This window comes from Psychrobacter sp. Arc29 (assembly GCF_041431175.1).
Taxonomy (GTDB): domain Bacteria; phylum Pseudomonadota; class Gammaproteobacteria; order Pseudomonadales; family Moraxellaceae; genus Psychrobacter.
The window spans coordinates 173,015-228,370 of sequence record NZ_JASMRR010000006.1; the positions used below are offsets into that span (position 1 = coordinate 173,015).

Annotated in this window: 52 protein-coding genes; 28 read left to right on the top strand and 24 right to left on the bottom strand. The window is 42.9% G+C overall.

Features of this window, described 5'->3' with window-relative positions; all coding sequences use genetic code 11:
* Positions 1–249: 249 nt before the first annotated feature.
* Positions 250–768, bottom strand: coding sequence for a peptidoglycan-associated lipoprotein Pal (gene pal / locus QO189_RS09830; RefSeq protein WP_371532596.1), 519 nt, complete (start codon positions 766–768; stop codon positions 250–252).
* A gap of 141 nt (positions 769–909) precedes the next feature.
* On the bottom strand, positions 910–1,518 hold the full coding sequence (locus QO189_RS09835; RefSeq protein ID WP_371532597.1) for a DUF6231 family protein: 609 nt from the start codon (positions 1,516–1,518) through the stop codon (positions 910–912).
* A 390-nt stretch (positions 1,519–1,908) separates the two neighbouring features.
* Between QO189_RS09835 and pepN the strand changes: the two genes are divergently transcribed.
* Positions 1,909–4,509, top strand: a complete 2,601-nt coding sequence (gene pepN, locus QO189_RS09840) for an aminopeptidase N (RefSeq protein WP_371532638.1) — start codon at positions 1,909–1,911, stop codon at positions 4,507–4,509.
* 230 nt (positions 4,510–4,739) lie between these two features.
* Here pepN and QO189_RS09845 read toward each other — a convergent pair whose 3' ends face one another.
* Positions 4,740–5,822 carry a 3-deoxy-7-phosphoheptulonate synthase gene (locus QO189_RS09845; protein ID WP_238039058.1) on the bottom strand — a complete coding sequence of 361 codons (1,083 nt, stop codon included), beginning with the start codon at positions 5,820–5,822 and terminating at the stop codon, positions 4,740–4,742.
* 452 nt (positions 5,823–6,274) lie between these two features.
* Between QO189_RS09845 and lpxB the strand changes: the two genes are divergently transcribed.
* The 3 genes from lpxB (at position 6,275) to QO189_RS09860 (ending at position 9,986) form a co-directional block, all read left to right on the top strand.
* Positions 6,275–7,609 carry a lipid-A-disaccharide synthase gene (gene lpxB / locus QO189_RS09850; RefSeq protein WP_371532598.1) on the top strand — a complete coding sequence of 445 codons (1,335 nt, stop codon included), beginning with the start codon at positions 6,275–6,277 and terminating at the stop codon, positions 7,607–7,609.
* 4 nt (positions 7,610–7,613) lie between these two features.
* The gene (locus tag QO189_RS09855; RefSeq protein WP_371532599.1) at positions 7,614–8,489 is read left to right on the top strand and encodes a ribonuclease HII; all 876 of its coding nucleotides are present in this window, start codon (positions 7,614–7,616) and stop codon (positions 8,487–8,489) included.
* Positions 8,490–8,738: 249 nt separating this feature from the next.
* On the top strand, positions 8,739–9,986 hold the full coding sequence (locus tag QO189_RS09860) for a CAP domain-containing protein (protein ID WP_371532600.1): 1,248 nt from the start codon (positions 8,739–8,741) through the stop codon (positions 9,984–9,986).
* A gap of 120 nt (positions 9,987–10,106) precedes the next feature.
* Here QO189_RS09860 and QO189_RS09865 read toward each other — a convergent pair whose 3' ends face one another.
* Positions 10,107–10,772 (bottom strand): DUF924 family protein, encoded by a 666-nt coding sequence (locus QO189_RS09865; RefSeq protein ID WP_371532601.1) that lies wholly within the window; start codon positions 10,770–10,772, stop codon positions 10,107–10,109.
* Positions 10,773–10,871: 99 nt separating this feature from the next.
* Between QO189_RS09865 and QO189_RS09870 the strand changes: the two genes are divergently transcribed.
* The 3 genes from QO189_RS09870 (at position 10,872) to QO189_RS09880 (ending at position 14,449) form a co-directional block, all read left to right on the top strand.
* Complete coding sequence (locus QO189_RS09870) at positions 10,872–12,113, top strand: carboxynorspermidine decarboxylase (RefSeq protein WP_371532602.1); 1,242 nt, start codon at positions 10,872–10,874, stop codon at positions 12,111–12,113.
* A gap of 298 nt (positions 12,114–12,411) precedes the next feature.
* Positions 12,412–13,686, top strand: a complete 1,275-nt coding sequence (locus tag QO189_RS09875) for a saccharopine dehydrogenase NADP-binding domain-containing protein (protein ID WP_371532603.1) — start codon at positions 12,412–12,414, stop codon at positions 13,684–13,686.
* Between the two features lie 211 nt (positions 13,687–13,897).
* Positions 13,898–14,449, top strand: coding sequence for a ParB N-terminal domain-containing protein (locus QO189_RS09880; RefSeq protein ID WP_371532604.1), 552 nt, complete (start codon positions 13,898–13,900; stop codon positions 14,447–14,449).
* Between the two features lie 66 nt (positions 14,450–14,515).
* On the opposite strand, the gene htpX is transcribed toward QO189_RS09880, so the two are convergent.
* Positions 14,516–15,430: a protease HtpX gene (gene htpX, locus QO189_RS09885; RefSeq protein WP_371532605.1), complete on the bottom strand. Its 915-nt coding sequence runs from the start codon at positions 15,428–15,430 to the stop codon at positions 14,516–14,518.
* A 352-nt stretch (positions 15,431–15,782) separates the two neighbouring features.
* On the opposite strand from htpX, the gene QO189_RS09890 reads away from it, so the two are divergent.
* Complete coding sequence (locus QO189_RS09890; protein ID WP_371532606.1) at positions 15,783–16,595, top strand: PhzF family phenazine biosynthesis protein; 813 nt, start codon at positions 15,783–15,785, stop codon at positions 16,593–16,595.
* A gap of 6 nt (positions 16,596–16,601) precedes the next feature.
* Entirely contained in the window at positions 16,602–16,934 is a 333-nt protein-coding gene (locus tag QO189_RS09895; RefSeq protein WP_371532607.1) for a YnfA family protein, read from the top strand.
* A 75-nt stretch (positions 16,935–17,009) separates the two neighbouring features.
* Here QO189_RS09895 and QO189_RS09900 read toward each other — a convergent pair whose 3' ends face one another.
* A complete protein-coding gene (locus QO189_RS09900; RefSeq protein ID WP_021815223.1) occupies positions 17,010–17,132 on the bottom strand; it encodes a hypothetical protein in 123 nt (40 codons plus the stop codon).
* Between the two features lie 362 nt (positions 17,133–17,494).
* Between QO189_RS09900 and QO189_RS09905 the strand changes: the two genes are divergently transcribed.
* The 11 genes from QO189_RS09905 (at position 17,495) to radA (ending at position 28,234) form a co-directional block, all read left to right on the top strand.
* Complete coding sequence (locus tag QO189_RS09905; protein ID WP_371532608.1) at positions 17,495–18,130, top strand: 6-pyruvoyl tetrahydropterin synthase family protein; 636 nt, start codon at positions 17,495–17,497, stop codon at positions 18,128–18,130.
* Positions 18,130–18,660: a tRNA (adenosine(37)-N6)-threonylcarbamoyltransferase complex ATPase subunit type 1 TsaE gene (gene tsaE, locus QO189_RS09910; RefSeq protein ID WP_371532609.1), complete on the top strand. Its 531-nt coding sequence runs from the start codon at positions 18,130–18,132 to the stop codon at positions 18,658–18,660. Before QO189_RS09905 ends, tsaE begins: the two co-directional genes overlap by 1 nt.
* Positions 18,661–18,709: 49 nt before the next feature.
* Positions 18,710–20,446: a DNA mismatch repair endonuclease MutL gene (mutL, locus tag QO189_RS09915; protein WP_371532610.1), complete on the top strand. Its 1,737-nt coding sequence runs from the start codon at positions 18,710–18,712 to the stop codon at positions 20,444–20,446.
* Between the two features lie 52 nt (positions 20,447–20,498).
* Complete coding sequence (miaA, locus tag QO189_RS09920) at positions 20,499–21,662, top strand: tRNA (adenosine(37)-N6)-dimethylallyltransferase MiaA (protein WP_371532611.1); 1,164 nt, start codon at positions 20,499–20,501, stop codon at positions 21,660–21,662.
* 418 nt (positions 21,663–22,080) lie between these two features.
* Positions 22,081–22,611, top strand: a complete 531-nt coding sequence (gene hfq / locus QO189_RS09925) for an RNA chaperone Hfq (RefSeq protein WP_371532612.1) — start codon at positions 22,081–22,083, stop codon at positions 22,609–22,611.
* Between the two features lie 220 nt (positions 22,612–22,831).
* On the top strand, positions 22,832–23,824 hold the full coding sequence (locus tag QO189_RS09930; RefSeq protein WP_371532613.1) for an SIS domain-containing protein: 993 nt from the start codon (positions 22,832–22,834) through the stop codon (positions 23,822–23,824).
* Positions 23,825–23,900: 76 nt separating this feature from the next.
* Positions 23,901–24,467, top strand: a complete 567-nt coding sequence (locus tag QO189_RS09935; protein ID WP_371532614.1) for a KdsC family phosphatase — start codon at positions 23,901–23,903, stop codon at positions 24,465–24,467.
* Positions 24,464–25,048 carry an LPS export ABC transporter periplasmic protein LptC gene (gene lptC / locus QO189_RS09940; RefSeq protein ID WP_058024069.1) on the top strand — a complete coding sequence of 195 codons (585 nt, stop codon included), beginning with the start codon at positions 24,464–24,466 and terminating at the stop codon, positions 25,046–25,048. Before QO189_RS09935 ends, lptC begins: the two co-directional genes overlap by 4 nt.
* Before the next feature lie 153 nt (positions 25,049–25,201).
* Entirely contained in the window at positions 25,202–25,684 is a 483-nt protein-coding gene (lptA, locus tag QO189_RS09945; protein WP_227511569.1) for a lipopolysaccharide transport periplasmic protein LptA, read from the top strand.
* Between the two features lie 135 nt (positions 25,685–25,819).
* On the top strand, positions 25,820–26,530 hold the full coding sequence (lptB, locus tag QO189_RS09950) for an LPS export ABC transporter ATP-binding protein (protein WP_371532639.1): 711 nt from the start codon (positions 25,820–25,822) through the stop codon (positions 26,528–26,530).
* Between the two features lie 267 nt (positions 26,531–26,797).
* Positions 26,798–28,234 carry a DNA repair protein RadA gene (radA, locus tag QO189_RS09955; protein ID WP_371532615.1) on the top strand — a complete coding sequence of 479 codons (1,437 nt, stop codon included), beginning with the start codon at positions 26,798–26,800 and terminating at the stop codon, positions 28,232–28,234.
* Between the two features lie 96 nt (positions 28,235–28,330).
* On the opposite strand, the gene QO189_RS09960 is transcribed toward radA, so the two are convergent.
* Together QO189_RS09960 and rodA are read right to left on the bottom strand one after the other, a co-directional pair.
* Positions 28,331–28,945, bottom strand: coding sequence for a septal ring lytic transglycosylase RlpA family protein (locus QO189_RS09960; RefSeq protein ID WP_058024065.1), 615 nt, complete (start codon positions 28,943–28,945; stop codon positions 28,331–28,333).
* 910 nt (positions 28,946–29,855) lie between these two features.
* A complete protein-coding gene (gene rodA / locus QO189_RS09965) occupies positions 29,856–30,998 on the bottom strand; it encodes a rod shape-determining protein RodA (RefSeq protein ID WP_371532616.1) in 1,143 nt (380 codons plus the stop codon).
* A gap of 348 nt (positions 30,999–31,346) precedes the next feature.
* Here rodA and QO189_RS09970 point away from each other — a divergent pair, with 348 nt between their 5' ends.
* A complete protein-coding gene (locus tag QO189_RS09970; RefSeq protein ID WP_371532617.1) occupies positions 31,347–32,249 on the top strand; it encodes a D-Ala-D-Ala carboxypeptidase family metallohydrolase in 903 nt (300 codons plus the stop codon).
* A gap of 372 nt (positions 32,250–32,621) precedes the next feature.
* Complete coding sequence (locus tag QO189_RS09975) at positions 32,622–33,119, top strand: hypothetical protein (protein WP_371532619.1); 498 nt, start codon at positions 32,622–32,624, stop codon at positions 33,117–33,119.
* Between the two features lie 132 nt (positions 33,120–33,251).
* Here QO189_RS09975 and QO189_RS09980 read toward each other — a convergent pair whose 3' ends face one another.
* From QO189_RS09980 to QO189_RS09990, 3 genes are all read right to left on the bottom strand, one after another.
* Complete coding sequence (locus QO189_RS09980; RefSeq protein ID WP_371532620.1) at positions 33,252–34,826, bottom strand: M16 family metallopeptidase; 1,575 nt, start codon at positions 34,824–34,826, stop codon at positions 33,252–33,254.
* Between the two features lie 68 nt (positions 34,827–34,894).
* Complete coding sequence (locus QO189_RS09985; RefSeq protein WP_371532621.1) at positions 34,895–36,409, bottom strand: M16 family metallopeptidase; 1,515 nt, start codon at positions 36,407–36,409, stop codon at positions 34,895–34,897.
* Between the two features lie 64 nt (positions 36,410–36,473).
* Positions 36,474–36,626 carry a hypothetical protein gene (locus QO189_RS09990; RefSeq protein ID WP_371532622.1) on the bottom strand — a complete coding sequence of 51 codons (153 nt, stop codon included), beginning with the start codon at positions 36,624–36,626 and terminating at the stop codon, positions 36,474–36,476.
* Positions 36,627–36,919: 293 nt separating this feature from the next.
* On the opposite strand from QO189_RS09990, the gene ftsY reads away from it, so the two are divergent.
* Together ftsY and QO189_RS10000 are read left to right on the top strand one after the other, a co-directional pair.
* The gene (ftsY, locus tag QO189_RS09995) at positions 36,920–38,290 is read left to right on the top strand and encodes a signal recognition particle-docking protein FtsY (protein ID WP_371532623.1); all 1,371 of its coding nucleotides are present in this window, start codon (positions 36,920–36,922) and stop codon (positions 38,288–38,290) included.
* Between the two features lie 54 nt (positions 38,291–38,344).
* Entirely contained in the window at positions 38,345–38,929 is a 585-nt protein-coding gene (locus QO189_RS10000) for a methylated-DNA--[protein]-cysteine S-methyltransferase (protein WP_371532624.1), read from the top strand.
* Positions 38,930–39,055: 126 nt separating this feature from the next.
* On the opposite strand, the gene QO189_RS10005 is transcribed toward QO189_RS10000, so the two are convergent.
* The 4 genes from QO189_RS10005 to QO189_RS10020 all read right to left on the bottom strand — a co-directional run bounded on the left by QO189_RS10005 (position 39,056) and on the right by QO189_RS10020 (position 42,483).
* Positions 39,056–39,181 (bottom strand): FeoB-associated Cys-rich membrane protein, encoded by a 126-nt coding sequence (locus QO189_RS10005; RefSeq protein ID WP_371532625.1) that lies wholly within the window; start codon positions 39,179–39,181, stop codon positions 39,056–39,058.
* Positions 39,182–39,190: 9 nt separating this feature from the next.
* Entirely contained in the window at positions 39,191–41,110 is a 1,920-nt protein-coding gene (feoB, locus tag QO189_RS10010; protein WP_371532626.1) for a ferrous iron transport protein B, read from the bottom strand.
* A 96-nt stretch (positions 41,111–41,206) separates the two neighbouring features.
* Positions 41,207–41,539 carry a ferrous iron transport protein A gene (locus tag QO189_RS10015; RefSeq protein ID WP_201598674.1) on the bottom strand — a complete coding sequence of 111 codons (333 nt, stop codon included), beginning with the start codon at positions 41,537–41,539 and terminating at the stop codon, positions 41,207–41,209.
* Positions 41,540–41,733: 194 nt separating this feature from the next.
* A complete protein-coding gene (locus QO189_RS10020; protein ID WP_201598675.1) occupies positions 41,734–42,483 on the bottom strand; it encodes a YebC/PmpR family DNA-binding transcriptional regulator in 750 nt (249 codons plus the stop codon).
* A 318-nt stretch (positions 42,484–42,801) separates the two neighbouring features.
* Here QO189_RS10020 and QO189_RS10025 point away from each other — a divergent pair, with 318 nt between their 5' ends.
* Positions 42,802–43,632: an ion transporter gene (locus QO189_RS10025; protein WP_075107416.1), complete on the top strand. Its 831-nt coding sequence runs from the start codon at positions 42,802–42,804 to the stop codon at positions 43,630–43,632.
* A gap of 46 nt (positions 43,633–43,678) precedes the next feature.
* On the opposite strand, the gene QO189_RS10030 is transcribed toward QO189_RS10025, so the two are convergent.
* Together QO189_RS10030 and aroQ are read right to left on the bottom strand one after the other, a co-directional pair.
* Positions 43,679–44,980, bottom strand: coding sequence for an ABC1 kinase family protein (locus tag QO189_RS10030; protein ID WP_371532627.1), 1,302 nt, complete (start codon positions 44,978–44,980; stop codon positions 43,679–43,681).
* A gap of 156 nt (positions 44,981–45,136) precedes the next feature.
* Positions 45,137–45,673 (bottom strand): type II 3-dehydroquinate dehydratase, encoded by a 537-nt coding sequence (aroQ, locus tag QO189_RS10035; RefSeq protein ID WP_371532628.1) that lies wholly within the window; start codon positions 45,671–45,673, stop codon positions 45,137–45,139.
* 417 nt (positions 45,674–46,090) lie between these two features.
* On the opposite strand from aroQ, the gene QO189_RS10040 reads away from it, so the two are divergent.
* Together QO189_RS10040 and QO189_RS10045 are read left to right on the top strand one after the other, a co-directional pair.
* The gene (locus QO189_RS10040; RefSeq protein ID WP_192992921.1) at positions 46,091–46,306 is read left to right on the top strand and encodes a cold-shock protein; all 216 of its coding nucleotides are present in this window, start codon (positions 46,091–46,093) and stop codon (positions 46,304–46,306) included.
* A 278-nt stretch (positions 46,307–46,584) separates the two neighbouring features.
* Positions 46,585–47,739 carry a DEAD/DEAH box helicase gene (locus tag QO189_RS10045; RefSeq protein ID WP_371532629.1) on the top strand — a complete coding sequence of 385 codons (1,155 nt, stop codon included), beginning with the start codon at positions 46,585–46,587 and terminating at the stop codon, positions 47,737–47,739.
* 114 nt (positions 47,740–47,853) lie between these two features.
* On the opposite strand, the gene QO189_RS10050 is transcribed toward QO189_RS10045, so the two are convergent.
* From QO189_RS10050 to ilvA, 7 genes are all read right to left on the bottom strand, one after another.
* On the bottom strand, positions 47,854–48,732 hold the full coding sequence (locus QO189_RS10050) for a sulfite exporter TauE/SafE family protein (protein WP_371532630.1): 879 nt from the start codon (positions 48,730–48,732) through the stop codon (positions 47,854–47,856).
* Between the two features lie 99 nt (positions 48,733–48,831).
* Positions 48,832–49,107 (bottom strand): cbb3-type cytochrome oxidase assembly protein CcoS, encoded by a 276-nt coding sequence (gene ccoS / locus QO189_RS10055; RefSeq protein WP_371532631.1) that lies wholly within the window; start codon positions 49,105–49,107, stop codon positions 48,832–48,834.
* A gap of 129 nt (positions 49,108–49,236) precedes the next feature.
* On the bottom strand, positions 49,237–50,010 hold the full coding sequence (locus tag QO189_RS10060; RefSeq protein ID WP_075107411.1) for a YdcF family protein: 774 nt from the start codon (positions 50,008–50,010) through the stop codon (positions 49,237–49,239).
* Positions 50,000–51,040, bottom strand: a complete 1,041-nt coding sequence (murB, locus tag QO189_RS10065; protein ID WP_371532640.1) for a UDP-N-acetylmuramate dehydrogenase — start codon at positions 51,038–51,040, stop codon at positions 50,000–50,002. Before murB ends, QO189_RS10060 begins: the two co-directional genes overlap by 11 nt.
* A gap of 306 nt (positions 51,041–51,346) precedes the next feature.
* Positions 51,347–51,844 carry a low molecular weight protein-tyrosine-phosphatase gene (locus QO189_RS10070; protein WP_201598688.1) on the bottom strand — a complete coding sequence of 166 codons (498 nt, stop codon included), beginning with the start codon at positions 51,842–51,844 and terminating at the stop codon, positions 51,347–51,349.
* Between the two features lie 206 nt (positions 51,845–52,050).
* Entirely contained in the window at positions 52,051–52,473 is a 423-nt protein-coding gene (locus QO189_RS10075) for an RNA-binding S4 domain-containing protein (protein ID WP_371532632.1), read from the bottom strand.
* 266 nt (positions 52,474–52,739) lie between these two features.
* The gene (gene ilvA / locus QO189_RS10080) at positions 52,740–54,293 is read right to left on the bottom strand and encodes a threonine ammonia-lyase, biosynthetic (RefSeq protein WP_371532633.1); all 1,554 of its coding nucleotides are present in this window, start codon (positions 54,291–54,293) and stop codon (positions 52,740–52,742) included.
* Between the two features lie 298 nt (positions 54,294–54,591).
* Between ilvA and rpiA the strand changes: the two genes are divergently transcribed.
* Positions 54,592–55,251 (top strand): ribose-5-phosphate isomerase RpiA, encoded by a 660-nt coding sequence (gene rpiA / locus QO189_RS10085; protein ID WP_371532634.1) that lies wholly within the window; start codon positions 54,592–54,594, stop codon positions 55,249–55,251.
* Positions 55,252–55,356 lie beyond the last annotated feature (105 nt).

Consider the following 55,356-nt stretch of genomic DNA (forward strand, 5'->3'; position numbering starts at 1 on the left):
TAGGGCGTGTCATCATTTAGATAACGAGGCTTAAAATGAGATAAATTGCAGTCAAACAAGGAAGAAATTGCAGAGAATATAGGTATATTCACAAAGTTTTTGACGATGTTTTGCAAAATTTAGCCATTTTAAGACCGTTAAATGATTTAATGGGCTAATTGATGACACGCCCTAGCCCAATAGAATATAAAAAGCCCAGTAATATAACATTACTGGGCTTTTTTAAAGCAAATGATTTTTGAATGACTCTTAGTAAGATAGCTCAGCACGGCGGTTTTGTGCATAAGCATCTTCGGTATTGCCAGCCGCTGCAGGACGTTCTTCACCATAGCTGATGACACGGATATTGTTGGCAGCGACACCTTGAGCAGCAAGATAGTTGCGTGCTGCTTGGGCACGGCGCTCACCGAGTGCCATATTGTATTCACGGCTGCCGCGCTCATCAGTATGACCTGCGATAACCACACCAGCTGCTGGATTTGAGTTTAATAGGCTCACGTGTTGGTTAAGGACACTCGCCGCTTGCGCAGTGATTTCGCTGCTATCAAAAGCAAAGTAGACAACCGCTTGTAAGTTTTCAGCACCAGTAATGACAGCGGTTGAGTTATCAACGATGACAGCACCATTATAGCCAACTTGACCACCTGGGATGCCTAGCGGCGCGACCACAACTTCTGAGGTAGCACGTTTAGTCGCACAACCTGTAGTGATTGCAATGGCGCTTGATAATACAGCTAAAACAGCGATCTTAGAAAAACTGATTGACATGACGAGCTCCTAAAATTTTAATTAAATTTATTTTTTAAACTGCTTACGATAAAACTCAGGCAATCTTTATCCATCATATACTAACTGTTAATTTATGTAAGTATTTTTACTGTAAATAACGATAGATAGATATGTAACGTATCACCAGCGGTGTTTGCCCCAGTTTTCAGGATTGGCCCAGTAATCAGCATTGAGCCAATTCGGTAGTTGTTTATAATCATATAAATTGAACTGCCAAAGCGTCGCTGATACAGTGGACGACGTTATGGATTCAATATCACTAATATCTAAAGAGGGCTCACTTAAGATATCAAATGGTGTAAATCCGTAAGGTTTCAAATCGATTGAACTATCAAGCGCAACCAGCAAGTGTGCTGCATAGAGATCACGATAACGCATGAGGGTAGGGATGTATTGATGTAACAGCTCTTGTGAGAGGATGGGTAGCCAAAAGCAAGCAAGTTCGTATCGTTCAAGCACATGCTGTTTAGCAAGCTCTGGTAAAGTGGAGACGTGCCATGCTTCAGCTGATACGTTACTATCATCTTTAACATTCGTATTTTTCTTTATCTGTTTTTGCAGAGTTGATAGTTCTGTTTTGTCGTGTGCTACCCATAACAGATCAGTCTGTTTATCCATCGTTTGTGCTTGTTTATCAAGTGAGCTATCAAGCGAAGGCATGAGAGCATCAACATACTCTATCAGTAAAGGTAACGTAATCTTTGAGTATTTGGCAGTGTGTGTTGTCATATAATAAGCCGTTTATGAAAGGTGAGTTATTAGTGCGCCCATTAAATCATTTTCATCGGCATTATCCAATTGTTGATTTAGTCATTTATATAGATGCCTATTAACACGCATGAATGTATACGAGGAAACGTATATAAAGGATAAACTCGGTTATCTCGATGCGCGTACTTGAAATATAAGGATTTAGGTCAATCTATCTATAAGCAGGAAACCATATATAACATGCGCTCGTTGTAACTTTCATTGTGACTTTGAGCGCCATAAACGTTGCTATAAAGACGAAAGCTATAATGCGAATAGCAAAACAATGACACTCATAACATATCATTAATAATAATAGGAAATCACATGTCTACTGCTGAAACCGTTGCTCAGATCATCAACCCTGAAATGCCAGATGTACCACCACATGCACCAAGTAAAATTAATCTAAAAGACTATCAGAAGCCAAGTTTTGATGTTGAAACGGTTCATTTGGACATTAAGCTATTTGAAGATTATGCTCAGGTAAATAGTACGCTTGAGATGGTACGCCAAACCGCAGGGGATATTGTCTTATTTGGCGAGTCATTAGAGCTGCTGTCTATTATCATGAATTATAAAGCGTTAAAATCTGAGCACTATCAGCAAGAAGATGGCAAGCTAACGATTTACAACGCTCCTGATCAGGTCACCTTAGATATTCAAGTACGTATCTGCCCGCAAACCAACACCGCGCTTGAAGGTCTATACATGGCAGGCAGTGGTGACGACACGATGTTTGTGACTCAGTGCGAGCCAGAAGGTTTCCGTAAGATTACTTTTTATCCTGATCGTCCTGATGTACTCGCGATATTTACCACTCGACTGGAAGCCGATAAGCGCTATCCAACGTTATTGGTCAACGGTAATTTAGTTGAAGCAGGTGAGGTCGCTGATGCGCCAGAGCGTCATTATGCGATTTGGCAGGATCCAACCAACAAGCCAAGCTATCTGTTTGCTTGTGTTATTGCTGATTTAGATGTGTTGACGGACTCTTATACAACCAGCGAAGGTCGAGAAGTATTACTTGAGGTTTACGCAAAATCTGCTGATATCGATAAATGTGATGTTGGTATGCAAGCCTTAAAAGACGCCATGAAGTGGGATGAGGTTAATTACGGCCGAGCCTATGATTTAGATCGCTATATGATTGTGGCAGTCAGTCAGTTCAATATGGGCGCAATGGAAAATAAGGGTCTTAATATTTTTAACACCGCTTGTGTGTTGTCCAGTCCTGAGACCACCACTGATGCGCGCAGTTTTAGCGTAAAAGCCATTATTGCTCACGAATATTTCCATAATTGGACAGGTAACCGTATCACTTGTCGTGACTGGTTTCAGCTGTGTTTAAAAGAAGGTTTTACGGTCTACCGTGATCAGTCGTTTTCAGCAGATCAGCAATCAAGTGCGGTACAGCGTATCGATGACGTAGCGACACTACGCGCGCATCAGTTTGCAGAGGATGCAGGCCCATTAGCACATCCAGTACGTCCAGAGAGCTTTGTTGAGATTAATAACTTTTATACGACAACTGTCTATGAGAAAGGCGCTGAAATTGTACGTATGATTGCCAACACGTTAGGGCCGGATGATTTTCGCAAAGGAACAGACGAGTATTTCCGTCGTTATGATGGACAAGCTGTAACGGTTGAAGACTTTTTATCAGCACTCAGTATCACTGATGACAAAATCGAGGACTTTATCGACTGGTATCGTCAGCCAGGTACGCCAGTGGTATCGGGCTCTCAAACTTATGATAGTGCGGCGCAGACATTAACGATTACCTTGAATCAGCAAACACGCCATGTGAAAGGCTTTGATGTACCAAAACCGTTGCCGATACCTGTAGCAACGGCATTGTTTGATAAAGATTCAGGCGTTATTGTCGCTGAGCGTATGTTATTGCTTGACGAGGCGACGCAAACGTTTGTGTTTGAAAATGTCGCAAGTGAGCCTGTTGTGTCTTTACTGCGTGATTTTAGTGCGCCAGTACAGCTCAACTATGATTACCAAGATGCAGACTTAGCATTTTTGCTCAAGCATGAAACCAATGGGTTTAACCGCTGGCAAGTCACCCAAATGCTGGTAAACCGTATTTTACTGCAAAGCCAAGGCGCGAAGAGCAGTCCTGATGTATATTTAGAAGCCTTGGCACAGACGTTGCCCGTTTTAGCAGCTGATGATGCGATGCTGGCCGCACGATTACTTGATATTCCTTCAGCGCAAGAGCTGGCTTCTGCCATTCCTCAAGACTACGATCCGGTACTAGTGAAAGAGCAGCGCGATGGGCTATATCAGCAAGTAGCAGATAAATTAAAAGAACAGTGGGCTGCGTTATACAATGATCTGCCAATGCAGTCTTATGAAGACAGTGCTGAAGCTCGAGGCATTCGTGCGCTGCGTAATGTGGTGCTTGATATGGTACTGACTGCTAACGTTGAAGGTGCAGCCGACTGGGCACAACAGCAATATGATAATGCTAGCTGCATGACAGAGCGTTTTGGTGCGTTGAAGGCGATGGTTAACCATCAATTAGTAGATGCAGATAAGTACTTATCGGACTTCTACGAGCGTTTCCAAGCAAACGATCTGGTGATTGATTTGTGGTTCAGTGTGCAAGCTGCCGCTGATGATGTGACACCTGATGTTATCAAGTCGTTAATTGCGCATACCGATTTTGATTGGAATACCCCTAATCGTGTCCGTTCAGTTATCAGCGCCTTTAGCTCGCAACCAACAGTACTATGGACAGCAGAGGGTCTGAAGATGTATACAGACGTCATCAAAAAACTCGATGATGCCAACCCCGTATTGGCATCGCGATTATTGCAAGTGCTGGCACGCTGGAATACGTTGGCTGAACCACGTCGTCAGATGGCACATGAGCAGCTAACAGACTTGCGCAAGAACGTTGCATCCAAGCATGTGCTTGAAAGCTTAGAGAGTGTATTAGGTGCTGCAAATAACTGATTGATAATAGCTAGGAAATAATTTTAGCTGTAATATTAACTTTAAAATAAAGCCAACCCCAAATTAGAGTTGGCTTTATTTCATTGAGCGTATAGAATTAATTGTCATTAAAAATTAAGCTGTTCAAGAAAGTGTTTCTCTTAAAATGATCCCAATAAAAAGCCCCTTTCGTATCAGTACGAAAAGGGCTTTTTAGTTTTTGCTTGAAGATATACTATCGTTAATAGCTATTAGCGGTTTGGCAGTACATCTTTTACCATATCACGTAAGCCACGCAATGCGGTGACAGTGCTATCCCAGTCTAGACAGCCATCAGTGATAGATTTACCGTACTCAAGCTGACTTAAATCAGCGGTTAGTTTTTGATTGCCGCCCTTTAGGTGACTTTCAATCATCATGCCGATGATTGATTTATTACCATTTTGAATTTGCTCAGCGACGTTTTGGATGACCATTGGCTGTAGATAAGGATCTTTACCTGAGTTGGCATGGCTTGAGTCAATCATGATTTTGCCATTGGTTTTGCCTTTTGCCAGCTCGTTCTCAACTTGAGCAACTGCCGTTTCATCATAATTAGGTTTGCCATTACCACCGCGGAGTACCACGTGTGCGTAAGGGTTGCCTTTCGATTTGATGATAGAAACCTTACCATCTGAGGATAGACCTAAGAAACTATGACCTTCTTTAACGGCTTGCATCGCATTGACAGCAACGGTCATACCGCCGTCAGTACCGTTTTTGAAGCCAACTGGGCAAGATAAGCCTGAGCTCATTTCACGGTGTGTTTGACTCTCGGTAGTACGTGCGCCAATCGCTGACCAGCTGATTAAATCCTGCATGTATTGCGGCGTGTTTGGATCAAGGGCTTCAGTCGCACAAGGCAAGCCTTTTTCATTCAAATCAAGCAATAACTTGCGAGCCGTGCGCAAGCCTTTTTCGATATCAAAGCTGTCATTCATATCAGGGTCATTAATCATACCCTTCCAACCGACCGTGGTACGAGGTTTTTCAAAATAAACACGCATGACGACAAATACGCTGTCTTCGATCTCTTTTGCCAATACGGCCAAGCGATCGGCATACTCATGGGCCGCTTTAATATCGTGGATAGAGCAGGGTCCAATGACCACAAACAGGCGCTTGTCTTTGCCGTCCAAGATATTTTGGATAGTGTTTCGACCGTTTAGTACGGTTTTGTATGCGTCGTCTGATAGAGGTAGCTCAGTTTTTAGCTCAGCGGGAGTAATCAAAGGAATAAATTTTTCAATATTCACGTCGTCAATGTCTGCATTATGGGTAACTGATGTTGTCATGGTTATATATCGTCTAGCTGATTTATAGGAATATTCATTATGCGGACAAAAGTGTTGGTTGACAAGGGTAGTCCGGTAGTTAATTGACTGATAACTGGAATGAGGAAACTAAAACTTAGTTATACTTACACATGATTAAGGTTATATTTGAATTCGCAAATGCACGTTTGGTATTTCGTTTTTCTGTCTATTAATAAGGATGAATTAAGTACTGGATGCTCAACGCTCAGTTTTTATGCGTGAATTTAGCTATTTCTATCATCGTCACGTATGATAGCGACCGCGACGGCTTTATGATCACACACTAAAATGATTGCACACTAACACATGAATGCCAAAAAATAGGCACAGATAAAATGTGTATGTGATCAATCTCTATCATTGACTGACTGTGTTATATTTTACAACAACGATTTATTTTATTTGTATATCTTTAATATTGAGAGCTTGTCATGACAGATTCTGCTACGTCTCATCCACATACTGATTCCATCAGCCAAACAGAGACGAATTTTAATAAACCCAAAACGACTACCACGCCGCTAGTGATAGCCATTGTCGCGGGTGAAGTGTCAGGTGACAGTTTGGGCGCAGATTTTATGCAACAGATGAATAATCTGCGTGATGACATCGTCTGGGTAGGCGTGGGTGGCACTAAAATGCAAGCGCAAGGATTGCAAAGTATTTTCCCATTAGAGCGTTTGGCAGTGATGGGACTGGTTGAAGTCATGGCACAGCTACCAGATTTGCTCAAAGCACGCCGCGAGCTATTGAGTGCGTTTAAGACAGCCAATATCGATTGGTTTGTCGGTATTGATGCACCTGATTTTAACCTACGGGTCGCTAAGAAACTCAAGCCACAAGGCGTGTTCTGTGTGCAATATGTCAGTCCTTCTATTTGGGCATGGCGTGAGTCGCGTATACATAATATTAAAGCGGCAACTGATTTGGTATTGTGCCTATTCCCATTTGAGCTACCGGTTTATGAACGCCATAATCATCCGGCGATCTGTGTGGGGCATCCGTTGCTACGAACCATTGATCAAGCATTGATAGACACGCCAATCAATCAGCGCCGTAGCGAGCTGGTCTGGCAAAATGATGGTCTGCAGCAGTTTTTTATTGAACGGTTTGATGATGTCAGCCAGCTTATCTGCGTGATGCCGGGCTCTCGGCGTGGCGAAATTACCGCTATTTTGCCATTGATGCTTGACGGCATTCAAAAACTCATACTACTAGATCCAAAGCTGTGTTTTATCATTCCAACAGTTGATCAAAATCACCAATATATTGTGCAAGAAGTCATTGACCAATGCTCAGAGCAACTGCGGGCGGCTATCGTCGTCGTTTATGATGATACTCAGCCAGAGTTTAGTCAGCATGCGATGGCAGCGTCAGATATCGTGATGCTAGCCTCTGGGACAGCAACGCTGGAAGCGATGCTGCTTGAGCGTCCAATGGTGGTGGTTTATCAATTGAATCAGCTCACTTATCAAATTGCCAAACGTCTGGTAAAAGTGCCTTATGTGGCACTGCCTAACATATTGGCTAGTGCGCCGATTGTACCTGAGCTTATTCAAGAGCAGGCAAGTGGGGATAATATTTGTCGTACAGTGATGCGTTTACTACAGCCACGTGCTTATGCTGAGCAATTAAAAGATCTGTTGGAGACAAAACACACGTTGCAGCAGCAAAGTAACCATGAGCCGGCAAATAGCGTAATTGAGCAATATTTTATGAGCGATAGTAATGCTTCCAATCCTACCCAACCTAGAAAGACTTTTTAAGATTATGCAAATTCAACTTAGCACAGAAAACCTAGGCCAGATAATTGACGTCAATATTGATCATATCGATGTCAAAGGGCAATATGTTCAATTGGCGGCGCCTATACGTTTATATGGACAGTTAAATACCTCCAAGCTGTTTGCTCAATATGAACGCGATGAAGTGCAAAGCTCAAAACAGTCAATATTAAAAATTGGCGTTGATGAAGCAGGACGTGGACCATTACTAGGCAGTGTCAATGTGGCCGCTGCGATATTGCCTTCGACTTGGTCAGGATTGATTGAGGAACAACCACTCAAAGACACGCCATTGTCGATACTGACAGATTCCAAAAAGCTGAGTGAAAAAAAGCGCGATCTTCTTTATCCATTGGTACAGCAGCATGCAGTCGGTTATATCATCGCTGATATACCAGCAGCCGTTATCGACCAAGTTAATATTTTGCAGGCTACCATGCTCGGTATGCGGTTATGCACCGAAGCTTTGCTAGAAGCAGTTTTTAAATATCTTTCTAAAACTAAAAGTCTTACCAGCACATCACTTGATAAATTACAGGTAGAGGCGTTGTTTGATGGTAATCGTTGTCCTGAGCTGAATACGGCTAAGATTGAAGCGATGGGTATCTTACCATCGGACATTGACTGTCAAGCATGGGTGAAGGGTGATGCACGTCATATCAGTATCGCAGCGGCTAGTATATTGGCAAAAGTGAGCCGTGATGAAACCATGTATGCTCTTGATATGCAGCATCCAGAATATGGTATTGCCAAACATAAAGGCTATCCAACTCGCGCACATATGGAAGCCATTGAGAGACATGGTGTCTTATCAGCACATAGGCGCAGTTTTGCACCAGTGAGAAAGGCATTAGATAGCTAATCTTAAATGGCAGTATTTTGTCTAAAAATCGTCTAATGATAAAGATTTAATGTACCAGCAGAAAGGAGCTATCTACCTATGTTAACAAATAGACAAATTTCCAGAAAAATAACGAGCGAAAGTTTATAAAATGTAATATAGTATGTTGCTATTGGTATAAAATGCTGTTAAATCAATGACTAAGATTTTATTTTGAGTTTTATTCTCACTATGAATTATATATATTACTATTTTATAGGATAAGAAATGATGGCTAATACCCCTCAAAAGAACCTTGCTGTAGTGCTTTTCTTAGCGGTATTTTTAACGGCCTGCGGTGGTGGCGGTGGCGACTCTGATAATGGTTCTGCATCTAACGAAACACCGAGCCAGCCACAAGAAGCAGTTGTTTCAGAACCAATGACTTCAGCACCAGTAACAGCGACGCCTGATGAGCAGGATAGTGAGCCAAGCGATAGTAATCCCATTAATGAAAGCAACGTGCCAACTGAGAATAATCCACAAGCAGCCTTAAGTGCTAATAATCAATTCAGTCTTGCAAGAACCAGTTGTGGCTTAGGTGGTTTATCTGTTGATACGGCGCTTGATGATATTGCGATTAAGCACGCAAACTATATCAAATACGTATTTACTAATAGCACACCGACCAGTTTCAATGCGCATGTCGAAAATGAAATCAGCGATATTGCTAGTGTGACAGGTAGCAATAACCCATTCTTCGGTGGCTTAGATTTTTCAGATCGCTTATTAAACGCAAAATACAGCAACGCACAATATGGCGCCACAGAAAATATTGCTCAATCTGTCTATTACAGTTCAGCAGGAAGCTTTCTGAAAACGGATGTGGTCGCAACCTCAATGGCCAAGTCCTTATTGGCAGCACCCTATCATTTGCGTTCATTGATGCTACCCACCTCAAGCGTTGTTGGCTCAGGCATGGTTTTATATAAACCTGATGCCAAAAATCCAGCTCTTAATCAAGGTTATGTATTGGTTAGCCATGCCTCAGCGACTAGAGCGACCAGAGATAAAACCATGTCAGGTGTTTTTACCTATCCCTGTCAAGGTGTGACTGATACAGTAACTGCTCTGTATAATGAGTCGCCAAACCCTGTTAGAGGGACGGGTCGCGATTTGCGTACCGATCCTATCGGACAGCCGGTTTATGTGAGTCTGCCATCAGCGACCAAGATCAAAGTAAGCAACATCAAGTTCCGAGATACTCAGCGAAATACTAATGTACCGATTCAGTTGATCGACTTTGATAACGATCCGTATGTGAACACCAACTACGCATTACCAGCGAATGAAGCATTTATTTTGCCATTGACTGACGCACTAAAAAGTTGTGGTGAAGTCGCTCGTACAAAAAATCAAAGCAAGCAATGTGGTCTCTATGGCGATACTCAGTATCAAGTGAGCTTTGATATCTTGATTGATGATAAAAACTTAGAAAGTAAGTCATTCACTTTTACGACCGGTAAGGTAAATTATTAGTTAAGCCATTTAATCAATCGTACAAGCAAAAGGGCTGAACCAGATAACTGGTTCAGTCCTTGTTTTATATGAAGACACTATAAAAATGTGACAAAGTAAGCAGACTGAATAAAATCTACTTTAAAATGAAGAGTTCGGCTGTTGCAAAAAGGCTTTTTCATCCTCAGTTGATTTGCGCCCTAGTACCTCATTACGATGTGGGTAACGCCCAAATTGATCAATAATTTCTTTATGACGATATTCAAAATCTAGGGTGGTTTCATCATTCAATTGCTGAAATAGGGGTAGATAACGGTCGTGAATCAGCGCTGATTCAGAATGCATAAACGGTATAATCATAAATCGACGCCACTGCATCGGTAAAGTATCAAAGTATGGCTGCTGAATGGCTTCTTGTGCTAAGACTAATGCCATACCGTCTTGGGCAAAAGCACAGGCTTGTTTGCGACATAGGTTTCGTGAAAACTGATCTAAGACAATGATTTCTGCCAGTCGCCCTGCTAGCGCTGTTATTGAACTATTGCCATCCAATGAGGACTCTGCGAGGCACCATTTAACGCATTCACCTTGCTTTGCTGCCTGCCAAATATCACCAAAATTATCCTTTATCTGCTTATCAAAACGATTGTTTTGTTCAAACCAACACGCTTCATTATCTTTATCAAACCAAAAATCCAATACTGCACGCGCATCCGGATCGAGATAGGTCAAATCTATACTTTTTGGATCGAGTTGAGAGGCATGGGATCGACTGGCAGAGGTGGAATAATCGGTTGAGAGTGCCATAAGATATTCTAATTATGATGGATTTAGTCTACTATAGCGCAAATATTTATATCTGTCTGTCAAGATACCAACAGCAGAGTGTCTATTAGGTAACCTATTATGAATGTAAAAAATCTAGAGAATTCTATCAATGCGACATTGCCACCAACGCCTTACTATGTGCTTGATGAAGCAGCTATCGTTGCCAATATGAAAATCATTGCTCGCCTATGTGAGCTGTCTGGTGCAAAGGCATTATTGGCACTAAAATGCTTTGCTACATGGGGCGTATTTGATGTGATGCAGCCTTATCTACATGGCACGACTTCGTCTTCACTTAACGAAGTCAGATTGGGCTATGAGACCTTTGGTAATAATACAGATGCTGATAGCCAAGATAAAAAAGAAACGCATGCTTATAGCGTTGCCTATAGCGCAGATGAAATCCCTGAAGTATTGAACTATGCGGATAAAATCATCTTTAACTCAATCTCACAGCTAACTGCTTTTAAAGATCAAGCGGCAGCGCAAGGTGTTCCAGTAGGCTTACGATTAAATCCAAAAACCAGCAACTCATCATTTTTGATTGCTGATCCTGCACGTCCGTTTAGTCGCCTTGGTGAGCATGACAAAGATAAAATCGCAGCGGTACTTAGTGATATTACTGGGGTGATGATTCATAACAATTGCGAGAATGACAGCTTTGAAGCCTTTAGTGAAAGCTTGGCTGATATCGAAGCTAGATTTGGTGATATCTTAGTGCAGCTTGAGTGGGTGAGCTTAGGCGGCGGTATCCATTTTATCGCGCCTGACTATCCACTAGAGAAACTGGCTGCACGTTTGAAAAAATTTAGCGAAACTTATGGTGTGCAAGTCTATCTTGAGCCAGGCGAAGCAAGTATCCATGGCGCGGGCACGTTGGTGACGACGGTGTTAGACACCATGCATAATCAAAAAAATCTCGCCGTCGTTGATGCTTCTATTGAAGCACATATGCTCGACTTGCTTATCTATCGTGAGTCAGCACCGATTGCTGCGATCAATAATAGTCCTGCCGATATTGCGCCTATTGGCAATCCTGCAGAAACTGCACCGTCTGAAGCCAATGCTGAGTCAGCAGACCATACCATTATTTATGGTCGTTCTTGCTTGGCAGGTGATATCTTTGGTGAGTATGCATTACCGAGTAATCTTCAGATAGGCGATAAGATTGCCTTTGGCAATGCTGCCGGTTATACGATGGTCAAGAAAAACTGGTTCAATGGGGTCAATATGCCAGCGATAGTCATCCACCGTTTGGATGGCAGTACTGATATCCAGCGTGAGTTTGACTATGAGGAATATAAAGCCAGCCTATCTTAAGGTGTAGCCTTTAAGACTACGCTATTGTCGGGTTTTTGTATTTTTAATGATTAAAAAACAAAGGCTGAATCTGTATTAGTAGGCATTTTAGTATCTCTACTTTTTATACATATTTTTTACCGATAAGGGAATAAAAATTGTTATAATCGCGTCGGGCAAATACTAGAGTGGTATCTGCCCGACGGGTGCGTGGGTTTTCCTCGGTCTTCCTTTTTAATTCACGCATATCATTCACTCGTTTTTGTTTTGCATAGCCGCGATCAACGGTATCGACAGGGACACAAAGGAGGATTGTTCATTGAACACAAACCAACAAGCCAAATCTAACAAAAAAGACGTACTCATCATCGGAGCAGGCGGTGTCGCTCAAGTGGTCGCGCATAAATGTGCGATGCATAATGATGTGCTTGGCGAGATCCATATCGCCTCACGTACCAAAGACAAATGCGATGCCATCGCGCAGAGCGTAAAAGAAAAAGACAGCTTTAAACAGGCTGCGGTCTTGCATACGCATCAGGTCGATGCAATGGACAGCCAAGCACTCGTGCAGCTGATACAAGACACAAAAATACAAATACTCATCAATGTTGGCTCGGCATTTATCAATATGACCGTACTAGAAGCCTGCATTGAGACAGGTACTGCCTACATAGATACGGCTATTCATGAAGATCCACGTAAGATTTGTGAGACGCCGCCGTGGTACAACAACTATGAGTGGCAACGTAAACAGCGCTGCGCAGACAATAATGTCACAGCTATTCTAGGCGCAGGCTTTGATCCCGGTATGGTCAACGCTTATGCACGCTTGGGCTATGACATGATGGATGCAGGATCTGTGACTGATATCGATATCATTGATATCAATGCGGGCAGCCATGGCAAATACTTTGCGACTAACTTTGACCCAGAGATCAACTTCCGTGAGTTCACCGGTACGGTTTATTCTTGGCAAGACAGCAAATGGCAGTCTAACAAAATGTTTGAAGTCAAACGTACGGATGATTTGCCAGTTGTGGGCGTGCAAAACAGCTATCTGAGCGGTCATGACGAAGTGCATTCATTGTCAGCCAATCTAGATGTACCAAACATTCGCTTTTGGATGGGCTTTGGTGAGCACTACATCAATGTCTTCACCGTTTTACAAAGCTTAGGATTGCTTTCTGAGCAGCCAGTGACGACTGCTGAAGGCCAAGAAGTTGTGCCGTTGAAAGTTGTTAAGGCGGTACTACCAGATCCAAGCTCGCTGGCACCAGAATATACAGGCAAGACCTGCATTGGTGACAAAGTCAAAGGCAAAATCAATGGCGTTGAGACGGAAGTGTTTATCTACAATGTCTCAGATCATAAAGACGCTTATAACGAAGTGGGTAGCCAAGGTATTTCGTATACCGCAGGCGTGCCACCTGTTGCTGCTGCAATACTAGTCGCGACTGGCGAATGGGATGCAGGCAAGATGGTCAATGTCGAAGAGTTAGATGCTAAGCCATTTATCAATCTGCTCAACAAGATTGGTATACCAACGCGTATCAAAGATAGCGAAGGCGATAGAGCGCTTGAGTTTGATATTTAAATAACGAGTTTGATCGAATAAAAAGCCCATTTCTTATAGATGGGCTTTTTTGTGTTTGACTGTATTGTAAAAAAGAGAAGCTTGATTCACTATTTTTATGGGATGATTAGATACTACTAACGAGGATCAAGAGCTGAGTATTTTCAAGGTTGATCTATATAATGAACAAAATTTATGACAGTTCGTCTGGCATTGAGAAATAGAATTAAATATGGATATGAATGAGATCATTGACAATATTTTTGCCGATAACGCAAATGAAACTTTAGAAAGTTATCGTTCTAAAAAGATACTACATTCAAGAATATCAAGCGAGGCAAATCAGTATATAGAAACAGATTCTTCAGATTGGCCACCTATCACCTTTAATTGGGACTTATCAAAAGAAGGTCAACGCTTCTCTTTAGATGGTGAGAATGAATCAAATTTTAAAATTCACTATCCAGAAGGTTTTATATTAGGGAAAGTAGAGTTGCATGCCTTAAATAGTAAACTATGTCATTTTAGCCGTAGGGATAAAGGCGAGCTGTGGACGGTAGGGCATAAAAGTAGGTTGGCATATTTGATTGTCTACTTATCTGAAAAAAGACCTATATCGCCGCCACTGGTAAAATCTCACCTTATGGGAGAGGTTATGTTAATGGGCGGACATCACCGATATGCTATTGCAAAAGAAATAGGGGAGAAGTATATTCCTATTTATGTAGAGCCAAAGTATAGGAAAGAAATCGATAAAATCATGGAAATAGATTGGCTTAGCTAGAGTAGTGAGATACGCACTGTACTCTACATCGTTATTCTAATGATATCGTAGCTATACTTTACTCCATCATCCCTCACTAGGATTATATTCTCTCAATGCCGCAATACGATCATCTAGCGTTGGATGTGAGCGGAATAAATTTGCAATACTAAAGCCTTGAGATTGTCCAGACGAGATTGCAAACGCTTTCATGCTCTCAGGCATTTGATCCGGTCGCTGTGCAGAAGGACGCAACGCGTCAAGCGCACTGATCATTTTTTCGCGGCTGGCAAGCTTTGCGCCCATTTGATCCGCACGGAATTCACGTAAGCGTGAGAACCACATCACAATGGCAGACGCCAAAAACCCAAGCAAAATATCCATCACAATACTGGTGATAAAGTAACCAATACCGGGGCGATCACTGGTATTTTTGAACACAGTACGGTCCACGAAGCTACCGATAATGCGTGCAAAGAACATCACAAAGGCATTGACCACACCTTGAATGAGGGCGAGGGTTATCATATCGCCATTAGCCACATGACCAATCTCATGCGCCAATACCGCTTCGACTTCATCTTGATTCATATTCTGTAGTAGACCAGACGACACTGCCACCAGCGCTTTATTTTTATTCCAGCCAGTCGCAAAGGCGTTTGGCTGCGAATTGTTAAAAATACCAACCTCAGGCATACCGATGTTTACCGCTTGCGCTTGTTTTGCCACTGTATCGACCAACCATTGCTCAGTTGGGTTACGTGCGGATTCTATCACCACCGTACCTGTGGATTTTTTGGCCATCCATTTTGACAGAAATAGCGAAATCATTGAGCCGACCATACCGTAGATACCGCACATAACTGCAAGACTGACATAATTTAGCCCACCTGCCGTGTATACACCGCCAATCCCAAAAAATCTGGATAGTATCCCAAACACAACGCTAAAGACCACGATCACGGCCAAGTTGGTCAATAAAAATAATCCAATACGCATCATGACGCTAATTTCCTATTTAAAGTGTCGGTATGGCCTAGATAGGCGGTTATCTAAGAGGTTTGTTTGCTATGATAGATTTTACTGGGGTTTTGTGTGTCATACTATTTCAATATTGTCAAAATGCGAAAGTAATTATGTTGTCCTAGCTATAGCGAGGTTTTTTGAGATAATTAGCGAACTAGGTATATATTAGCTCGTTGCCAAGACTGGTTAGCTACAGTACAACATCACCGAAACTATTGCCTATTGATCTAAGTATTAAGTTTTGGTCAACTATTTCTTATTTTGATTTCTCCGAAGATAATGACGACCAAGATTAATCTTTAAAAAATTATAAAAATGAGAACATCCCATGCAACTAGAAATAAATATTATAGACGCCTTTACGGATACTTTGTTTAAAGGTAATTCCGCTGCAGTTATTGTGACAGATGAATGGTTAGATGATGCTTTGATGCAGTCTATCGCGCTTGAAAACAACTTGTCTGAAACGGCTTTTATCGTTGTTGATGACAAAGGTTTTTATCATATTCGTTGGTTTTCACCATTGACCGAAATTGACTTCTGTGGTCATGCGACTTTAGCCGCTGCCTATGTATTGTTTAATAAAAATTCAAACGTACAGTCGATTAACTTTTCAGCCAAAGCGGTTGGTATTTTGACAGTCGCAAAAACAGATTCTGGTAAAATGCAAATGGATTTTCCCAATAGAATGCCTGAAAAAGTCGATGACATTCCTGATAGTTTATTAGCAGGTCTATCCATTGCACCTGCTGAAGTCTATCGCAATACTCAAGCATATTTTGTCATCTATGACTCTGAAACTGATGTATTGAATGTCGCGCGTGATAATGAGACATTGAAGCAGCTAGCGCCTTATGATGTGGTAGTAACTTGTGTGGCCACCTCAGAAAAGTATGAGGATTATGATTTTATCTCTAGATACTTTTGGCCAGCAAATGGCGGTGACGAAGATCCAGTAACAGGTTCGATCCACACTGGGCTTGCACCTTTATGGGCGAAGCGTTTAGCCAAAAATGAATTAGTCGCTTATCAAGCATCCAGTCGCGGCGGTGTGCTTGACTGTACGGTGGCAGGCGATAGAGTGCTTATTTCTGGCAATGCTGTACCATATCTGACTGGATTTATCACGGTCGAGGAGTAGATGGATTTGACAGAATTAAAGACCGTTGGGCTTTTTGCGCTTACTGCATTGGCTGAGATTGCAGGGTGTTATCTGCCTTATCTATGGCTACGAGAAGGCAAGCCTATTTGGCTGCTGATACCTGGCGCGCTGAGTTTGGTGGCTTTTGTCTGGCTGCTGTCATTACATCCCACTGCTGCGGGTAGGGTCTATGCGGCGTATGGTGGCGTTTATATATGTATGGCGATTTTATGGTTGTGGACGGTCAATGGGATACGACCAACCATGTGGGACATAGTGGGCTCAGTAGTTGCACTATTAGGAATGGCGATTATTATGTTTGCGCCGCGCAGTGCCTAACGAAAAACGAGTGGCCAACTCAAAAAAATGCCAATCAAACCATTAGGTCAGATCGGCATATTGATATGAGAAATATTAATGTTTACCTAAAATACTACCATTGTCGTCTTTCTTCGCTTGTTTCGCTGCTTTCTTTTCTTTTGCTGTCAGAAGCGGCTTCTTTTTGACGTTCTTTTTACTGTCTTGACCTTTACTCATGGTATTTTCCTCTTTAGATAATGCATATAGCTCTTCAAGCCCAATTAAGTTGACTCAAGGAGATATGGTTACGACTAACATAGCCGTTTATTAAATCGAGTATAGGCTTAAGTACTAGTAATAGATAGTACTCGCACAATCCGCCTACGATTCATTTTTTGTGCTTTTTCTTTTAGCCAAATCATTGTTTTAGTCAAGCCATGCACCAACTGATTCGTTCAATCAATCATGGTATTCATAAGTGCTTACTTACGGATACATGGCGATTTGCTATAATGAGCCATAAACCGATTAATCAATGCGGCAAATTCTTATTTATTAACATTTGGCACCATCGTGCTCACTGTTTTGGTCACCTTATTATGCGTATACGTAAACTGTTCAAATTTGAAAATGCTCACATCGTTCGCAATTGTAGCTCTGAGCGTTGTAAGCACTCCATCCATGGTCACAGCTACCAGATTGAGCTGATTTTAGAAGCCACCCGTCTAGACCATGGGCAAATGGTTTATGATTTTGGGCTACTAAAATCTTCGATCAAAGACATTATCGACAGCTTTGATCATGCGATTTGTTTTTGGAATAAAGATGATCCTGAATATGTCGCAGCGTGTAAGAAGTTTAGCGCACGTTGGATCAGCCTACCAGTATCTCCGTCAGCAGAGCAGTTTTCACGTGTGATATTTTTCTGGGCGCAAGAAATACTGCGCCAGACGCAAATGCAAAATGGTGAAGCGGATGTCAGTGTTTACTCAGTGATTGCTCATGAAACGGCGACGGGTTACGCGCAGTGTTTCGCCGATGATGTGGCAAACGAGCAAATGGGCAAGCTGGTTTTAGAGGATTTTGAATTTAGTAAACAAGTTCGTGCTGAATGGACGGACTCTGATCTGTATGCCAAGCTTATTCGCGGTGAAAGCTTCACCAATCCAACGGTGACTATGCAGGTACAGACAGGGCAGGTACAGACAGAGCAAGCACAGGCAGGTTCAGACTGATGCATAACGATCAATCAATAGAAAGTAGTGACATTGTGCAAACTTTGATACTGAACTTTGAGCAAGATACACAGTTATTGGCTAAGCAACTGGCAGCATTGCCGCTGACGGGTAGTGTGTGGCTGGCAGGGGATTTGGGCGCTGGCAAGACCACTTTAACGCGTTACTGGTTGCATGCTCTCGGTCATACTGGTGCGGTGAAAAGCCCAACGTATACCTTGGTTGAGCCTTATAGCATTGAACAAAGCAATGGCACGATTAAGCCTGTTTATCATGCAGATTTATATCGTCTGCAAGATCCAGAAGAGCTGTCTTTTATTGGCTTTGATGAGTATCTAGATGAGCCTGAAGCACTAGTCATTATTGAATGGGCGAGCCGTGCTGATGGTTATCTACCGATGCCAACTTTGTTTATCGATATGATACAAGTTGAAAACGATGATAAAGGTAATGAAGCACGCCAAGTGATACTGCAGTTATCGAAGACAGTACAAGCACAAGGTATAGATTTAACAAACTTGCAAATCTGAACAGTGCTTACCAATGCGCTCTAAACTTTCCAAAACATGACAGTCAATAATGCCAGATAGCCATGCCTATACCCGTATCAAAAAACTATCACCGCTGCTGATCAATCAACTAGCAGCAGGTGAGGTCGTGACACGTCCAGCAGCGGTCGTCAAAGAGCTGCTTGAAAATGCCATTGATGCAGGTGCTACCAATATTGAGATACGTATTACTCAAGGTGGCATGGGTATGATTGAAGTGGTGGATAACGGTGTGGGTATTCATCCTGATGATATGGTGATGGCGATTACTCGTCATGCGACTAGCAAAGTCGCTGATGTTGCGAACTTGCACGGTATTACAACGCTAGGTTTTCGCGGTGAAGCATTAGCAGCGATGGCTGCTGTGTCTCGTTTGAGCTTAACCAGCAGTCATGATGATAGTGGTATTGGCCGTCAATTGCAGGTGGCTGGTGTATTAGATGATACGCCGAAGCTCACACCCGTTGTTCATAATCGTGGCACAACAATCATAGTCAAAGACTTATATTTTAATGTACCTGCCCGCCGCGGTAATTTAAAATCTATTGCCACTGAATTTGGCCATATCGAAACGATCGTCCGTGAAGTCGCACTGGCGCGAGCCGATGTTGCACTGACGCTTTTCCATGACAACAAAAAGCGCTTGTCATTAACTGCAAGTGCATCGAGCATCGCTAATAATGATGCCAGCCACCTCCCATTGGCACGCTTAGAACAAGCGACTGGTATGTCGTTGACGGACAATGCGTTAGCAGTCTCGATAGATTTGTCGAGTCTTGTGCAGTCGTCTGTAGAGTATGGCAATAGCACGGTTAATCAGGCAGCAATCAGTGGCTGGTTATGGCCGATGACTGATGAGCAGATAGCATTACCAAAGCTAATTTATGTGAATGGCAGGCTAGTAAAAGAAGCATTGATTAGCAGTCAGATACGTCAACTGGCTCAGAGTGCACAGTTAGCAGGTGTGGGGTATGCGCTTTATTTTGATTTGCCAACCCAGTGGTTAAATGTCAATGTACATCCATCGAAGCAGCGTATCAAAATCAGTCCGCTAAACAACATCATGGCTCACTTAAGCCTTGCGATTCGTTCACAGCTGAAAATAGTCAATGCTACGCCAAAGACTGCTAGCCCCGATAATTCAGAAGTGTCAAAAAAAGATGTCTGTATAGATAATTTGTATGACACGCATGTATCCAATGATATGCCTACAGAGCACAAAAGACAGAGCAGGCAAGTACAAGCTCCTAGGCAGTCATATCAATCTGCTTCAAGCAAACCGTTTTCAAATAAGTCGCCAGCTCAAGAATCAACACCATCTTATGTCGATGAGCTGTTACAGCAAAGTATCAACAGTTCGTATCGTTCATCCGATGCGCCTACAATTTCATCCTTACCAATCTGCTTGGATATTATTAATGATGCAGAGGCTATTGGTATCGACTCAACCGCAGCTGATAAAAACCTACCTTGGTTCTTATTTTATCATCAAGGGCAATGTCTATTAATAAGTGCTAAAGACTGGCAGTCAAAGGTCAGCCGATTGTTTGAGTCATCTATATTTAGCAATAAGGCATTTAAAAAAGACAAAATGCCAAACAGTGCTATGGAGATCAATCATCAGCTTATTCGGGTCGATTCACAAATGTCGGCGCAGGACTCGATGGTCTTTGTCGTAGACCTCGCTGATATACTGACAAGAAATGCGATCAAAATCTTGGACAGTCATCGTTTAGTCACACTAATGTTATCTTCTACATCCGAATAAATATCAAGCCGACTACTATTTTAGCCAACTACATATTGAGAAAGGCAATTCTATGCAACATTCGTCTGATAGCGTATCTAAAAATCTGTCGGATAATAGTGTCGTGTGTCTGATGGCGCCAACTGCTAGCGGAAAAACAGCATTGGCATATGAACTATACGATACAGGTCGTTTTGAGCTAATTTCTGTGGATTCAGCACTGATATATCGTGATATGAATATTGGTACCGCAAAACCAACAGCAGATGAGTTAACGCGTTATCCGCATCATCTGGTTGATATTATTAATCCTACGCAAAGCTATAGTGTTGCTGAATTTGTCAATGATGTAGCACGTCTTATTGATGAGTGTCATGAGCGCAAAAAGATACCGCTGTTAGTAGGCGGTACTATGATGTACTACATGGCGCTACTCGATGGCCTGTCTCCAGTACCTGATAGCGATGACAGCGTACGTGCACGTGTAGAACAATGGCGCCAAGATGAAGGTATTAATGCCTTATATGACTATCTGAATAGTATTGACCCGATAAGCCATCAGCGTTTGAATGCCACCGATACTCAGCGTATTACTCGCGCGATTGAAGTCTATTTGCAGACAAATAAGCCGATCAGTGAGTGGCAGCGTCAGCCAAAACAAGCGTTAGCACATAATCCAGAGCAGCAGTGGCACGCGCTATCAGTGATGCCTGATCGTCCATGGTTGCACCAGCGTATTGAGCAGCGTCTAGATATTATGTGGAATGAAGGACTAGTAGAAGAGGTCATCAGCTTACTTGAGAAGTATCCACTAACGCCTAACATGCCCTCGATGCGCTGTGTGGGCTACCGTCAAGTACTAGAGTATCTGGTCCATATTGACCATGAAATATTTGATAAGCAGCATTTAGATAAAACCCAATTTTACGAAGCTTTTGTAGTACCTGACAGTCTCACGGGAGAAAATGAAGCACAAAATAGTGATGCTCAATTAACTGCTCAGTCAATCTTGTTAAACCCTGAGACCGAGGCGCTTGCTTGTCAGGAAATGCAAAATAAGGCATTATATGCTACAAGGCAGCTGGCAAAGCGTCAGTACACATGGTTGCGAAAAGTAATGCAGCTCCCTAATGCCTCTTCAACATTGGCAATGGGGTCTGATAGTACTGCTACTAATAACACCATAGCACTAAAAACATTTGCGACGATGGAGCAGGCAAGAAATTATCTGTATTGAAAAGATGTTTCTTGCTTTTTAATTTATAAGAATCAAACTTAATGTGGATTATTTTCGTAGAAAGCTCTATTCAGAGATGAAAGCATAATCACAATTAGTTTCAAAAATTAGTATAGATAGCTGTTATAATTTAAATTCGCTGAAAATGCAGTAGGAAACAAATATAACTGCTTCAATAATAAGCACTGGTTGACATTTGTAGATAAAAATAATTAATGAAACAAGTAGTTACTTAATTGTTTACAATAATAACGTATTCACGATAAAGTGGAATAACTTAAGAACAATGAATATTTATTTAGATACGTTTTATAAAGAAAACATATTATTGTATCTACCTTTTAGCCATTATAATTAAATTGACACTTAGAATAATTGGCACTCAAAACATAACTATATAATATTTAGGAGAGATTTCATGTCAAAAGGACAAACTTTACAAGATCCATTCTTGAATTCGCTGCGCAAAGATCGCATTCCTGTTTCTATTTTCTTGGTTAACGGTATTAAGTTGCAAGGCCAAATTGAATCGTTCGATCAATATGTTGTACTCCTCAAAAATACAGTTAGTCAAATGGTATATAAACATGCCATCTCAACCGTAGTGCCAGCTCGTAACCCGCGTAGTAGTACAACCACTACAGGTACTGGCGCTCAACCTCAAGGCTCAGCGCAAACTGGCTATCAAGGTGGTGGCTTTGAGCGTGGCAGCAATCCTGCTGCGGGCGGTTTTGAAGAGCGTGGTTTTGCCTCTAGCCGTAGTGGGTTTAATCGCGGTGGGTTTAGTCAAGGTCAAGAACGTGGCTTTGAGCGTGGTAGCTTTGGACAAGGTCAGGAACGCGGTTTTGAGCGCGGCGGCTTTGGACAGGATCGTGGTTTTGATGCACCGACGGACAGTACAGGCTTTGAAGAAAAGCCGGATAACGGATCGAATGATACCAATAGTTAATTAGCTGCATGCATTGAGTGTATTATCTAACTATACATTACGAGACATGATTTATACGATTAAGACCTGCTACTATAGTGGGTTTTTTTTATATAAATAAGCAGATAGTCACTGTAAAAAATAATTGCTGCCTCCATTATATAAATGGTAGGCCATTATTAATATGAAACAGAGTATAGTAAAATACTAGGTTGATTCATTATAAAAATAGAGCAGATTCATGAGCGATACTAAAACTGATTTGACCCATGAGCAGTTTATCACAACGGCTATTGACGCGATTAATACTGAGATATCTGCATTAGCATTGTTGACAGAGCAGATAGATGACAGATTTGCACAAGCATGTGACGTTATTTTGGCTTGTCAGGGTCGAGTGGTAGTAACGGGCATGGGTAAATCAGGATTGATTGGACGTAAAATAGCAGCGACTTTTGCCTCGACGGGTACGCCTGCTTTTTTTATGCATCCTGGTGAGGCAGGTCATGGCGATTTGGGCATGCTGGTTAAAGGTGATGTACTGCTTGCTATCTCGAACTCTGGTGAATCCGATGAGATTAAGATGCTACTACCAGTGGTCAAACGCTTGAACATACCTCTAATCAGTATCAGCCGAGATAAACGCGGTATGCTGCCACGAGCGGCTGATATTGTTTTGACTCTTGGCCATTCACAAGAGGCTTGTCCACTCAATCTTGCCCCTACATCGAGTACAACGGCTACCTTAGCGTTAGGGGATGCTCTAGCGGTCGCCTTGGTACATGCACGTAACTTCACTTCTGAGGATTTTGCATTATCACATCCGGCGGGCGCATTAGGTCGTCAACTATTGACACGTGTCGAAGATTTAATGCATACCAAATCAGAGGACCTACCCTTGATTCACCAACAAGCACCGCTACAGCAAGCATTATTTACAATGTCTGCTGGACGCTTAGGGATGACCGTGGTGACTGATGATAATGATAAAGTCGTTGGTGTATTCACAGATGGTGACTTGCGCCGCGGTCTTGAAAAAGGTATCGATCTACAAACGCCGATGAATGAGGTAATGGTCAGTAACCCACGCCATATCAGTAAAACAATGCGCGCATCGGATGCCTTAAGTGTCATGAATGAGAATGGTATCAGTCAGTTACTAATTATTGATGATGAAGATCGTTTAGAAGCAGTCATTACTGTTCATGATTTATTACAAGCTGGTGTAAAGTAATTTATCGATAGTTGATAGAACGATTGGTTTTTCATATAAAATAGTTAGAAAAATATTCGTCAAAAAGAGACAAATAATGCAAGATTTAATAAAAAAAGCAGGACAAGTAAAACTATTGGTCATGGATGTCGATGGAATTTTATCTAATGGTCAAATTATCTATGACGCTAATGGTATCGAAACCAAAGCGTTCTCAGTACAGGATGGCGTGGGCGTTAAGTCTCTAGCGCGTTATGGTATTTTAACTGCTATTATTACTGGGCGTAGCAGTGCTATGGTTGATAAACGTGCAATAGAAATGGGTGTCAATCACGTGGTACAAGGACGGGATGATAAGCTCATTGCACTAAAAGAGTTATTGTCGTCTCTTGACCCTGAGCTCAATATTACTGCTGCCGACTGCGCTTATATGGGTGATGATTTGCCAGATATTAAAGCGATGCAAACGGTAGGGTTTGCAGCAACCGTGCCAAATGCACACGCGGAAGTCATAAAACGCAGTGATATGGTCACCACTCGAGCAGGTGGTACCGGCGCAGTACGTGAGGTATGTGATCTGATTTTAAAGGGTCATGGACATTATCAAGACTTTATCGCACATTATACGCTTGATGAAACTCAAGCTCAGGATGAACTGTCGTGAATACACGTGTTCTCATTATATTAGCATTGATTATCGCCGGCATTGCGGGCTGGTTTTTCCAGCAGCAAGGGGATGTATCGCCACCAGTCAATATCGAGACGACAGATGTCGATTATGAAGCTACTGATATCAAAGCAGTTCAGACAAATGAGCAAGGTGAAACTGAGTATGAACTTACTGCGGAGTCTTTGACGCATAATCCTGAAACCAATCAGGATGAGATGTCAGGCATCACGATGAATTGGGAGCCGTCAACAGAGCAGCGCTACCGTATTCAAGCGGGTAGTGCAGCCATCAGTCAGCAAACAGGGGAGTTGAGCTTATCAGGTGGTTTTACACTGGTTAGCGAAGGTAATAAAGAGGCGTCTGATATTGAACCAATCAAAGTGACTGGTAGTACCCTAAAAGGCAATACAAAGTCTGGTCAAGTGTATAGCGATGAACCTGTCAAAATTGAACAAGGGATGAATCGTTTTGAAGCATCCAGCATGACCGCCAATCTGGAAACGGGTGAATATGAGTTTGGGCAAGTTGCTGTCGCTTTTACGCCCGCTGATCGTCAAGACAAAGCATTATTTTAAACTAGCGCTTTCTACTACATTAAAACAGCAGCTAGCATGAAGTTTGCAAATCCTATCACCAATTACGAAATGAGTTATTATATGAAATCTAAATTTTTGCCTACTTTATGCGCATCAATCTGCTCACATAAACTACGTGTTGTTCCAACGTTTATGTTGTTAGCCCTACCATTGTATAGCCATGCACTGCCATCAGATGCCAATCAGCAAATCAAGCTACTAGCGGATAAGGCCACTTATAGTGAGCGTACTGGCGTTACTAGTTACTCAGGTAATGTCATTATTACTCAAGGCACTTTTAAAATGACTGCGGACAATATCACAGTCAATCTCTCGCAGCAGCGCAGCATTAATTCAGCGGTGGCGACGGGTCGTCCAGCTACTATGCAGCAGGTTGTGACGCAAGAAAAAGGCTTAGCAAAAGGTCAGGCAAATAAGATTGATTATAACGCGGTATCTGGCATTATCACCTTAACAGGAAATGCCAAGCTGGTTCAGAATGGGGCAAGTTTTGCCGGTAATGTTATTCGTTATAGTCTAAAAGCAGGTGATGTAGAAGCGACCGCTGGTGGTAATCAGCGAGTAGAGTTGGTATTTCCACCAAACAATAATACCAACCAAAGTGGCGTACGCTAATCTGGTCAACCAAAGCACAAATAGGTTTTTGGTAGTATACGAATATCGTGAAAGCAAGAGTAAGCTATGAGTGACAATAAAAATATAGATTCTTCAGTATCAAATAGCAATACGGCGCCTGTTGCGCGCTTGACTATGCAAAATTTGGGTAAACGTTACGGCAAGCGCTGGGTAGTCAAAGATGTCTCGTTTTCTGTTGAGCAAGGCCAAGTTGTTGGACTGCTAGGCCCGAATGGTGCTGGTAAAACGACCAGTTTTTACATGGTGGTGGGACTGGTCAATATGGATAAGGGCCGTGTCACTCTAGGAAAAATGGATCTGTCTAAATACGCTATGCATGAGCGTGCTCGTGCTGGCATTGGTTATTTGCCGCAAGAAGCGTCGATTTTCCGTAAATTATCGATCGAAGACAATATATTAGCCATTTTGCAGACTCGTACAGAATTAAGTAAAGCTGAGCAGCAGCAAGAGCTTGAAAAACTGATTGGCGAATTCCATTTAGAACATGTACGTACCTCACTAGGAATGAGTGTGTCAGGCGGCGAGCGTCGTCGCTGTGAAATTGCTCGTGCGCTAGCAGCGGATCCTAAATTTATCTTATTGGATGAACCATTTGCCGGTGTAGATCCCATTTCTGTTGGCGATATCAAGGATGTTATTTTGACACTGAAAAATCGTGGTATTGGTGTCTTAATTACTGACCACAATGTTCGTGATACGTTAGCCATCTGTGAAAAGGCTTATATCGTTTCAGAAGGGGCTATCATTGCTGAAGGTACTTCATCTGAAGTCTTAGAAAATGATCTGGTCAAATCTGTTTACTTAGGTAAAGACTTTCAAGTATAGCCCGCCGCGCTAAATCATTTTTTACTGATATTTTTATCTACACGAACTGCTGGTTTTAGCATTGCGACTAACTTATAAAGCCAGCAGTCAACATCCTCATTATATTTAGAATAACCTACGCTTAGCGTTCTCCCTTCTATTAAATACAGCTTTCGATACTCACAACTGGCTGATCGTGACAAACACTCTTACATTCCCACTCATCAAAGAGCGTACGATATTCTATTCATTATTCTCGACTAATCATCTGAATAAGGCTCATCATTTATGGCAAAAAATAAAAGCAGTTATGTCTGTCAGCATTGCGGTGCGCATTTTGGCAAATGGGCAGGGCAGTGTACAGATTGTGGCGAATGGAATAGCTTGGTAGAAGCGCCAAATGTCAGTATGCCGCATCACAATAAAGGTACCGCCAAGCCTAATGCCAGCCGATCCACTTCTCGTAGTGCTGCTGCACCAGCTGGTAACTACTCTGGCACTCACAGCGCAGTTATGCCACTTAACGCAGTCAGTGTGACGTTAGACACACGCTTGCCAACAGGCATTAGTGAGTTTGATCGTGTGCTGGGTGGTGGATTGGTAGCTGGTTCTGTCGTACTAATCGGTGGTGACCCTGGTATTGGTAAGTCAACCATATTGTTGCAGACAGCGACTAATATGGCACGTGCTGATTCTTTGGCAGGTAGCGCGCTTTATGTGACTGGCGAAGAGTCACTTGCACAAGTAGCTATACGTGCCAAACGCTTAGATTTACCTGCTGATAGACTTCGCGTACTCGCAGAAACCAATGTAGAAACCATTTGTGCGGCCTTGACCCAAGAGCAGCCAGCCATTGCTATTATCGACTCTATCCAGACTATTTATACTGATGCTATCAATTCTGCACCAGGCGGTGTCAGTCAAATCAGAGAGTCTGCCGCGATTTTAACGCGCTATGCAAAGCAAACAGGCACAGCGTTGTTCTTAGTGGGCCATGTGACTAAGGAAGGCACCTTAGCAGGCCCACGTGTACTTGAGCATATGGTCGATACGGTATTGTATTTTGAAGGTCAGTCTGACTCACGTTTTCGGATGATCCGTGCGGTCAAAAACCGTTTTGGCGCGGTTAATGAGCTGGGTATTTTTGGCATGACTGACATGGGACTCAAAGAAGTTGCCAATCCATCAGCGATATTTTTGAGCCGTTATGATAAGCCCGTTGCTGGATCTGTCGTTATGGTTAGCCGTGAAGGGACTAGGCCGTTACTGGTTGAGGTGCAAGCGTTGGTGGATGACTCCCAAGGACAGCCTAGACGCATGGCATTGGGTTTGGACTTCCAGCGTTTGTCCATGCTACTAGCAGTGATGCACCGTCATGGTGGCATTCATACCAGTGGACAAGACGTCTATGTCAACGTTGTTGGTGGCGTCAAAGTCATAGAGACTGGATCTGATTTGGCAGTGTTGTTGGCATGTGCCTCAAGCATCAAAGAAAAGCCATTGCCATCGTCATTGGCAGTGTTTGGTGAGGTCGGTTTATCTGGTGAAATCCGTCCAGTACCCAACGGTCAGGAACGCTTGAAAGAAGCGATGAAGCATGGGTTCAAACATGCGATTATTCCAAAGGCCAATGCACCTGCGAAAGACGCGCCTCAATTTAAAGGAATTAATGTGATTGCTGTTGAACGTCTTGATGATGCTATCGAAAGTGCATTTGAGCTATAGGTAATCTCAGGAAGTATAAAGGATGTTATCAAAAAAGCGCCTAACTCATGATAAGTTAGGCGCTTTTAGTGTTTGCTTTATATGAATTGTCTAAAATTAAGGCCCTGAAACACGCTCAATAGAAACGTTACCAACACCTTTGTTTGTGATACCTAAACGCTTAGCAGCGCCATAAGATAAGTCCATAACACGGTTGCCATGGAATGGGCCACGATCGTTAACTTTTACCACAACGCTCTTGCCGTTAGTTTTATTGGTAACTTTAACATAGCAGTTTAATGGTAGTGAGCGATGCGCCGCAGTCAAACCATTCATGTCAAAGGTTTCACCACTGGCTGTTTTACGACCATGAAACTTACGACCATACCAAGAGGCAAGACCAGTTTGTTTAAATTTACTAACAGAGTTAGAAGCTACTGCGGTTAGGCGCTCTAGTACATCTTCATCATTGGTGACTTGAGTGGTATCACTCGCTAATAGTGAGCTACTAAGTGCTAATGAAGTAGGCTGACGTGCTGATTTGACCAAACTTGATGCACCATCATGCTGACGGCTAAGCTCACCAAGTACACGATCGATATGGGAGGCGTTATCTTGCGAAATCATTGCAAGGGAGGTTTTTGCTTCTACAGCATTTACATTTGTAGCAACTGCAGAGCCAGCGAATAAAACTGCCGACATAGTAAGTAAACCAGATAAACGCTTATTCATAAATACCTCTATAACTTATACACCAAAACCTAACTCTAAATTTTTTAGATTGAGTATGACAGCGTTAGACCAATCTAACAGTGAATCAAACTCTAGAATCTTCATATTAATCTATTGTTTTTGTAGCGATTAATATTTAGGGCGAGACTCTTATAGGTTTCAATATATGGTAATTTTTCATTTTATGATCATAAGTAGCGGTAGTAATGACCGTAGTTACTTAGGACATGCTTAAATGATAGTCAGCGATATTCATTGAGTACTTATGTTTAACTTAGAGAGTAAGTATCAATGTCACTATATGTCGTATCTATATAACTTCCGATATACAAACTTTCTGGTATTGCTAAAGTAATGAAGGGTTTAAACGTTGTTGCGTGATGCTTTGTTATTAAACCGTTAACTAAGTAGTGTATTTGAAAGTCTGAAATCTACAAGATGCTAACTATACGACCAATCTACAACCAAAGTATAATTAAATGCAAAGTTTGTTAGTGGCTATGTACGGGTTATGTATCAAAGTACAGTAAAACGAGGTTAACGCAATTTTTTGTAAAAAACAAGGAATAAAATATTTCAGTCCTGATTTACAATTCATTTTTGTTAAAAAAATCATTGTTAATGACAGTATGATACAAGTAATTAATTAACAATGATTTATGTCTTGTGACAGCCTTTTGATAGGCTGATCATGACTGGAGATTATGTAGTATCTATTAAAAGTAACAAAATATTAATAGTAGAAAAATCGCTAACATTTTGACTTAATCTAAACTTTGTCATCATTAGTCATGTGAGAGTACTTTATTTTACGCTCAATGTTTTTGAAAGATATAAATGATGTATGTTTGTTATATTTCAATGATAGTTTACTAATATTTTATATATAAGGTGTTGATTTTAAGTGTTTTTAACCAGACTTGTGAGTGTGAATCGACATCAATAAACCAAAACCTGCCATCAAAGTCACAATAGCGGTACCACCATAGCTGATGAAAGGTAAGGGTACGCCAACAACAGGTAAAATACCACCAACCATACCGACATTGACGAATATATACACGAAGAAAGACATGGCAATAGCGCCAGCTAACAGTCTGCTATAAACGTCAGGATGGGTGAAAGCGATATATAGGGCACGCGACAAAAGGCAAAAGTAAATAAACATCAGTAGCATGACGCCTAGTAAACCAAATTCTTCAGAGAAGGCTGCAATAATAAAGTCAGTATGGCCTTCTGGTAAAAAATGCAGATGCGACTGTGTGCCTTCTAAATACCCTTTACCAGTGAGACCACCTGAACCAATAGCGGTCTTTGATTGGATAATATTCCACCCAGCACCTTGTACATCGGCTTCAGGATTGAGTAGGGTTAGGACGCGCGTACGCTGATAATCATGTAACAAAAAGTTCCAAGCAAACGCAATAAAAGGTATCGCTAAAATCACAGCAGCAGAAATCAAGCGCCAAGACAATCCAGCTAAGAACAGCACAAAAATGCCACTGGCAGCGACTAAAAGCGAAGTACCAAGATCAGGCTCTTTTGCAATCAATAATACGGGTACGATAATCAATGCCAAAGTAATGGCAATACTAGATGGTGATGGCGGAAGATCACGCTTGGATAAAAACCAAGCACACATCATGGGCATACCGAGTTTCATAAATTCAGACGGCTGCACACTGCCAAACCCAGGCAAGTTAATCCAACGCTGAGCACCCATACGCACTTCACCGATGATATCAACCAATACCAACAATATAAGCCCTAACACATAAAATATAGGCGTAAAGGTACGGTAAAGGCTTGGCGGTATTTGTGCCATCGCAAACATCACGGTGAATGCCAAACCGTAACTCACCATCTGACGTATGACCATGCCAACGTCTTGACTGGCAGCACTATATAAAATCGTCAGGCCAATGCAGCAAACCGTTAACAAAAGCAAGGTCAACCATGGATCGATGTGAATACGTTGCCAGATCGTCGGTGCATGACTTTGACCTAAGTGATGGCTCTGACGTGAAAAACGGTATTGCGGGTTAGAAGACATAGGCAAAGTTTGGCTAGCAGTTGGGGTAAAAGTGAGAGGTTATCTGAGCTGTCTCATATAAAATATGTGATGAGTATTTGACGGTCTCTATTCTAATAGAAGCTCACGGACAAAAAAACAAGCAGATATTTAACATCTAGGCAATAAAGTCACTGAATTATAAAAGTGATAAGGATAAGTGTTAATTACGAATATCCTGCCTCAGATTAGAGGCGATAGTTTAGCCTGCCTGCTGAAAATTTGATAGTATCGATAAAACGTTTTTAGCGGTAGATTCCTGCAATGATAAAATCAAAAAACCATAACTATGGACAAATCCAGAAGCCTATTCTTGCACTGGTTGTTTGTATGAGTAGCATCAGTGTTCATGCCGCTATCATCAGTGATAATAGTGAACGCCGTATCGAAGTGCGTCAAGGCAGTGGCGACACTAGTAATGCTTATATATCGCCTTCTAATAATATCTCTAGTCAGCGCCCTGGTGTCACTATGTTAAGTGGCGCAAATACATCAAATGGCGATAGTATGCAAAGCTTGATTGCACAAAAGCAGCGTGATTTTGAAATTGATGCCAGTCTGTCCATCGAGGAAAACAAACGCGTCAATGTGAATCAACGAAGACCGACTTATAATACAACTTACCGTAATAACAGCTACAGCACAGCGAATAATACCTATAATAGTGCCAATAACGATCTTACCAGCATGGACTTTAATGCATGGCTCGACAGCAATAGTTACCGTGCTAGGCAAGTAGCCGAATATCAGCGCTATTTGAGCGCGCGTGTGGGTGCACAAAATGTACCACCACTGTCTCAGCTACTTACCACCGCGCGCAGCTGGGATAAATGCGGTTATGAGCCTTATCAGCTGCCACCGCAAGAGCTATGGGCCAATATTGTACCGACCCTACGTCTCTATAGCGAACTAAAAAACCAAGGAGTTTTACCTTTGAGCACCGAGATACGCTCGGTATACCGTAGCCCTGGGCTCAACGACTGTGCTGGCGGTGCTGGCAGTAGCAAGCATATGAATGCAAGTGCCATGGATATTTGGGTGCCAGAGTACGAAGACAACCTGTGGCGGCTTAGTACGATGCAGGATGGCCTGTGTCAGTTTTGGCAATATCAAGGACAGTCTTACAACTTCGGCCTGGGTTTATATGCCACAGGTGCGATTCATCTCGATACCGATGGTTATCGTAAATGGGGTTTCAATCATGCCAGTAGTAGCTCTTCTTGTCGCTATTAGATAGCTAAGAGTTAACACGTCATAAGCAAGCATACCCTTAAATCAGTGACAAGCCTTCAAATTAGTGATAATAAAAAAACTAGAAACAGTATAATATCGCTTATAAATTTTAAAGCTAAATGATTAATAGGATGATCTAGCTAGACGCGCAAGTTCACCAAAAAATTGTTTGGAATTAGGATTTCATGTTCTAATAATGGCATGTTTATCAATTATCTTTATATCCTTATCGCTCTTCAAGGAAGAAGATCACGGTTATTATAAGCGGGATTTATGACAAAGCAGCATTCAGCAGTCGCAAGATGCAGTAAATCGAATGAAAGGAAACAACGTTTTTTTCGCTCAAAATATATTTACACTACGTTAATAGGTATGGCATCATTTTCCATATTATTGGTAAGTGCCTGCAGTCCAGAACCCTATTCTGAAAACAGCTCATTGGTGATAGATAAAGCTGCGCTAACACGTGATAGCATCGTACAAAATTCTGAAAACATTGAAGACGGCATTAGAAACTCTTATGCTCGTTTGGCCTCAGAGCGCGCTGATGTATGCCCAAAGTTAATAGAAGAAGCGCAGGGTAGTCAGGTCATCGAGCGTGTTGCAGAAGTGATGGTAAACGATTATTGTGACTATTTCCTATATCCTCGAGAGGGTCAGCATATTTCAGTTGCCACCAACAATCGCCAAATCGAAGCCTTACTTATAGTTCCCGCGCTACATAACTTTGCTAATGGTGGTTACGAGGTCATGTCTTACGACAAGCATATCATTCGACTGAGCTATAATGGTGCCACCTATAAGCCTCAAAACCTCAATTACGACATCGTAATGACCATTTCTGATAACTCTGATAAAGAGTATTCGTAGTCTTTTTTGATATCACAAGTCAGTCACAAGATAATAAGCACATGAGTGATGAGTCGGGCATACTGAACTGCTCATCACTCACGCTATTCATTATCTAATTGAGTGAATTTAACCTAGCTTATTTTCCCCTTATTATTTGGTCGTTTTTGTCGTCGCTTTGGTTTCCTTCCAAGGATCGTCTTGACCAACTGTCACGATTAAAAAGTCATCCGGATTTAAGGTATCGCGCAGCGTTTTATTGACCCCTGACAGCGTGACTTGATCAATACGGTTGACATAATCGGCCAAGTAAGTGTTTGGCAATTGATAGAAATTCATCATTCCTAACAACCCATTGATCCCTGCGTTACTCGCAAAACCCATCGGGAAGCTATTTTTGAGATTGTCTTTGGTCAGGCGTATCTCGTCCTGAGTGACTCCTTTTTCTAACGTGTCATCAACAACCTCTAAGCTTGCATCGATTGCCGCACGTGCTTTGTCATTGCGCGTTGAAAAACCAATCTGATAAGGACCGCGCGATAGCATCGGATTCATTGAGCCTGAAATACCGTAGGTGTACCCGAGATTTTGTCTAATCTCAGTCATCAAACGGGCATTAAAGTCACCACCTGCCATTACCTCGTTACCAACTGCAAAATTGGTTTGCTGCTGCTGGGCTGTTGGATTGGTTGCACGTTTACTACCCAATTGTCCCATCAATACGGTGGTTTGGGTACTTGGGAAAGGAATATGAATATGCTGCGCTTTAGTGAGAGGTTTAGGCTCAGGTAAGTCAGCAGCAGCTTGACCGGCAGGCAGTTTAGTCGTGATGTCCTCAGCCAGTTTTTTCGCTTGTACCAAGGTCAGATTGCCTGTCATGGCGATAGAGGCATTTGCCGCTACTAAATACCGATTTTTAAAGTCTATCAGCTGTTGCTTCTGGATAGTTGGCACGCTCTCTAGCGTACCGACTGAGGGATGAGCGTAAGGATGACTGCCGTATAGAGCCTTATCAAAGGCAATACTGGCAAGACTGCCAGGGTCTTGTTTTTGCTGCTGTAAGCCAACGAGTAATCGTGACTTATTACGCGCTAATACCTCATCATTAAACGTAGGCTCACTCACCATTTGCGTCATCAAATCAACAGCTGGCAGAAGGTGTTTATCGTCTGATAAGCTGCGTAGCGAAACAATGAACATATCCTTATAGACACTACTGCCCAGATTGATGCCTAGCGTTTCAACAGCACGCGTGAACGCATCTTCATCTAAGCTTTTGGAGCCCTGCTCAAGCATCGTTGCGGTCATGTTGGCGATGCCAAAACCGTCCTTATTGATACTGCCATCACGAGCACTACCAGCGTTAAAACGTAAGTCCACATCGACGATCGGTAAGGCTGTGGTCTGAACGAACATAACAGGGACGCCAGCTTTGGTCTTAAACTCTTGAATCGTTGGTACTGTGACTTTTAAAGATTTGGCATCATCAATACTGGTAAGCTTAGATAAAGCTGCAATGGGCGCACTTGCATCAACAGCAGTAGGGGCTCGGTAATCTTCAGCGCTTGTAGTGTCTGCCTGAGCAGTATTAGCCAATATACTCAATGCAAAAACTACGTTGGTACTGAGGCATGATAGCTTTTTTAATGAGAGACTAGATGATATAGAGGGCAAAGCAGTACTCAAAGATTTTTGTCTTGCTTGAGAGTCATATTTATTCTGAATCATGATGTTCTTCTTATTAAGAATACGGTTATATCGTCCCTTTTATGAGACGTTCTGATAACAGGCAGCATTTATTGTGCTTTGGTAGTGTTCTCTTTTGGTGGCACGATATGCATCACCGTCAAGTTGTCCTTAACCAAATACTTCTTACTGGCAGCCTGAATGTCAGCAACGCTGATACCATCTAGTTTGGTTGGTAACTTAGCAAGTAATCTGTCATCTAGCCCGATAGACTGTAGTGAGCCGATCATACGTGCTTGTCCTTCCATGCTATCTTGTGCATACACTAGGCCAGTGACGGCATTGGTCTTGGCGCGACTGATTTCATCAGCGGCAATCGGGTCTGTTTTGAGTTTTTCTATCTCTGATATTATGGCTTGTTGCGCTTGTTCTAAACTGACACCTTCACGTGGTGTCGCTTGAATCATAAATAGCCCATCGCCGCGATCTAACAAATCGTAAGAAGTACCAACCGTGGTCAGCAGACTTTGCTCACGTATTAGTCGACTCTCCAAGCGTGCAGATAGACCGCCATCGAGTACGTCTTGAGCAAGCGAGAGGGCGTAAGCCTGTTTTTCATTGTTTGCGCCTGCTGTTACTAGGCTAGGTACGTTGTAACCCATTAGCAAAACGGGCACTTGCACCGCTTGCTCAGAGTCTACTTTTTGATAACCACGAAAGCCTTTTTGAGTGACAGCGTTACGTTTGGGTACGTTGCTTGGCGCCAGCTCACCAAAATAGCGTTTGACTTGAGTGAGTACTTCTTGTGGCTGCACGTCGCCGACGATGACTAAGGTAGCATTGTTGGGTGCATACCATGTCTTGTACCAGTCTTTTAGATCCGAGAGCTTGATGGATTCTAGCTCGTTCATAGGCCCAATGACAGATTCTCCTTTTGGACTGTCAGGCAATGCTAGCAAACGAAAGGATTCGTAAGCTTTGGCAAGGGGATTGTCATCAGTACGCTGACGTCGCTCTTCCATGACCACTTGGTGCTCTTTGGCAAACTCTTTGTCATTGAAGGTGAGGTTTTTCATTCGATCTGCTTCAAGCTCTAATGCCAATGGCATACGATTGGCAGGAAATAGCTCGTAGTAGCCCGTATAGTCATAGCTAGTAAAGGCATTATTAACGCCACCAAACTTGGCAATCAATCGCTCATAGTCATCACTTGATACATCAGCAGTACCTTTAAACATCATATGCTCAAGTAAGTGAGAAATACCGCCTTTATCCAGTGGCTCATCTGCCGAGCCCACCCGATACCAAATCTGGGTCATGGCGACGGGTGCACGGTGATCTTCTTTTATGACCACTTTTAGGCCATTTTCTAGTTGATATTCATGCCGACCCGACATGTCCATTGTCAATGCAGAGGACGGTGATTCTTTGCTCGTTGTATTTTTATCCAACGTGTTTTTATCTACAGTACTGTGAGACAAGTCTTTTGTAGCAATTGAGCTTGTAGCAGGCGCTACAGAGTTAGAGGTCATCGTACTGGTTTGACAGGCAGCAAGTGATGTCGCCATCGCTAAAGCACATGCAATGCGTAATGGCGTAATAGGTAGTGGTAAAGACAATGGCATGGTATGGTCTACTTATATAGAATAATGACTGGAGTGATGGACGTAATCATAGCAATACAATGCATCACAGTGATGTCTGTGCGCCAACCATGACACTAGCGGTCGGTCTGAACTCTTGCGTGGTATTGCAACCTGCCACAGATAATATAGTTGTCGTTAGCAAAATCGCTACACTGATATTGGCAATGCTTTTATAGTGTTTAGAGAGTGATGACATGGCCGTTTCCTAATAAGGATTTTTGAATGAGTCTTGGTAGAGTAGGCGAAGTCTGACAAGGAACAAGTCAGAATTTTGTGTCCAAACCTTAAGCAAAACTTTCTCAAATCATTATGTGATTTTTTAAGCAGATAATTTTTGACGACAGTCTACTATGGTAAGGGCTGAGCGCGACTTGAATTATGCTAAAATAGGCTAAAATCCATGGTCATATAGCTGGCAAGCTTATGACAATCTAAAAATCCATTTACAATAAACAAATAATTAATAGTAATAACTTTTAGGGCAAACTTATGAATAACCCAAACAATAGCAACCGTGTGGTCATCAACCTTGATGATGGTCTTGATGACTTAGATGACGATGATATTACCTTACCCAGTTTACCGGCGCAATCTGTACCCATTATTGATGAAACAGAGAGTGCTGCGCCACAAAGGGATATTACGGCAAATAGAGACGTCTCAAACAATGAGGCAGCAGAAAATATTGCTTTGGCCACACCAATTGTTATGACAGAAGAGCATAACGTCCCTAAAGGTACCTCTGAGAGCTTTTCAAGTGCTAAAGAGACAGGCACTACGAGCAAACCTAACACTGCGACAACCATTCCTGCTATGCCACTACAAGAGCAATTAGGCGATACACCAAGTGTGAGTCCAGTCGCTAGCAGTAATGTACAAGCGACTAAGCCGCAAGAAATTGCTGAAGAGTCACAAGAAAATAAGAAAAAAGGCAGCTGGTTTAACCGTATGAAGACGGGGCTGAGTAAGTCACGTAAAAACTTGGCCGAAGGCATGGTCAGTATTCTTATCGGTGGTAAAGAGATTGATGACGAGCTGTTAGAAGAGGTTGAAGATCAACTATTGGTAGCCGATATCGGTGTCAACGCGACCAACCGTATCATCAAGAGCCTGACCGAGCAGACTGCCCGTGGTGACTTGATTTATGCACACTCATTATATAAAGCCTTGCAAAGTGAGCTGGTTGATATCTTAACGCCAAAAGTTGAGCCACTGGTGATTGATACCAGCAAAAAACCATTTGTTATTTTAGTTGTGGGCGTCAATGGTGTGGGCAAAACCACCACCATCGGTAAGCTTGCCAAGCGCTTACAAGGTGAGGGTAAATCAGTCATGCTAGCGGCAGGCGATACGTTCCGCGCGGCGGCCACCGAGCAGCTACAAATTTGGGGTGAGCGTAATCATATCCCAGTGGTAGCACAAGGTCATGGCTCTGATAGTGCTTCTGTCATTTTCGATGCGATGCAATCAGCTAAAGCAAAAAATATCGATGTACTCATCGCCGATACTGCTGGCCGTCTGCAAAACAAGACACATTTGATGGCAGAGTTAGAGAAAGTCGTACGCGTGATGCGTAAAGCTGATCCAAGCGCTCCGCATGAAGGCATGATCGTACTTGATGCTGGCACGGGTCAAAATGCCATTAACCAAGTTGAGCTCTTTAATAAAATTGTGCCGCTGACAGGTATTACTATCACCAAACTAGATGGTACTGCGAAAGGTGGCGTGGTGTTTAACATTGCCGAAACGACAGATGTCCCTATTCGCTATATTGGTGTGGGTGAGTCGATTGATGATTTGCGTGCCTTTAGTCCGAAGCAGTTTGTCGCCGCTTTGTTTGAGACAGATGACAAAGAATAAAATAGCCAGTTTTATTTGGTAAATCATTTTTAAGATAATATGGAAGTAAACGCTATGATAGTTACCACAGCAGCTTTTGGGTCACATCAATTAACGCTGATAGCCCATGCTAATGAGCATGTCAGCAAGCATAGTCAGCCTACGCTTGTTGAAGCCAACTGGCTGCTGCCCGGTAATACTTGGCATAGCTCAAAATCCGTTTCCAAGCTTAAAAAATATTATGGCCTGACAGATGAAGACTTTACCTTTATAGACAGCAATAGCCTAAGCATGAAAGAACCTACTCAAGCTTTATTAATAGAAACGATTTTCCAACTCAAAGATTACGCTGCTGGTAAACGTAAAACATTGGATTTGCCCTTGGATTTCTCTATGGGTACTGAGTTTCAACAAAGCGTATGGCGGGCACTGCAAGAGATTGAATATGGCGAAACCATCAGCTATGCCACCCTCGCGCAGCGTGTTGATAGCCCGAAGGGGTGTCGCGCGGTTGCACAGGCTAATGGCAAAAACCCTTTTAGTATCATTGTTCCTTGTCACCGAGTGATTGCGAGCGACGGTAAGCTAGGTGGCTATACAGGCGGGCTGGACAAAAAAGAGTACTTGCTAGCGCTCGAAGGGGTTAAATGTAAATCGTAATAGCGAATATAGCGCTGTATCCATTAAGTTCTTAAATATAGAAAAAAGCACCAAGCCTGTAATCGGGTTTGGTGCTTTTTATTTGGTTGTTTTCCTATGTGGTGCTTCCTTTATATAGTGCTCTGGCTATTTGGCGCATTTATTACAGCTAGAGCAGCCTTGAGATTTCTTAAATAGAATCTTTGTCCACACATAATAGACAGAGATGGCAACGATGATAAAGACAATCAAGTATTCTAACCATGTATTCATATCAGCTCCTTAAAATCCAAAAATTTGTCCCGTGATGCGGTAGACTATCCAAGCCATCGTATAAGCCAGCACAAACAGATAACCAGTAATGGCTAAAGTCTGCTTCAATGACTTGGTCTCACGGCGAATAACCGCGAGGGTTGCCAAACACATTGGGGCGTATACGTAAAAAGCTAAGAATGCAAAGGCAGTGGCCAGACCCCATTGAGCATGAATGATAGGAATAAGCGTTTGATTGATGGCCTCATCACCCACGCCGCCTACTGCATATACCGTACCCAACGCTGCTACCACGACCTCGCGCGCGGCCAGTCCTGGGATCAAAGAAATACACATCTGCCATGTAAAGCCAATGGGTGCAAAAATAGGCTCGATCAAATGCCCAAGCATACCAGCAAAGCTATAATCAATAGCAGGGCCAACGGCATTTGTAGGTGCAGATGGAAAAGTGACTAACACCCATAACATCACAGATAGCGTGAAAATGACTGTACCGGCTTTTCTTAAAAACGCACTCACTTTGTCCCAAAGCTCACCAGCGATATGCTTCACATTGGGCATGCGATAGGTTGGTAGTTCCATTAATAAAGGAAAAGCAGACGATTCTGATTTTGCACTATGAAAGCGTTTGAATAACCATGAAACTAGCGCTGCTGATAATGTGCCCGCAACATATAGTATAAATAAAGTAATGCCTTGCAAATTGAATATGCCAAGCACTGTTTGGCTGGGTATCACCGCTGCAATGATGAGAGCATAAATCGGTAGACGAGCCGAACAAGTCAACATAGGCAGTACTGCAATGGCCATCAAGCGTTCTTTATGGCTTGGTATCGTACGAGTAGACATGACAGCGGGTACAGCGCAAGCGAAACCGGATAACAATGGAATAAATGAGCGTCCAGATAGGCCTACTTTGGATAATAAATTATCTAACAAAAACGCGGCACGCGGTAAATATCCTGAGTCTTCTAGTATCAATAAGAACAAAAACAGCAAGGTGATTTGAGGTACGAATACCACGACGCTACCCACACCAGCCACAATACCATCGACGATAAGACTCTGTAAGATACCATCTGGTAGCCATTGCATCAGCAGTGTGCCCACACTACCAACCAACCATTCGATACTATCCATCAGCGGCGCGGCCCATGCATAGACGGCCTGAAAGATGACAAATAGGATCATCAGCAAAATAACCACCCCTATGACGGGATGCAAGGTCAACTGGTCCAACCGCTCATGCCATTTTGGTAAACGTTGTGCACTTGTCACCGCTCGGCTCAGAATATCATCAGCCTGTTGATACATGGTATGCGTGTCGCTATCACCATCAAAGAAATGGATGGGCTTGTCGCTGCCAGAGATATACTCGATCAGCTCGCCAGCTAATTTCATTAACGGCTCGCAACCTTTGCGCTTAATGGCAACGGTCTTGACAAAAGGTACGCCCAGCTCATCAGATAATATCGCTTCATCTACGACCAGACCACGACTATGTGCCACGTCACTCAGATTGAGTGCGACAATGATCGGTAAGCCCAAGCTTTTAAGCTCAAGTAGCATCCGTAGCGACATACGTAGGTTGGTGGCATCCGCCACAAAAATAATCCCATCAGGGACAGATTCGCCAGGCATTTGACCGAAGAGCACTTTACGAGTGACTTCTTCATCTAGGCTGGCTGTTTTTAAGCTATAGGTGCCGGGCAGGTCTAAAATATTGACATTGCTATGACCAAGTAGAGCAGCACTGCGCTTATCAACGGTGACGCCAGAATAGTTGGCTACTTTGGCTTTAGAGCCTGTTAGCACGTTGAAGGTGGCCGTTTTGCCGCAATTGGGTGCGCCTACCAAAGCTAATGTGATAGGTGCAGTGCTGGCTTTTATTTGTTGAATGGGTACTGAAATAGATACTGAAGAGGACATAAGCTTATGCATCGCTTCTGGAGGAATGTATATGAGGAAGCTGTTTGGATAAAGCAGAGGTTGACTGGGTTATCTGTGCAGATTGATCATGGGTTTTTACGCTGATGTGATGGCGCGGCATTTGATTTTCATCAGCTCATCAGCACGTAAGCTAAACTGAGCGCCCGTACTCAACTGTACGGCATAAGGCGGTTTACCAAACAGACCTTTGGCAACAATATGAACCAATGTATTGGGCAAAAATCCTAAGTCTTTGAGCCGTTGGCTAATGGCACCATCGATTTCACCGAAGCGATGATTGGCAACAATCTCGTCAATAATGGCAGGCTGGCGTTTGTTTAGCTCTAATAATGAACATACAGGCGATGCGTTTGTCAGAGTAGGAGCGTCAGTAGCGGTAGAATAAGAAGGTGAAAGCGTCACACTCATATAAAAGTCCTTAGTTATTTGCATCTTTGCAAATGATAACTATTACTATTTTTGTGTGATTATATGCCTCGTCTATGAGAAAAACAACCGTTATAAGAGAGTGCTGTGATAACGAAAAAACCAGACAGTATGACACCATCTGGTTTTATAATACTAAAGTTCAGTACTACTAAGAAAATCTGAAGCTGTCTTAGCTATCCCTCAAGCTGCGCCATGACGTCAGCAGAGAAGTTCACGTTAGTATAAACTTCTTGCACATCATCCGCATCTTCTAACATATCGATCATCTTTAGGATCTTTTCAGCATCTTCTACATTGTCGATTTCAGCCGTGGTAGATGGTGACATGGTGACTTCAGCATTGTCAGAGACAAGACCAGCAGCGTTAAGCGCGTCTTGAACTTGACCGAAAGTTTCCCACTCAGTAATGACAAGTAAGCTTTCACCATCGTTTTCGATATCAACGGCGCCCGCATCTAGTGCAGCTAGCATGACTTCATCTTCTAAGCTCACATCATTAAAGGTGATTTCGCCGCGTTTAGTAAACAGATACGCCACAGATCCTGATGTACCGAGGTTGCCATCGCATTTGGTAAAGGCGTGACGGACTTCACTGACAGTACGATTGAGGTTGTCAGTCATGGTTTCGACCAGTACCGCTACACCGCCAACACCGTAGCCTTCGTAACTGACTTCTTCCATGTTTTCATTATCACCGCCGCCTGTACCACGGTCGACAGCACGGTTAATCGTGTCGCGAGTCATATTGACTGATAGCGCTTTTTCGATAACAGCACGTAAGCGCGGGTTTTTGTCAGGATCGGGGTCGCCTTGTTTGGCAGCTGAGACGATTTCACGGATAATTTTGGTAAATATTTTACCTTTTACTGCATCCTGACGGGCTTTACGGTGTTTGATATTTGCCCATTTTGAATGGCCTGCCATATAACATCCTTAAGGTTTACGTATTATTTTTTATGTGTAAAAAGGCGATGAATCACAGCCTTCGATGTCTGATCACCTTGTTTTATACTATCATTACTTTGTCTATATAAGGTAATAGCGCTACTTGCACGTTAACGATTTGTATGTTGTTGAGAGTGCTTTTTTGCTACACTGTGGCAAATTATAGATTGTATTCACTGTAATAAGTGAGCAATATTATAAACCAGTTTTAACTATTTTGACCAACTTGCCCTTATCCATCACATTTTAAGTCATGGAATGCTATCAAGCCATTGATTTTATAAAGTTACTGATTCTATGAAGCAACCAACCGCTGAAGCCCTAACACACTTGCGTAACCGCACGCATATCATTATCGAAGGTACAGATACCCGTTTGGGTAAGCTCTTTGATATTGTATTATTGATTGCGATTTTGGCCAGTGTTGCTGTCGTCATGCTTGATAGTGTGTTGTACATGCGCTTGCAATACGGCACGTTGTTTTTTTATGCAGAGTGGTTTTTTACCATTCTGTTTACCATTGAGTATGCGCTAAGGTTGTTTTCAGCACCCAATCGTTTGCGCTATGCGTTTAGCTTCTTTGGGATAGTGGATTTGCTGTCTGTTTTGCCAAGCTATCTAAGCTTACTGTTTGTAGGGGTGCAGTATCTACTAGTCATACGAGTACTGCGTATCTTACGTGTATTCCGTGTCCTAAAACTCAAAGCCTATATGCAACAAGCAGGTTTTTTGGCTTCTGCACTCAAGACCAGCCAGCAGAAAATTACGGTCTTTTTCTTGTCCCTTGTGCTATTGGTAACCATCTTTGGTTCAATTATTTACGTAGTAGAGGGGCCTGAGAACGGGTTTACTAGTATTCCATTGTCTATCTATTGGGCGGTTGTCACGATGACAACGGTTGGCTATGGTGATATGTCGCCTAAGACGCCGTTAGGCCAAGCGATTGCAACCATGGTTATGATCACAGGTTATTCGATTATTGCCGTACCGACCGGTATTTTTACCTCTGAGCTGGCTCGTAATATGCGCCCACAGCTCAATCCTGTCACTTGTCCCAACTGTGGTAAATTCGGTCATGCAGTGGGCGCAGACTTTTGCGATCGCTGCGGGCACGCGCTCCATATCTAATGATAGGTAGTGACAGGTTTTATATCGCTACTGATGGCTCGCTTATCTATACCTCAATGTACTCATCAACCAGCGGCGAGAGGTCAGTCTCGACACCTAGATTTACCAAGTTCCAATACTGTCCTGATATAGTGCGATCTAGCATCATCGTTGTAGCAGAGGGTTGAAACTGACCAAAGTATTTCAATGAGGTACGCATTTGCGCAATGGCATCATGATGTATCTGACTGCTGCCAAAATCAAACGCACCTTCTTGATATGGGCTGATAGATAATGGCTTGAGGCCAATGGATAGCCATTTTTCATAAAACTCGCCAGGGATGTTTTTATCATCGTCACGGCGAATGTCTAAGGCGACGAGGTCTTGCTCAAGTGCGGTCACATCGCCTTTGATAGCGTGTTTTGCGAAACGACGGAACAATTGAACTTCGCTATCACTGTAACTACGGATACCACCAAAATCATAAGCCACGACGCTGCCGTCATGACGAAAGGCAAAGTTGCCTGGATGTGGATCACAGTGCATACGGTACAGGCCAAATAGCTGCCCTGCGGTAAAATGAAACAGGCGCTCTGCTATTTTTTGTTTAATGTCATTGTCCCATGTCGCAGCGACGGTCAATGTCTCTCCCATCTCTTCGGTTAAGGTCAAAATCCGTCTGGAAGAATGGCTGCTGATAACTTTAGGAATGATAAGGCCCTCATCATCTGCATGAAAAGCACCAAACACACGTAAGTTATAAGCTTCTTTGGTATAGTCCAGCTCATCATGTAAGCTTTGGCGAATCTCGTTAAAGAGTTGCTCTTGCAACTGCTTACTCATATTGAGTACGCCTGCAATCTTTAGTGCCATGCGGACTTGCTTGAGATCACTATCACAGTTTTCATCCACATCAGGGTATTGGACTTTGACCACGACTTTTTGTCCAGACAATAAAGTAGCTTTGTGCACTTGTCCGATAGAGGCGGCAGCAAACGGCATCTCTTCAAACTCACTGAACAACTCTACTATAGGGGCTTTTAGCTCACGCTCAACTTGTGCACGTATTTGCGCATAGGGCATTGGCGGGGCATCTTTTTGGAGTTTTTCTAAAGCAGTGGCAACCTCAGGTGGAAAAACGTCTTTGTACTGTGATGCGATCTGTCCTACCTTCATCACAGCACCTTTCATTTCACCCAATGTTTCGGCAATCTGGATACCCACGTCTTGCATCAAGTCTGAGCGAGCCTGCAGGCGTTTCTCTTCGTCACTCGAGAGATGCTTAAACGAGTTCTTAGCTGCTTTGCCGGCAATACTTGCTGTCATGCCAGCGAGTTTCATAAAGCGCTTTCCGGACGTTTTTGCCATTCATATCACCATGTAGTGGATTATTTGCTCAGCCATAATTCTATTATTTTCATCAGACAATTACTGTTTGACTAATGTGTGAAAAACAAAATGTGTGAAAAATAAGAGGTTTTACTTTATTAATAAAGCTAGTAATCTATAAAATTAGAAAACACCTTAAGTGCTTGTATTGACTGAATAAATATTGCTTAGCCAGTAGTCTAGTGCCATCTCATAACCCATATGACCCAAACCACAGATGACACCGACTGCGACATCGCTCAAATAGGAATGATGCCTGAAAGGCTCACGCGCATGAACATTGGATAAATGTACTTCTATAAAGGGTTTCTGCGTGGCCAATAGGGCATCACGTAGTGCAACTGATGTATGGGTAAATGCAGCAGGATTGATAATAATGGCATCAGCTTGGGCAGATTTGTCTGCTAATAAGCCATAGTGTTGGATCTTATCTACTAGATCGCCTTCATGATTTGATTGTATACAAGTTAATTCAATGCCGTGCTGAGCGGCTCGTTCGACCAAACGTTTTTCGATATCTACCAGCGTCATATGGCCATAAATTTCAGGCTCACGCTTACCCAATAAGTTCAGGTTGACGCCATTCACCAATAGCAGTTTGTGATTGAGTGTCTGATCAATGTGTTGGTCAGCAGGATTTTCTGCTGCTGTAGATGGAGAAGAGGACGTCATAGTAATCTCTGTCGCTATTTAAATATGTGGATGATTTATTATAATGAATAAGGTGTGCATGACAAATAGGTTGCATAAGCTGATTCAGCGTATCCCTTTATAATAGCAGCTTGTAGGCTAGGTTATAAAAAAATTACAAGAAAAACTCACCCATGCATTAAAAAGCGTGTTAAAAGTCTTTATGTTGCTAAAAACCCGTGCTATGATATTTTTTATGCAATAAATATTGCAAGTTTGTTACTGTCATTGATATGAGAGATAGTTTGCAAGATTGGCTTTCTTTTATATAAGCGTTTTAAAGATGACTGTGGCTAGGTTAGTATTCTTAAGTTTTTGATTTCATCATCTTAGATCCCGTTTATATGCAATGTTGCAAAGGAATTTGGGGCTAAGCGAACTTTTTTAGGAAGTAATATTATGTCAGCTCGTGAGCAAGGTATCGTTAAGTGGTTTAATGACTCAAAAGGCTTTGGTTTCATTCAACGTGACAGCGGAGAAGATATTTTTGTCCATTTCCGCGCGATTCAGGGTGATGGCTATCGTTCTTTGAAAGATGGCGAAAAAGTTGAGTTCAGTGTCGTAGAAGGTGAGAAAGGTCTACAAGCTGAAGAAGTCAGAAAGATAGAAGAGTAATCTATCCAGACATTAAAGCGGTTTAGTTATAATGTCTGTACAAACTACTGATATACTACTGAGTCAAGCCCGTATTGTCTTACCCATGTTGAGTTAACAGCAGCATATTTGGTAGGTCAGGTATTGGGCTTGGCTTTTTTTGTACCCGTATGTCTAGCGGCCATCTATAGATATCATGTTGCGACTGCTATTGGTCACACTTATGTCAGTATAAAGCTTTATTGTGAGCTGATTTGTGATTGATAAAATATAAGCAACTAATTTAAAAGGATATTTTTTTGAGTAATTTTACAACGTTTACTGATTTGCCACTTTCAGTCGCAACACTACGCGCCGTGAGTGATTTGGGCTTCACTGAATTAACGCCTATTCAGGCAAAAATACTACCGCATACATTAGCAAATCAAGATGCCATCGGACAGGCACAAACGGGTACAGGTAAGACAGCAACGTTTTTGCTGACTATTATGGAGGCGTTACTCAAGCGTCCTTTTGCTCATGATGAAGAGCGTTATCTCGGTGAGCCACGTGCAGTCGTTATGGCACCAACGCGTGAGCTCGCTCAGCAGATATTTGATGACTGCATAGCATTGACCAAATATACGTCGCTGCATAGTGTCTGTATTATGGGTGGTACCAATTACGAAACCCAGCAGCATGAGCTTGAGCGCCAATATGTTGATATTTTGGTGGCGACGCCTGGCCGTCTGATTGATCTTGCCAATAAAGGCATGGTGTATTTAGATCGAGTAGAGGTGTTGGTATTGGATGAAGCAGACCGTATGCTGGACATGGGTTTTATCCCCGATATCAAGCGCTTAGTAGGTCGTATGCCCGCCAATACAGACCGTCAAAGCTTACTGTTTTCTGCTACTTTTAACCAAGATGTGATGAATTTGGCGTATCGCTGGTTGCATGAGCCGCAGTTTGTGGAAATCGAGCCAGAACACAAAACCAGCGAATTGGTTGATCAGCACTTTTATTTACTGACAGAAGATCAAAAACTCGAAGCCCTGCAGCGTATTATTAGTGATGAGGCCGTTGAAAAGGTCATTGTATTCGCCAATCGCAAAGATCAAGTCAAGCGTCTCTATCATAAACTGCGTCAAGCACATAGGATTGTCATGCTCTCAGGTGATGTGATTCAGCAAAAACGTGAGAAGTACTTACAGCGATTTAAGGATGGTCATGCGTCTATTTTGGTCGCAACAGATGTTGCAGGGCGCGGTATCCATGTCGATGATATCAGTCATGTGGTTAACTATACCTTGCCGGATCAACCAGATGATTATGTACACCGTATAGGTCGTACAGGTCGTGCAGGCCAGACAGGTATTAGTATCAGCTTTGTCAGTGAAGATGACGCATTTAATATACCAGCATTAGAGAAGCATCTAGAGACCAAGTTTACGCTTGAGCAGTGGCAGGAATAATTGCTATAAATGGATATCATTTATAGCAATAAAACCCTTAATATCATTTTTGGTATTAAGGGTTTTTTGTACGCTTGGTAAAGTCTACGCAGTACTCGCAGTATGTGTTAGAAATTATTGAGCATGATGCATGGAGGTGGCGTCATCGCCCATATCGTGCATGCTATGATCCATATGATTATCCATGTCTTGCATATCATGATCCATAGCCGGCGTCATATCGTGATTCATTTGATCCATGTCATGAGCATCTGTCTCAGACATCATAGCAGAGTGGCTACTGTGATCCATCTGTGCGTGTCCACCACCATGCCCGCCATGCATATTTGCCATGACCATAGGAACAACAGCAACTGCCAAACCTGAGAGTACCATCACCGCACCATTTAACTGCCTTAAGCGAAAACGACCAATCTTGTCACGTAACCAGCCAACTGTCTCGTGCGTTGCAACTAGCATCGGTATGGTTCCTAAACCGAACACGAACATCAATGCGGCACCGCTTAGTGGGTTGTGAGCGACGACAGCAATCAGTAGGGCGCCGTATACCAAACCACAAGGCAAAAAGCCCCAAAGCAAACCTGCTGTTAGTGCGCGCGGAAAAGTATTGAGTGGAAATACCTTTTGACGCAGCGGGCTAAGGTATTGCCAAAAGCGCATGCCAAAACGCTCAAGCTTGGTCAAAAACGGCGCGCCAAGCATGGTAACACCGACGAATACTAGTACCAGTCCTAACAAGATGCGCGGCATGCTATTGCCCTGCATCAATGGCGCTAGTACCGTGACACCAATCAGGCCTGCGACCAAACCCAATAATGCATAACTGGTTAGACGGCCAAGATGATAGGTGGCCACCAAAGCGCGGCGTTTAGTAGGGCTGACATCTTTCATAGATAGACCAAATGCCGTCACAAGACCGCCACACATACCCAAACAATGCGGCGAGCCAAAAAACCCCATCAGTAATGCCGCAACAAGTAAAGCCATGGTCATGGATGCATCTCCTAAAAGTCATAAAGGCCGTATCTATAGACACGATTATTATCTAACGAAAGCTCATCATTACACGATGAACAGAGAAGAGGATAAAGGTTAAATTTTTGGATTTTTCTCTACATCAGTACGAACGAGCGCATCTTTATCAACGTTATCATATGACGGCTCGGTATTTGCAGAGGGCTGAGACTGCACCGCGCGCTCATGAGCTTGCATGGTTTGCCTGCGCTCTTGACGATCATCCAATATGATACGCTGTGATGCATTGTCCAAATCTTCGAACTGGTTTGATTTTACCGCATAACGCACTGCCCAGATGGCAACCACAAATAGCATGAGACTTAATGGGATTAATAAAAATATACTGAGCATGGTAACTCTCTTCAATAGCAGTGTCTTTTATTATTATACACCCATCGCAAATGTAGTGGATGATCTGTATCGATTAGAATGAGACGTAGCATCATATGACGATATTAGCTGCGCGTTTAGTATAAAAACCTATTCATCAGATGCTTTTTTGGCACTGCCTCGCGGTGTTAGGAGTTGCTGTGAAGTCACATCATCGGCGTGACGACAGTTCATTTGCGGACGTATCACATCTCGTAGATAGGCGGCGATTTCATAAACAGCCCGCCGTGAATGACTTAGGTTTTGCGCAGGTTTCATCCAGTCGCGTCTAACTGGCAACGGTGCGCTAAGCGGTGTGCTGTTAATACCATTCAAGGCAAACTGTCTGCGCGCACGTGCCATATGATAGCTATCCGTAATAAGATAAACGTGATGGAGCGGAATACGCTTGGCTGTAAAACGGGCGTTTTCGCATGTATTCATACTGGCATTTTCGCTTATCAGCCCATCGATACCATGCTCAATGAGCCACTGACCGAGCCAAGGGGCTTCAGCGCCGCTTAGTACAATAGGTAAGGGAAGATCGTGATAAGCGCCTGCAGCAGTACGGGCACGATTCAGACTGTAGCGATTGAGAATGATTTGATTGTTATTATCATTAGTTAGACCACCGCCTAATACCACGTAAGCAGTCGGCGGAGAACTCATAGCAGCAGAAGGCATTTTTGGTAAAGGAAGAAGCGCAAATATATAGACAACGGCTTGTGAGAATAGAGGTGTGAACAAACTGATTAGGACTAAAATAACAGACGTCGAGCCTAATACAAAGGTAATATTGATGATACGAAATAGCTTCACCATTCGTTCGGCTGAACGCAAATAGTTTCGCCATAAGCGTTTAGACCATGATTGTTTAGACCACATGCTCAGCATATCCAATTGAGCCATCAGCATTCACCCAAACTGGCTCACGTGATAGCTGAATTGCAAATTTCTCATAGACAATGTTGGCGATATAGCGCTGTGCTGTTGCCACATCTTCTTGAGTTGCTTGATAGGGAGTGTGATTGGTCAGTACCAGCGCCTGATTTTTATGAGTCACGATGGGTACGATACCGCCCCCTTTTAATCCTGCTTGCTCGATGAGCCAACCTGCGGCAACTTTTACCATCGCATCAGACATTGGATAACCAACGATAGCTGGATAGCTTGTTTGCAACGCCGTAAATTGATCTTGACCAATAATAGGATTTTGAAAGAAACTACCACAGTTAGGTAGTTGTTTTGGGTCTGGCAGCTTTTGGTGTCTAATATCTATAATGGCTTGCATCACGTCATGAGGCGTTGCTTGCTCGCGCCCTTGCTGCTTAGCATAGCGCTGCGCTACTGTTTGGACATCACCATAGCTGGCTAAAATATTGGTAGGATCAGTATGTAATCTGAAACCGACGCGACTAATAATCCATGTGTTTGGCGTGCGTTTAAAGATACTGTCACGATAGCCAAATTGACAGTCGGCCGCTGATAAATGCTGCCAAGTTTGTGTCGGTAAATGATAAGCGCGTACATATTGTAAGCAGTCTTCTAACTGTACACCGTAAGCACCAATATTTTGTACTGGCGCTGCACCAGTTAAGCCAGGTATGAGCGCAAGATTCTCTAACCCATACCAGCCTTGATTGACTGTATGTATGACTAAATCATGCCAGTTTTCGCCCGCCATTACTTCGATATCGACATAGCTATCAGTCTGAGCAGTCAGGTGAATACCGCGCATTTTGGGTTGTAATACCACCGCATTTAACGCTGCTGGTAATAAAACATTGCTACCGCCAGATAAGACAAATAATGATAGCTGATGTTCTATATCCTCTGCATAGGTTGCCATAAAGTCATCAAGCTGTACCTCATTAGTCAATGTCACTACAGAATCAGCGACACAGGCCAGTGCCATCGTATTGCTATGTGACAAATCGACTGAACTACTGACTAACAGAGTCGCTGATGAGTCGTTTACAGTCGTGGTCTGAGCGTCGAGATCAAGGCGTGCAGCTTGGGTCATAACATAGCCTATGGGGCAAAAGGATAATAAATAATAAGGTAGCTATAGTTGATTCAACTTAAAAGAGATACAAGGCAACTGAGTGCAGACGTAACTGTGATACTTCAAGCGAGGTTAACGCTGCAGCTCTTTTATAGAGGATTAACTATATTATAGAGGATACCGGATGCAAGAGTAGCAGAAATATAGAATTTATGGCTAGCAAGCTTTCCAGCTTTCGATCCAAGCTTGTGCGCTTGATTCGATGCGCTCGATCACCTCTTCAAAATCATCGCTATCACCTTTATAAGGATCCGGTACATCGTTACCGCCGTATGTAGGGTCTTCTTCACTAAATAGGGCCAGCTTTGCCAAGTCATCTTCTGTATCTGTAATGCCATCTTTAATAGCTTGCAGGTCGGCTAAATTCTGTGAATCCATGGCCAAGATTAAATCAAAATCGCGAAAGTCATTAGCGGTTACCTGGCGTGCAACCAATTTATTAATTTTGTAGCCATGTGATTTTGCATGACGCTGCGAGCGTGGGTCAGGTTTGTCGCCGACATGTGAATCACTGGTACCTGCTGAGTCTATCTTTATTGAGAGTCCAGCAATCGCCGCTTGCTGACGGAAAACTTCCTCAGCAGTTGGTGAACGGCAGATATTTCCTAAACAAACCAATAATACAGACGAGGGAGTACAGGCTTTCATCAGCATAATATGACCTTCTATAACAAAAAAAACATGCTATAAGAGACCAGCATTATTAATGCGGCTTTTATTAGCATGCCATCGATTGAACCGGCTATAGCGTAACGCTTAATGGCTTGAATGGCAAGAAGAGAGACTAGACAACAGCGTCATTTGGCAGTGGTTTTGTAGCCATACTATATATGACAAAGTAATATGATCACCATAGGATATCAATCTTGATTGGATTTAAAACGTTGTAGATCACGACGTTCTTTCTTATTGGGTTTATTATCGGGGCGTGCAAGGTTGGCAAGTTTGCGCTGCTCAGCATAGTAAGCACGGCGTGTTTCACTCTCTTTGGTCTCTGAATATAGCACTTCAGCCGCCGCTGCATTGCCTCGCTGGGCCGATAGGGCCTCAACGACGACGGTTTTTTCGGTCATCGCAGTCGCGGAGCCTTGACGAATGGTTAGCTCATCGCCGACTGAGATTTCTTTGCTGGTTTTCACGCGGCTGCCACCATAATGGACACGCCCGCTTTCAATGGCTTGTTTGGCAAGCGTACGCGTGCGATAAAAGCGCGCCGCCCACAACCATTTATCGAGACGAATTTTGGTCAGACTTTGAGGGTTATTATTTGTATTTTTACTCATAAGAATCCTTTTACATTCGTTCTTATATTAAATCATGATGTTATATCAATAATATTAGGGCAACTTTATTATTTGCAAATGGATTTTTGTGATTGTAATGCTTAGGGCGTATCCCTAATTCAAACGTTTATCACCATTTTTAAAATAGGGGCACGCTCTAGTATCCGATTATATGATGCAAAAAGCGGCCAATCATAAGAAAAGCCGCTTTTATTATTCATTTTAGAAACATGCGCTTAGAGGATTATCTCAGACATATTAGAAGATTATCTTAGAAATAACTGATAGCCAATATTATCATTGACCGTTGTACAGTCGTAGCCGATATCTAGTAAGGCATCTTGTAGTTGGCGCGAGTTACCATCAGAGGCTTGTAGGCCGACCAATACACGGCCTTCAGCAGCGCCATGGTTACGGTAATGGAATAAAGTGATATTAAAGTCATCGCCCAATTTTTCTAAGAAAGTCAGCAGTGCGCCCGGACGCTCTGGAAATACCACTTGTAGTAACTGCTCGTTTTCGACCTTGGCGTGACCACCAATCAAATGACGGATATGCGATTTGGCGATATCATCGTCGGTCAGATCATAAGCATTATAGCCGTCGTCTGCCAGTTGGCTGCTGATGGTTTGACGTTCTTTTTCACCTTCTTTTAACGCGATACCGACAAAAATTGAGGCAGGCTCCATAGAATCTGGCGATTTTTTGCTGTCAGCACGGTAGTTAAACTCAGTGATATTACGGCCGTGTAGGCTGCGACAGAAATTCAAGAAAGCGCCTGTTTGTTCAGGGATGGTAACCCCAAAGATGGCTTCTTTTTTCTCACCGATCTCGGTACGTTCAGCGATATAGCGCAGGCGGTCAAAGTTCATATTAGCGCCGCAAATGATGGCCGCGCAGTTTTTACCTTGAATATTGTTCGCTGTGATATATTTTTTCATACCAGCAACCGCCAACGCACCTGCAGGCTCTACGATACTGCGGCTCTCCTCAAACACATCTTTGACAGCGGCGCACACCTCATCATTGGTACAAGTGATCACTTCAGGCTCGACGATAGGGCCTGAATTATCGCTTTTTTGCGTACGCACAACGTCAAAAGGCAATTTACCAATTTGAGCGACTGCTACGCCATCGACGAACAATCCGACTTGCTCAAGTTTGACACGTTCACCCGTTTCAAGTGCTGCTTTTAGGCAGGCGGATTGTTCCGCTTCTACTGCGATCACTTTGACATGCGGTGCCACTTCTCCCAAAAATGCGGCGACACCTGAGATGAGACCGCCACCACCAACGGCAACGAATACATAATCCATGTTGCGCCATTGTTGTGTCAGCTCAAGCGCGATGGTTCCTTGTCCAGCAATGACTAACTCATCATCGTAAGGCGGTATAAAGGTAAGTCCTTCGCGTTCAGCACGATCTATTGCATAGCGGTTTGCTTGATCAAAACTATCGCCATGCAGATCCACATTGCCACCCAGTGCTCTGACGGCATTTACTTTGATGTCGGGAGTTGTGGTTGGCATAACGATGATGTTGTTCAGTGATAGCTTGCGTGCAGAGTACGCCACGCCTTGCGCATGGTTGCCTGCTGAGGCGCAGATAACGCCGCGTGCTTTTTGCTCATCGCTTAGCTGACTGATGCGGTTGTAGGCACCGCGCAATTTAAAGGATTTGACCGGTTGTAAGTCTTCACGCTTGAATCGAATGTCATTGGCAAAACGTTGGGTCAGCTTGGGCGCCGTTTCAAGTGGTGTTTGAATAGCAACGTCATAGACGGTGGCTTGTAAGATGGCTCGTACCCAATGTGACAGCATAGTAATCCCTAAACAGAATGAATATAAATGAATATAAAAACGAAATAGATTAGCCTATGCTGATTTTGAGTATCTTGCAAGACTCAATTGCAGTTTTCTTGGGATTTCATGCCTGAATGAATATAAAGTGAAAGCGTGTGGCGAAGAACGTTGTGAGATAAGTATTATATGACTACCGAATTAGAGTAGTGATTGCGCTAACATCGATGAATATCATCGGTTATAATAGCCGCGCATTTTATCTGTTTTAGCCTTTTACTTTTTTTAAGACCATACGTTTATTTTCCAAGGATTTATGATGAGTGATCAGCAAGCACAAAAGCAAGCCGCCGCCCGCGCCGCCCTAAGCTATATCGAAGACGATATGATACTTGGGGTAGGGACGGGTAGTACGGTCAACTGTTTGATTGAGTTGTTGCCACAATTGAAGCTTGCTGGTGCGGTTGCCAGCTCACAGGTGACTGAAGACAAACTGCGTGCGCTTGGTATCGAAATCGTTGATTTGAACTTTGCTGGTACGCTCGATGTTTATATTGATGGTGCTGATGAGGTCAATGAGCACTTGCAGCTCATCAAAGGCGGCGGCGGTGCATTGACTCGCGAAAAGATTGTGGCAGCAGCGTCTAACAAGTTCGTTTGTATGGTCGATGAGAGTAAAAGCGTTGATATATTAGGTCGCGCGTTTCCAGTGCCAATTGAAGTACTGCCACAAGCGCGCTCTTATGTAGCTCGCCAACTGGCCAAATTGGGCGGTGAGCCTGTTTATCGTGAAGACTTTGTCACTGACTATGGTAACGTTATCTTAGATACTTATGACTTGGATGTGAGCAATCCGATTGCGCTCGAAAAAGAGCTGAATAATATCGTAGGTGTGGTTTGTAATGGTATCTTTGCGGCGAACCAAGCGGATGTGCTATTAAAAGCAGGTGCAAATGGGGTGACAACGCTCACGCGTTAATTTATATCCATACGCTTGCTAAGAACTGATGTCCCGTCCTAAAATAGATTGATGATTTTTTAATGAGCCAGATACCCTGAGTATTTGGCTTTTTACATTAAACAG

Coding starts and splice junctions, on each gene's coding strand:
- pal (WP_371532596.1), bottom strand. CDS start 768: ATGTCAATCAGTTTTTCTAAGATCGCTGTTTTAGCTGTATTATCAAGC.
- QO189_RS09835 (WP_371532597.1), bottom strand. CDS start 1,518: ATGACAACACACACTGCCAAATACTCAAAGATTACGTTACCTTTACTG.
- pepN (WP_371532638.1), top strand. CDS start 1,909: ATGCCAGATGTACCACCACATGCACCAAGTAAAATTAATCTAAAAGAC.
- QO189_RS09845 (WP_238039058.1), bottom strand. CDS start 5,822: ATGACAACATCAGTTACCCATAATGCAGACATTGACGACGTGAATATT.
- lpxB (WP_371532598.1), top strand. CDS start 6,275: ATGACAGATTCTGCTACGTCTCATCCACATACTGATTCCATCAGCCAA.
- QO189_RS09855 (WP_371532599.1), top strand. CDS start 7,614: ATGCAAATTCAACTTAGCACAGAAAACCTAGGCCAGATAATTGACGTC.
- QO189_RS09860 (WP_371532600.1), top strand. CDS start 8,739: ATGGCTAATACCCCTCAAAAGAACCTTGCTGTAGTGCTTTTCTTAGCG.
- QO189_RS09865 (WP_371532601.1), bottom strand. CDS start 10,772: ATGGCACTCTCAACCGATTATTCCACCTCTGCCAGTCGATCCCATGCC.
- QO189_RS09870 (WP_371532602.1), top strand. CDS start 10,872: ATGAATGTAAAAAATCTAGAGAATTCTATCAATGCGACATTGCCACCA.
- QO189_RS09880 (WP_371532604.1), top strand. CDS start 13,898: ATGGATATGAATGAGATCATTGACAATATTTTTGCCGATAACGCAAAT.
- htpX (WP_371532605.1), bottom strand. CDS start 15,430: ATGATGCGTATTGGATTATTTTTATTGACCAACTTGGCCGTGATCGTG.
- QO189_RS09890 (WP_371532606.1), top strand. CDS start 15,783: ATGCAACTAGAAATAAATATTATAGACGCCTTTACGGATACTTTGTTT.
- QO189_RS09900 (WP_021815223.1), bottom strand. CDS start 17,132: ATGAGTAAAGGTCAAGACAGTAAAAAGAACGTCAAAAAGAAGCCGCTT.
- QO189_RS09905 (WP_371532608.1), top strand. CDS start 17,495: ATGCGTATACGTAAACTGTTCAAATTTGAAAATGCTCACATCGTTCGC.
- tsaE (WP_371532609.1), top strand. CDS start 18,130: ATGCATAACGATCAATCAATAGAAAGTAGTGACATTGTGCAAACTTTG.
- mutL (WP_371532610.1), top strand. CDS start 18,710: ATGCCAGATAGCCATGCCTATACCCGTATCAAAAAACTATCACCGCTG.
- miaA (WP_371532611.1), top strand. CDS start 20,499: ATGCAACATTCGTCTGATAGCGTATCTAAAAATCTGTCGGATAATAGT.
- hfq (WP_371532612.1), top strand. CDS start 22,081: ATGTCAAAAGGACAAACTTTACAAGATCCATTCTTGAATTCGCTGCGC.
- QO189_RS09930 (WP_371532613.1), top strand. CDS start 22,832: ATGAGCGATACTAAAACTGATTTGACCCATGAGCAGTTTATCACAACG.
- QO189_RS09935 (WP_371532614.1), top strand. CDS start 23,901: ATGCAAGATTTAATAAAAAAAGCAGGACAAGTAAAACTATTGGTCATG.
- lptA (WP_227511569.1), top strand. CDS start 25,202: ATGTTGTTAGCCCTACCATTGTATAGCCATGCACTGCCATCAGATGCC.
- lptB (WP_371532639.1), top strand. CDS start 25,820: ATGCAAAATTTGGGTAAACGTTACGGCAAGCGCTGGGTAGTCAAAGAT.
- radA (WP_371532615.1), top strand. CDS start 26,798: ATGGCAAAAAATAAAAGCAGTTATGTCTGTCAGCATTGCGGTGCGCAT.
- QO189_RS09960 (WP_058024065.1), bottom strand. CDS start 28,945: ATGAATAAGCGTTTATCTGGTTTACTTACTATGTCGGCAGTTTTATTC.
- rodA (WP_371532616.1), bottom strand. CDS start 30,998: ATGTCTTCTAACCCGCAATACCGTTTTTCACGTCAGAGCCATCACTTA.
- QO189_RS09970 (WP_371532617.1), top strand. CDS start 31,347: ATGAGTAGCATCAGTGTTCATGCCGCTATCATCAGTGATAATAGTGAA.
- QO189_RS09975 (WP_371532619.1), top strand. CDS start 32,622: ATGGCATCATTTTCCATATTATTGGTAAGTGCCTGCAGTCCAGAACCC.
- QO189_RS09980 (WP_371532620.1), bottom strand. CDS start 34,826: ATGATTCAGAATAAATATGACTCTCAAGCAAGACAAAAATCTTTGAGT.
- QO189_RS09985 (WP_371532621.1), bottom strand. CDS start 36,409: ATGCCATTGTCTTTACCACTACCTATTACGCCATTACGCATTGCATGT.
- QO189_RS09990 (WP_371532622.1), bottom strand. CDS start 36,626: ATGTCATCACTCTCTAAACACTATAAAAGCATTGCCAATATCAGTGTA.
- ftsY (WP_371532623.1), top strand. CDS start 36,920: ATGAATAACCCAAACAATAGCAACCGTGTGGTCATCAACCTTGATGAT.
- QO189_RS10000 (WP_371532624.1), top strand. CDS start 38,345: ATGATAGTTACCACAGCAGCTTTTGGGTCACATCAATTAACGCTGATA.
- QO189_RS10005 (WP_371532625.1), bottom strand. CDS start 39,181: ATGAATACATGGTTAGAATACTTGATTGTCTTTATCATCGTTGCCATC.
- feoB (WP_371532626.1), bottom strand. CDS start 41,110: ATGTCCTCTTCAGTATCTATTTCAGTACCCATTCAACAAATAAAAGCC.
- QO189_RS10015 (WP_201598674.1), bottom strand. CDS start 41,539: ATGAGTGTGACGCTTTCACCTTCTTATTCTACCGCTACTGACGCTCCT.
- QO189_RS10020 (WP_201598675.1), bottom strand. CDS start 42,483: ATGGCAGGCCATTCAAAATGGGCAAATATCAAACACCGTAAAGCCCGT.
- QO189_RS10025 (WP_075107416.1), top strand. CDS start 42,802: ATGAAGCAACCAACCGCTGAAGCCCTAACACACTTGCGTAACCGCACG.
- QO189_RS10030 (WP_371532627.1), bottom strand. CDS start 44,980: ATGGCAAAAACGTCCGGAAAGCGCTTTATGAAACTCGCTGGCATGACA.
- aroQ (WP_371532628.1), bottom strand. CDS start 45,673: ATGACGTCCTCTTCTCCATCTACAGCAGCAGAAAATCCTGCTGACCAA.
- QO189_RS10040 (WP_192992921.1), top strand. CDS start 46,091: ATGTCAGCTCGTGAGCAAGGTATCGTTAAGTGGTTTAATGACTCAAAA.
- QO189_RS10050 (WP_371532630.1), bottom strand. CDS start 48,732: ATGACCATGGCTTTACTTGTTGCGGCATTACTGATGGGGTTTTTTGGC.
- ccoS (WP_371532631.1), bottom strand. CDS start 49,107: ATGCTCAGTATATTTTTATTAATCCCATTAAGTCTCATGCTATTTGTG.
- QO189_RS10060 (WP_075107411.1), bottom strand. CDS start 50,010: ATGTGGTCTAAACAATCATGGTCTAAACGCTTATGGCGAAACTATTTG.
- murB (WP_371532640.1), bottom strand. CDS start 51,040: ATGGCACTGGCCTGTGTCGCTGATTCTGTAGTGACATTGACTAATGAG.
- QO189_RS10070 (WP_201598688.1), bottom strand. CDS start 51,844: ATGCTGATGAAAGCCTGTACTCCCTCGTCTGTATTATTGGTTTGTTTA.
- QO189_RS10075 (WP_371532632.1), bottom strand. CDS start 52,473: ATGAGTAAAAATACAAATAATAACCCTCAAAGTCTGACCAAAATTCGT.
- ilvA (WP_371532633.1), bottom strand. CDS start 54,293: ATGCTGTCACATTGGGTACGAGCCATCTTACAAGCCACCGTCTATGAC.
- rpiA (WP_371532634.1), top strand. CDS start 54,592: ATGAGTGATCAGCAAGCACAAAAGCAAGCCGCCGCCCGCGCCGCCCTA.